40 protein-coding genes and 1 tRNA gene (1 of these 41 only partly in view) are annotated in these 46,185 nt (G+C 60.8%); 22 read left to right on the plus strand and 19 right to left on the minus strand.

The window, feature by feature from the left end; all coding sequences use genetic code 11:
- Nucleotides 1-739 carry the 5' portion of a translational GTPase TypA gene (gene typA, locus AC07OP_RS14210; protein ID WP_034117299.1) on the minus strand. 1,082 nt of this gene lie to the left of the window's left edge, so only the first 739 of its 1,821 coding nucleotides appear in the window; it begins with the start codon at nucleotides 737-739; its stop codon lies beyond the left edge, outside the window.
- Nucleotides 740-878: 139 nt separating this feature from the next.
- Nucleotides 879-2,333, minus strand: a complete 1,455-nt coding sequence (thiI, locus tag AC07OP_RS14215) for a tRNA uracil 4-sulfurtransferase ThiI (RefSeq protein ID WP_065940748.1) — start codon at nucleotides 2,331-2,333, stop codon at nucleotides 879-881.
- Nucleotides 2,334-2,667: 334 nt separating this feature from the next.
- Between thiI and glnA the strand changes: the two genes are divergently transcribed.
- The 4 genes from glnA (at nucleotide 2,668) to ntrC (ending at nucleotide 7,517) form a co-directional block, all read left to right on the plus strand.
- Nucleotides 2,668-4,074, plus strand: coding sequence for a glutamate--ammonia ligase (gene glnA, locus AC07OP_RS14220; RefSeq protein WP_024072899.1), 1,407 nt, complete (start codon nucleotides 2,668-2,670; stop codon nucleotides 4,072-4,074).
- Nucleotides 4,075-4,159: 85 nt separating this feature from the next.
- Nucleotides 4,160-4,696 carry a chorismate mutase gene (locus AC07OP_RS14225; RefSeq protein ID WP_495101395.1) on the plus strand — a complete coding sequence of 179 codons (537 nt, stop codon included), beginning with the start codon at nucleotides 4,160-4,162 and terminating at the stop codon, nucleotides 4,694-4,696.
- A gap of 302 nt (nucleotides 4,697-4,998) precedes the next feature.
- A complete protein-coding gene (gene glnL, locus AC07OP_RS14230; RefSeq protein ID WP_024072896.1) occupies nucleotides 4,999-6,084 on the plus strand; it encodes a nitrogen regulation protein NR(II) in 1,086 nt (361 codons plus the stop codon).
- Nucleotides 6,081-7,517: a nitrogen regulation protein NR(I) gene (gene ntrC, locus AC07OP_RS14235; RefSeq protein WP_027605069.1), complete on the plus strand. Its 1,437-nt coding sequence runs from the start codon at nucleotides 6,081-6,083 to the stop codon at nucleotides 7,515-7,517. The genes glnL and ntrC overlap by 4 nt, the downstream gene beginning before the upstream one ends.
- A gap of 529 nt (nucleotides 7,518-8,046) precedes the next feature.
- Here ntrC and AC07OP_RS14240 read toward each other — a convergent pair.
- Complete coding sequence (locus tag AC07OP_RS14240; protein WP_495101396.1) at nucleotides 8,047-8,487, minus strand: hypothetical protein; 441 nt, start codon at nucleotides 8,485-8,487, stop codon at nucleotides 8,047-8,049.
- Here AC07OP_RS14240 and AC07OP_RS14245 point away from each other — a divergent pair.
- Complete coding sequence (locus tag AC07OP_RS14245) at nucleotides 8,486-8,941, plus strand: tRNA (cytidine(34)-2'-O)-methyltransferase (protein WP_495101397.1); 456 nt, start codon at nucleotides 8,486-8,488, stop codon at nucleotides 8,939-8,941. The two genes, AC07OP_RS14240 and AC07OP_RS14245, sit on opposite strands and share 2 nt — an antisense overlap.
- A gap of 126 nt (nucleotides 8,942-9,067) precedes the next feature.
- On the opposite strand, the gene secB is transcribed toward AC07OP_RS14245, so the two are convergent.
- The 3 genes from secB to AC07OP_RS14260 are packed head-to-tail and all read right to left on the minus strand — an operon-like array spanning nucleotide 9,068 to nucleotide 10,259.
- Nucleotides 9,068-9,547 carry a protein-export chaperone SecB gene (gene secB, locus AC07OP_RS14250; RefSeq protein ID WP_014716520.1) on the minus strand — a complete coding sequence of 160 codons (480 nt, stop codon included), beginning with the start codon at nucleotides 9,545-9,547 and terminating at the stop codon, nucleotides 9,068-9,070.
- Between the two features lie 42 nt (nucleotides 9,548-9,589).
- A complete protein-coding gene (gene grxC / locus AC07OP_RS14255) occupies nucleotides 9,590-9,844 on the minus strand; it encodes a glutaredoxin 3 (RefSeq protein WP_010213876.1) in 255 nt (84 codons plus the stop codon).
- Nucleotide 9,845: 1 nt separating this feature from the next.
- The gene (locus AC07OP_RS14260) at nucleotides 9,846-10,259 is read right to left on the minus strand and encodes a rhodanese-like domain-containing protein (protein WP_495101398.1); all 414 of its coding nucleotides are present in this window, start codon (nucleotides 10,257-10,259) and stop codon (nucleotides 9,846-9,848) included.
- Nucleotides 10,260-10,410: 151 nt separating this feature from the next.
- On the opposite strand from AC07OP_RS14260, the gene gpmI reads away from it, so the two are divergent.
- The 4 genes from gpmI (at nucleotide 10,411) to AC07OP_RS14280 (ending at nucleotide 15,546) form a co-directional block, all read left to right on the plus strand.
- The gene (gene gpmI / locus AC07OP_RS14265) at nucleotides 10,411-11,937 is read left to right on the plus strand and encodes a 2,3-bisphosphoglycerate-independent phosphoglycerate mutase (protein WP_065925751.1); all 1,527 of its coding nucleotides are present in this window, start codon (nucleotides 10,411-10,413) and stop codon (nucleotides 11,935-11,937) included.
- Nucleotides 11,938-12,122: 185 nt separating this feature from the next.
- Nucleotides 12,123-13,418, plus strand: a complete 1,296-nt coding sequence (locus tag AC07OP_RS14270; RefSeq protein WP_027605073.1) for a murein hydrolase activator EnvC family protein — start codon at nucleotides 12,123-12,125, stop codon at nucleotides 13,416-13,418.
- A 30-nt stretch (nucleotides 13,419-13,448) separates the two neighbouring features.
- Nucleotides 13,449-14,765 carry a S41 family peptidase gene (locus AC07OP_RS14275; protein WP_065940744.1) on the plus strand — a complete coding sequence of 439 codons (1,317 nt, stop codon included), beginning with the start codon at nucleotides 13,449-13,451 and terminating at the stop codon, nucleotides 14,763-14,765.
- 1 nt (nucleotide 14,766) lies between these two features.
- Entirely contained in the window at nucleotides 14,767-15,546 is a 780-nt protein-coding gene (locus tag AC07OP_RS14280; protein WP_495101399.1) for a divergent polysaccharide deacetylase family protein, read from the plus strand.
- On the opposite strand, the gene AC07OP_RS14285 is transcribed toward AC07OP_RS14280, so the two are convergent.
- From AC07OP_RS14285 to AC07OP_RS14315, 7 genes are all read right to left on the minus strand, one after another.
- Complete coding sequence (locus AC07OP_RS14285; RefSeq protein WP_065925754.1) at nucleotides 15,537-16,292, minus strand: substrate-binding periplasmic protein; 756 nt, start codon at nucleotides 16,290-16,292, stop codon at nucleotides 15,537-15,539. The two genes, AC07OP_RS14280 and AC07OP_RS14285, sit on opposite strands and share 10 nt — an antisense overlap.
- Before the next feature lie 66 nt (nucleotides 16,293-16,358).
- Nucleotides 16,359-17,129, minus strand: a complete 771-nt coding sequence (gene hisF / locus AC07OP_RS14290) for an imidazole glycerol phosphate synthase subunit HisF (RefSeq protein WP_003171107.1) — start codon at nucleotides 17,127-17,129, stop codon at nucleotides 16,359-16,361.
- A gap of 9 nt (nucleotides 17,130-17,138) precedes the next feature.
- Nucleotides 17,139-17,876 carry a 1-(5-phosphoribosyl)-5-[(5-phosphoribosylamino)methylideneamino]imidazole-4-carboxamide isomerase gene (gene hisA / locus AC07OP_RS14295; protein WP_027605077.1) on the minus strand — a complete coding sequence of 246 codons (738 nt, stop codon included), beginning with the start codon at nucleotides 17,874-17,876 and terminating at the stop codon, nucleotides 17,139-17,141.
- A 39-nt stretch (nucleotides 17,877-17,915) separates the two neighbouring features.
- Nucleotides 17,916-18,173, minus strand: coding sequence for a DUF2164 domain-containing protein (locus tag AC07OP_RS14300; protein ID WP_027605078.1), 258 nt, complete (start codon nucleotides 18,171-18,173; stop codon nucleotides 17,916-17,918).
- The gene (gene hisH / locus AC07OP_RS14305; RefSeq protein ID WP_065946680.1) at nucleotides 18,174-18,812 is read right to left on the minus strand and encodes an imidazole glycerol phosphate synthase subunit HisH; all 639 of its coding nucleotides are present in this window, start codon (nucleotides 18,810-18,812) and stop codon (nucleotides 18,174-18,176) included. It lies immediately after the preceding gene.
- Nucleotides 18,812-19,405 (minus strand): imidazoleglycerol-phosphate dehydratase HisB, encoded by a 594-nt coding sequence (gene hisB / locus AC07OP_RS14310; RefSeq protein ID WP_017849940.1) that lies wholly within the window; start codon nucleotides 19,403-19,405, stop codon nucleotides 18,812-18,814. The genes hisH and hisB overlap by 1 nt, the downstream gene beginning before the upstream one ends.
- A 169-nt stretch (nucleotides 19,406-19,574) precedes the next feature.
- A complete protein-coding gene (locus AC07OP_RS14315; RefSeq protein WP_115486508.1) occupies nucleotides 19,575-21,236 on the minus strand; it encodes an OFA family MFS transporter in 1,662 nt (553 codons plus the stop codon).
- Between the two features lie 325 nt (nucleotides 21,237-21,561).
- Between AC07OP_RS14315 and AC07OP_RS14320 the strand changes: the two genes are divergently transcribed.
- From AC07OP_RS14320 to AC07OP_RS14335, 4 genes are all read left to right on the plus strand, one after another.
- Nucleotides 21,562-23,772: an AsmA family protein gene (locus tag AC07OP_RS14320; RefSeq protein WP_141156511.1), complete on the plus strand. Its 2,211-nt coding sequence runs from the start codon at nucleotides 21,562-21,564 to the stop codon at nucleotides 23,770-23,772.
- On the plus strand, nucleotides 23,769-24,836 hold the full coding sequence (mutY, locus tag AC07OP_RS14325; protein WP_495101400.1) for an A/G-specific adenine glycosylase: 1,068 nt from the start codon (nucleotides 23,769-23,771) through the stop codon (nucleotides 24,834-24,836). The genes AC07OP_RS14320 and mutY overlap by 4 nt, the downstream gene beginning before the upstream one ends.
- Complete coding sequence (locus AC07OP_RS14330) at nucleotides 24,833-25,105, plus strand: oxidative damage protection protein (protein WP_027605083.1); 273 nt, start codon at nucleotides 24,833-24,835, stop codon at nucleotides 25,103-25,105. Before mutY ends, AC07OP_RS14330 begins: the two co-directional genes overlap by 4 nt.
- Nucleotides 25,106-25,208: 103 nt before the next feature.
- A tRNA-Phe gene (locus AC07OP_RS14335) sits at nucleotides 25,209-25,284 on the plus strand.
- A 121-nt stretch (nucleotides 25,285-25,405) separates the two neighbouring features.
- On the opposite strand, the gene AC07OP_RS14340 is transcribed toward AC07OP_RS14335, so the two are convergent.
- Nucleotides 25,406-27,010 carry a glycosyltransferase family protein gene (locus tag AC07OP_RS14340; RefSeq protein ID WP_495101401.1) on the minus strand — a complete coding sequence of 535 codons (1,605 nt, stop codon included), beginning with the start codon at nucleotides 27,008-27,010 and terminating at the stop codon, nucleotides 25,406-25,408.
- Nucleotides 27,011-27,095: 85 nt separating this feature from the next.
- Entirely contained in the window at nucleotides 27,096-28,061 is a 966-nt protein-coding gene (locus tag AC07OP_RS14345; RefSeq protein ID WP_495101402.1) for an arsenic resistance protein, read from the minus strand.
- A 172-nt stretch (nucleotides 28,062-28,233) separates the two neighbouring features.
- On the opposite strand from AC07OP_RS14345, the gene AC07OP_RS14350 reads away from it, so the two are divergent.
- Together AC07OP_RS14350 and AC07OP_RS14355 are read left to right on the plus strand one after the other, a co-directional pair.
- On the plus strand, nucleotides 28,234-29,172 hold the full coding sequence (locus tag AC07OP_RS14350; RefSeq protein WP_495101403.1) for an alpha/beta hydrolase family protein: 939 nt from the start codon (nucleotides 28,234-28,236) through the stop codon (nucleotides 29,170-29,172).
- 17 nt (nucleotides 29,173-29,189) lie between these two features.
- Nucleotides 29,190-29,603, plus strand: coding sequence for a hypothetical protein (locus tag AC07OP_RS14355; protein WP_141156507.1), 414 nt, complete (start codon nucleotides 29,190-29,192; stop codon nucleotides 29,601-29,603).
- 140 nt (nucleotides 29,604-29,743) lie between these two features.
- Here the strand turns inward: AC07OP_RS14355 and gabP are convergent, their stop codons facing one another.
- A complete protein-coding gene (gabP, locus tag AC07OP_RS14360; RefSeq protein ID WP_495101404.1) occupies nucleotides 29,744-31,135 on the minus strand; it encodes a GABA permease in 1,392 nt (463 codons plus the stop codon).
- 556 nt (nucleotides 31,136-31,691) lie between these two features.
- On the opposite strand from gabP, the gene AC07OP_RS14365 reads away from it, so the two are divergent.
- The 5 genes from AC07OP_RS14365 to AC07OP_RS14385 all read left to right on the plus strand — a co-directional run bounded on the left by AC07OP_RS14365 (nucleotide 31,692) and on the right by AC07OP_RS14385 (nucleotide 35,855).
- Complete coding sequence (locus tag AC07OP_RS14365; RefSeq protein ID WP_027605090.1) at nucleotides 31,692-32,465, plus strand: ABC transporter ATP-binding protein; 774 nt, start codon at nucleotides 31,692-31,694, stop codon at nucleotides 32,463-32,465.
- Between the two features lie 13 nt (nucleotides 32,466-32,478).
- A complete protein-coding gene (locus AC07OP_RS14370) occupies nucleotides 32,479-33,231 on the plus strand; it encodes an ABC transporter substrate-binding protein (RefSeq protein ID WP_115486518.1) in 753 nt (250 codons plus the stop codon).
- 74 nt (nucleotides 33,232-33,305) lie between these two features.
- A complete protein-coding gene (locus AC07OP_RS14375) occupies nucleotides 33,306-33,998 on the plus strand; it encodes an ABC transporter permease (protein ID WP_027605092.1) in 693 nt (230 codons plus the stop codon).
- Nucleotides 33,998-34,687, plus strand: a complete 690-nt coding sequence (locus tag AC07OP_RS14380) for an ABC transporter permease (protein ID WP_065925766.1) — start codon at nucleotides 33,998-34,000, stop codon at nucleotides 34,685-34,687. The genes AC07OP_RS14375 and AC07OP_RS14380 overlap by 1 nt, the downstream gene beginning before the upstream one ends.
- Complete coding sequence (locus tag AC07OP_RS14385; RefSeq protein ID WP_495101405.1) at nucleotides 34,668-35,855, plus strand: methyltransferase; 1,188 nt, start codon at nucleotides 34,668-34,670, stop codon at nucleotides 35,853-35,855. The genes AC07OP_RS14380 and AC07OP_RS14385 overlap by 20 nt, the downstream gene beginning before the upstream one ends.
- A 241-nt stretch (nucleotides 35,856-36,096) precedes the next feature.
- On the opposite strand, the gene bcsQ is transcribed toward AC07OP_RS14385, so the two are convergent.
- Nucleotides 36,097-37,056, minus strand: coding sequence for a cellulose biosynthesis protein BcsQ (gene bcsQ / locus AC07OP_RS14390; protein WP_495101406.1), 960 nt, complete (start codon nucleotides 37,054-37,056; stop codon nucleotides 36,097-36,099).
- Nucleotides 37,057-37,322: 266 nt separating this feature from the next.
- Here bcsQ and lapG point away from each other — a divergent pair, with 266 nt between their 5' ends.
- Nucleotides 37,323-38,039, plus strand: a complete 717-nt coding sequence (lapG, locus tag AC07OP_RS14395) for a cysteine protease LapG (protein WP_495101413.1) — start codon at nucleotides 37,323-37,325, stop codon at nucleotides 38,037-38,039.
- An 11-nt stretch (nucleotides 38,040-38,050) separates the two neighbouring features.
- On the plus strand, nucleotides 38,051-39,997 hold the full coding sequence (gene lapD / locus AC07OP_RS14400; protein WP_141156503.1) for a cyclic di-GMP receptor LapD: 1,947 nt from the start codon (nucleotides 38,051-38,053) through the stop codon (nucleotides 39,995-39,997).
- Between the two features lie 56 nt (nucleotides 39,998-40,053).
- Here lapD and AC07OP_RS14405 read toward each other — a convergent pair whose 3' ends face one another.
- Entirely contained in the window at nucleotides 40,054-40,392 is a 339-nt protein-coding gene (locus AC07OP_RS14405) for a tryptophan synthase subunit beta (RefSeq protein ID WP_065940728.1), read from the minus strand.
- A gap of 123 nt (nucleotides 40,393-40,515) precedes the next feature.
- Complete coding sequence (locus AC07OP_RS14410; protein WP_495101407.1) at nucleotides 40,516-46,122, minus strand: beta strand repeat-containing protein; 5,607 nt, start codon at nucleotides 46,120-46,122, stop codon at nucleotides 40,516-40,518.
- Nucleotides 46,123-46,185: the final 63 nt, after the last annotated feature.

Raw genomic sequence — 46,185 nt, forward strand, 5'->3', positions numbered from 1 at the left:
GCTTCTTGCCGTCGGCGCCGATAGCGACAACCGGGGTGTTCGGCTTGACGCTACCACGGGCGATACGGCCAACGCCGATAACACCCAGGAAGCTGTTGTAGTCCAGTGCCGAGATTTGCATCTGGAACGGACCGTCACGGTCAACCTTCGGTGGTGGAACGTGGTCAACGATCGCCTGGTACAGCGGGGTCATGTCTTCCGCCATGGCGGTGTGTTCCAGACCGGCAATACCGTTCAGGGCCGAAGCGTAGATCACTTGGAAATCAAGTTGCTCTTCGGTGGCACCCAGGTTGTCGAACAGGTCGAAGATCTGGTCCAGAACCCAGTCCGGACGCGCGCCTGGACGGTCAACCTTGTTGATGCACACGATCGGACGCAGGCCGGCTTCGAACGCCTTCTTGGTCACGAAACGGGTTTGCGGCATAGGGCCGTCTTGAGCGTCAACCAGCAGCAGAACGGAGTCAACCATCGACATTACGCGTTCTACTTCGCCGCCGAAGTCGGCGTGGCCCGGGGTATCCACGATGTTGATGTGGTAGCCGTTCCAGTTGATAGCGGTGTTTTTAGCCAGGATGGTAATACCGCGCTCTTTTTCCTGGTCGTTGGAGTCCATCACGCGCTCGTCGTTGAGCTCGTTGCGCTCCAGGGTGCCGGATTGACGCAGGAGTTTGTCTACCAGGGTGGTTTTACCATGGTCAACGTGGGCAATGATGGCGATGTTACGTAGATTTTCGATCACTTGTGTATCTCGATCAGAGGATTCGGTGTGCTGACAGGTCGTGGCAGCGATTAACAGTAGAGTCAGGCCTTGCCGTTACAGCTTGACGGCAGAGTCGGGGGGCCGGTGACGCAGGCCACAGGCAAACAGCCCCGGGCTCTTAGCTCGGTCGATAAACGCGCACATTGGCATGCCCCTCACTGAGCAAATGGTGGGCATGCAGGCGACTCATCACGCCTTTGTCGCAATACAGCAGGTACTGACGGCTGTTATCCAGTTCCTTGAAACGCGCGTTCAATGCATAGAACGGCAGCGTTTGTACGTCGATGCCGGCGATTTCCAGCGGCTCATCTTCAGCGGCATCCGGGTGACGGATGTCGATGACGATCTGGCCGGCCAGGGCTTCGCTGACTTCTTCGATCTGCACATCCTGGCCCAGTTCGTCGATAACACGATCGATCGGGACCAGCTTGGCGTTCTCGAGCGCACGCTCCAGAACCGCCATATCAAACTGTTGTTCTTCGTACTCCACGCGGTTGCGCTTGGCGTGGGTCTTGGGGTTCACCGAAATGACCCCGCAGTATTCAGGCATATGCTTGGCAAAGTCGGCGGTGCCGATTGTTTCTGCCAAGTCGATGATGTCCTGCTTATGGCTGGCGATCAGCGGGCGCAGTACCAGCTTCTCGGTCACGCAGTCGATCAGCGACAGGTTCGGCAGCGTCTGGCTGGAAACCTGGGAAATCGCTTCACCGGTCACCAGCGCGTCGATCTGCAACTGATCGGCGATTCGGGACGCAGCGCGCAACATCATACGCTTCAATACTACGCCCATATGACTGTTATCGACTTTACCGAGAATTTCGCCCAGCACTTCCTCGAACGGTACGCTCACAAATAGCACGCGCTGGGAGCTGCCGTACTTCTTCCAGATAAAGTGCGCAACTTCCATCACGCCCAATTCGTGTGCACGCCCGCCCAGGTTAAAGAAGCAGAAGTGGCTCATCAGGCCGCGGCGCATGATCTGGTAGGCCGCCACCGTGGAATCGAAACCGCCGGACATGAGGACCAGGGTCTGTTCCAGGGCGCCCAGCGGGTAGCCGCCGATGCTGTCGTGCTGGCTGTGAATCACAAACAACCGTTGGTCGCGAATTTCCATGCGCACTTCAATTTGCGGCGCCTTGAGGGAAATTCCGGCGGCGCCGCACTCGCGACGCAGCTTGCTGCCGACGTATTTCTCGACGTCCATGGAACTGAACGGGTGCTTGCCGGCACGCTTGCAGCGCACCGAGAAAATCTTGCCTTCAAGGCTGTCGCCGAAGTGCCGTTTGCATTTTTCGGTGATGTCGTCGAAGTCCCCCAGGGGGTACTCATCCACCTGCAGGAAATGCGCGATACCCGGCATGCAGCTCAGGCGCTCGGTCATGTCCTTCAAGGCTTTGGCGTCGGTCAGGCGGGTTTCCAGCTCGAGGTTGTCCCACACACCGTTCACCACCACAGCCGGGTCCAGATCGCGGAGCACGGCACGGATGTTCTTGGCCAACTGACGGATGAAACGCATCCGTACCGGTCGGCTCTTGATGGTGATCTCGGGGAAGACTTTAACGATTAATTTCATGGAAACAGCGCGCGCAGGGCCTGCCGAAAAAGGGGGGCGCGGATTATAGCGGAAATCGCTCAAGGTTTAACCAGTTAATATGCACAACACTCGACTCGCACTAAAGAGGTGCGTTTGCACTCGCGAACGCCACATTGCGGTGCGCTAATTTCGGGCATTTGTCGCAATGCACCTTTATAGGGGCGTTTTTGGAGCAAAAAACCCATGTTGGCGCACTGGCATGCAATTTGCTCTCTTGTGAGGCAGGTTGCCATGGCGGACTATCCGCGCCGGCATCACCCACATTCTAAGGGCTAACTCCACTACCCCAGCCCGAAGCCACCCGGAGGACACTATGTCGAAGTCGGTTCAACTCATCAAAGATCATGACGTTAAATGGATTGATCTGCGCTTCACGGACACCAAAGGCACTCAGCACCACGTGACCATGCCGGCTCGCGACGCGCTGGATGATGCTTTCTTCGAAGAAGGCAAAATGTTCGACGGCTCCTCCATCGCCGGCTGGAAAGGCATCGAAGCCTCCGACATGATCCTGATGCCGGACGACAGCACTGCCGTCCTCGACCCGTTCACCGAAGACCCAACCCTGATCATCGTCTGCGACGTGATCGAGCCTTCGACCATGCAAGGCTACGACCGCGACCCACGTGCGATCGCCAAGCGTGCCGAGGAATACCTGAAGTCCACCGGTATCGGCGACACCGTATTCGTCGGCCCGGAACCGGAATTCTTCATCTTTGATTCGGTCAAGTTCAAGTCCGACATCTCCGGCTCCATGTTCAAGATCTTCTCCGAACAAGGTTCGTGGATGTCCGACCAGGACGTGGAAGGCGGCAACAAAGGCCACCGTCCAGGCATCAAAGGTGGCTACTTCCCGGTTCCGCCGTTCGACCACGACCACGAAATCCGTACCTCCATGTGCAACGCCATGGAAGAAATGGGCCTGGTCATCGAAGTTCACCACCACGAAGTGGCGACTGCCGGCCAGAACGAAATCGGCGTTAAGTTCAACACCCTCGTGGCCAAGGCTGACGAAGTCCAGACCCTGAAGTACTGCGTACACAACGTGGCTGATGCCTACGGCCGTACCGCTACCTTCATGCCTAAGCCGCTGTACGGCGATAACGGTTCGGGTATGCACGTTCACCTGTCCATCGCCAAAGAAGGCAAGAACACCTTCGCCGGCGAAGGTTATGCCGGCCTGTCCGACACCGCCCTGTACTTCATCGGCGGCATCATCAAGCACGGTAAGGCCCTGAACGGCTTCACCAACCCGTCGACCAACTCCTACAAGCGTCTGGTCCCAGGTTTCGAAGCACCGGTCATGCTGGCCTACTCGGCTCGCAACCGTTCCGCCTCGATCCGCATTCCTTACGTATCCAGCCCGCGCGCTCGCCGTATCGAAGCTCGCTTCCCGGATCCGGCAGCCAACCCATACCTGGCCTTCGCTGCCCTGGTCATGGCCGGCCTGGACGGTATCCAGAACAAGATCCACCCTGGCGACGCCGCCGACAAAAACTTGTACGACCTGCCGCCTGAAGAGGCCAAAGAGATCCCACAAGTGTGCGGCAGCCTGAAAGAAGCCCTGGAAGAGCTGGACAAGGGCCGTGCGTTCCTGACCAAAGGCGGCGTATTCAGCGACGACTTCATCGATGCCTACATCGAGCTGAAAAGCGAAGAAGAAATCAAAGTGCGCACCTTCGTACACCCACTGGAATACGAGCTGTACTACAGCTGCTGATCCGGTAGCGCTGCTTGACGCAGCGTGATGAAAAAGGCCTCCTTCGGGAGGTCTTTTTTTTGCCCGCACCCTAGGAGGTCACCTCTTGAAGCGTCTACTTGCATTCACTTTATTGTTCGCCAGCGCCAGTGCATTCGCTGCACCGCCGACACTGGCGCCATTGCTCAACAGCATCGCCGAACGCCTGGCCATTGCCGACCAGGTGGCCCTGAGCAAATGGGACAGTAAAAAACCGGTAGAAGACAAAAAGCGCGAGCAGGACGTGCTCGCCAGCGTCATCGCCCAGGCACCGAGCTACAAACTGGAGCCCGCCGCTGCCGAGCAATTTTTCTCGGCGCAGATCGAGGCAAACAAGCTGGTGCAATACACCCACCTGTCCGACTGGCAGTTCCAGGGCAAGGCACCCGACGCCCCGCGCCCGGACCTGGTGAAGCAGATTCGCCCGCAACTGGATCAATTGCAAAAACGCCTGCTGCAACAACTCGCGGACTTCACGCCACAACGTAGCGACCCGCAGTGCCCTCAATGGCTGGCTGAAGCGGTGCATGAGCCGCTGAACGACCCGTTGCGGCAGCTGGCGATGATTCGCGCCACGGCCGAGCTATGTATCCACAAAGACTGAATCTGTCACCCGACCCAAACATGTGGGAGCTCCTCCCACATTGGATTTGTGTGAATTCGCCACTTCCTGAACAACCTTCACAAAACCGCACTATATTGGTGCGACACCCCGCACCCTTCCCACTGGCTCACACCATTTTGGTTCGAAACTTCCCGAGCAGGCTGGCAGAACGCCACAGTTTCGCGCCTTAACCCCTTATTTCAGGGGATTCACGCTTCTTTTCGGAGCCTTGGTTTGGTTTTTGCATTTTCCTTGTATCAGCGTGTGCCTCAAGCCCGCGCCTTGCTCCAAAAGAGGTCCCGATGACCATCAGCGATGCACTGCACCGTTTGCTACTCGACAACCTGACCACCGCGACCATCCTGCTCAATGACGACCTGCGCCTTGAGTACATGAACCCGGCGGCAGAGATGCTCCTGGCCATCAGCGGTCAGCGCAGCCATGGGCAGTTCATCAGCGAATTGTTCACCGAGTCGGCCGAAGCCTTGAGTTCGTTGCGCCAGGCGGTGGAGCAGGCACACCCGTTCACCAAGCGTGAAGCGATGCTCACGGCACTGACCGGCCAAACGCTGACCGTCGACTACGCCGTGACCCCGATCCTGAGCAACGGCGCGACCCTGCTGCTGCTCGAAGTGCACCCCCGCGACCGCCTGTTGCGCATCACCAAGGAAGAAGCCCAGCTGTCCAAGCAGGAGACCAGCAAGATGCTGGTGCGCGGCCTGGCCCATGAGATCAAGAACCCGCTGGGCGGCATTCGCGGCGCGGCGCAGCTGCTGGCCCGTGAACTGCCGGACGAGCACCTCAAGGACTACACCAACGTCATCATCGAAGAGGCCGACCGCCTGCGTAACCTGGTGGACCGCATGCTCGGCTCCAACAAGCTGCCGTCGCTGGCGATGACCAACGTGCACGAAGTACTGGAGCGCGTCTGTCAGTTGGTAGAAGCCGAAAGCCAGGGCTGCATCACCCTGGTGCGCGACTACGACCCAAGCATTCCCGACGTGTTGATCGACCGCGAGCAGATGATCCAGGCGGTGCTCAACATCGTGCGCAACGCCATGCAGGCCATCAGCAGCCAGAACGAGCTGCGCCTTGGCCGCATCAGCCTGCGCACCCGTGCCCTGCGCCAGTTCACCATCGGCCACGTGCGCCATCGCCTGGTAACCAAGGTCGAGATCATCGACAACGGCCCGGGCATTCCTGCGGAACTCCAGGAAACCATTTTCTTTCCCATGGTCAGCGGCCGCCCGGACGGTACCGGGCTGGGCCTGGCCATTACCCAGAACATCATCAGCCAGCACCAGGGTCTGATCGAATGTGAGAGCCATCCCGGCCACACCACATTCTCGATCTTTCTGCCTCTGGAACAAGGAGCCCCATCGACATGAGCCGTAGTGAAACTGTGTGGATCGTCGATGACGACCGTTCTATCCGCTGGGTCCTCGAGAAAGCCTTGCAACAGGAAGGCATGACCACCCAGAGCTTCGACAGCGCCGACGGGGTGATGAGCCGCCTGGCGCGCCAGCAGCCCGACGTGATCATCTCCGACATCCGCATGCCCGGCGCCAGTGGCCTGGACCTGCTGGCGCGGATTCGCGAGCAGCACCCGCGCCTGCCGGTGATCATCATGACTGCCCACTCGGACCTGGACAGCGCTGTCGCGTCCTATCAGGGCGGCGCCTTCGAGTACCTGCCCAAGCCGTTTGACGTGGACGAGGCCGTGGCGCTGGTCAAGCGCGCCAACCAGCACGCCCAGGAACAGCAGAACCAGGAAGCTCCGCCGACCCTGACCCGCACCCCGGAAATCATCGGTGAAGCGCCGGCGATGCAGGAAGTGTTTCGCGCCATCGGGCGCTTGAGCCATTCCAACATCACCGTGCTGATCAACGGCGAGTCGGGTACCGGTAAAGAGTTGGTGGCCCACGCCCTGCACCGCCACAGCCCGCGGGCGGCCTCGCCGTTTATCGCGCTGAACATGGCGGCGATCCCCAAGGACCTGATGGAGTCCGAGCTGTTCGGCCATGAGAAAGGCGCATTCACCGGCGCAGCCAACCTGCGTCGCGGCCGCTTCGAACAGGCGGACGGCGGCACGCTGTTCCTCGATGAAATCGGCGACATGCCGGCCGACACCCAGACCCGTCTGCTGCGCGTACTGGCGGACGGCGAGTTCTACCGCGTGGGCGGGCACACACCGGTCAAGGTCGATGTGCGCATCATCGCCGCGACTCACCAGAACCTGGAAACCCTGGTGCACGCCGGCAAGTTCCGTGAAGACTTGTTCCACCGTCTCAACGTGATCCGCATCCACATCCCACGCATGTCGGACCGCCGCGAAGATATCCCGACCCTCGCCCGCCACTTCCTCAGCCGCGCCGCCCAGGAGCTGGCTGTCGAGCCGAAGCTGCTGAAAAGCGAGACCGAGGAATACCTGAAGAACCTGCCGTGGCCCGGCAACGTGCGCCAGCTGGAGAACACCTGCCGCTGGATCACCGTGATGGCGTCCGGCCGCGAAGTGCATATCGGCGACCTGCCGCCGGAACTGCTGAGCCTGCCACAGGATTCGGCCCCGGTGACCAACTGGGAACAGGCGCTGCGCCAATGGGCCGACCAGGCCCTGGCACGCGGCCAGTCGAACCTGCTGGACAGCGCCGTACCGGCCTTCGAGCGGATCATGATCGAAACCGCCCTCAAGCACACCGCGGGCCGCCGTCGCGATGCCGCCGTGTTGCTGGGTTGGGGTCGCAATACCCTGACGCGCAAGATCAAGGAGTTGGGCATGAAGGTCGATGGTGGGGATGACGATGAGGGCGACGACGCCTGATCTCCAATCTACCGAGGTCTAATGTGGGAGGGGGCTTGCTCCCGATGGCGGTGGATCAGTCAGATAGATATCGACTGACACTCCGCCATCGGGAGCAAGCCCCCTCTCACATTTGGCCCCCCACACGGACTCAGAACCGTGCACCGCTTCAATGCACCCTGTTCTAGCATCGCGCACACGTTCCAAGCCCGAAACATGCGTTTTGTTAAGAAAATGCTGAACCCCGAAAACACCAAAGCCCCGTATTCCGGGGCTTTGCGCTTTCTGGAGAAATTTTTTGGCACAACTCAGCCACTCTGGCACGCGCCCTGCAATAACCCCAGTACAACCCAGTTTCGGGGACCTTGGTACAGGCAGGCCGAGAATCCCCTCTTTACACCCGGGGTGCTTGATGCGAACCGCGTCGCGCTCCACACCGCTTTCGGGAACCTCGGTACAGGCAGGCCGGGGATTCCCTCTTTAACACCGAAGCCTCTGGCTTCACCCCGTTTTGGGAGCCCTGGTACAGGCAGGCCGGGAACTCCCTCTTTTATTGCTCTTGGAGATGGATCTCCAGCCGCCAGCGGTCATCGACCTCCTCGCCCTTCCACTCCCCGCGCAGCGGCCGAGCCGCCACCAGGTTCAGCAGCAAGCCCGCATCGGTCTTGCGCACGCGCCAGTTCACATCCTTGTCGTTGACCTTGAGCTGCCCACTGGCGGCCTTGCCTTGCGCGTCGAACAACAGCGCCACGGTGCCGTCGATATGCTCACCGTGCAGCTTGGGTTCGCGGTTGAACCACACCACCACACCGTCCGCCGCCGTCTCTATCTGCTGCAACTCGACCGGGTCAGGGGTGGTCAGGCGGCCGATCATCAGGCCCACCATCAGGCCGACAATCGCCAATGAGCCCATCACCTTCGGCATTAGCTTCGGTCTTGGGTCTTCTTCAGGGGTAGAATGCAGCGCATCTTTGCCTTCGGAGCCGTGCATGTTTCACGTCATCCTTTTTCAACCAGAAATTCCGCCGAATACCGGCAACGTTATCAGGCTGTGCGCCAACAGTGGCTGCCACCTGCATTTGATCGAGCCCCTGGGCTTCGACATGGACGACAAGCGCCTGCGCCGTGCCGGCCTGGACTACCACGAGTATGCCACCCTGCAGCGCCATGCCGACCTGGCCAGCTGCCTGGAAAGCCTGGGCCACCCACGGCTGTTCGCGTTCACCACCAAGGGTTCGCGACCGTTCCATGATGCCAGCTTCGCCGAAGGCGACGCTTTCCTGTTCGGCCCGGAAAGCCGCGGCCTGCCGGCCGACGTACTCGAAGCCCTGCCGGACGGGCATCGCCTGCGCCTGCCGATGCGCGAAGGCTGCCGCAGCCTGAACCTGTCGAACACTGTCGCCGTTGCCGTCTACGAAGGCTGGCGCCAACTCGGCTTCAAATAGCACACATAACAAATGTGGGAGGGGGCTTGCCCCCGATGGCGGAGTGTCAGTCGACATCTACGTGACTGATCCACCGCCATCGGGAGCAAGCCCCCTCCCACATTGGGTTCTGCGTCGGGTTCGAGATTACTGAACCGTCGGCGCGCCTTCCTGTTGCATGCGCTGCAGCTCTTGAGCGTACAGGGCATCGAAGTTCACCGGAGCCAGCATCAACGCCGGGAACGAACCACGGGTGACCAGGCTGTCCAGGGTCTCGCGGGCATACGGGAACAGGATGTTCGGGCAGAACGCACCCAGGGTGTGGCTCATGGACGCTTCGTCCAGGCCCTGGATCAGGAAGATACCGGCCTGTTGCACTTCAGCGATGAAGGCCACTTCTTCGCCATTCTTGACGGTGACCGACAAGGTCAGCACGACTTCGTGGAAATCGCCTTCCAGTGCCTTTTGACGGGTGTTCAGGTCCAGGGCAACGCTTGGGGTCCATTCCTGGCGGAAGATAGCCGGGCTTTTCGGCGCTTCGAACGACAAGTCACGCACATAGATACGCTGCAGCGAAAATTGTGGGCCTTGGGCTTCTGCTGCTTCGGTGTTCTGTTGGTCAGTCATCGCAGATCCTTCTTGATCTTGGGGTCTTTTAGGGGTTAGGAGTCAGACGAGCAGCAGCGCATCGAGTTTACCGGCGCGCTCCAGGGCAAACAGGTCGTCGCAACCACCGATGTGTTTGGCGCCGATCCAGATCTGCGGCACTGACGTGCGCCCCGCCTTCTGGGCCATTTCGGCACGCACCTGGGGTTTGCCATCGACCTTGATCTCTTCGAAGGCAACGCCCTTTTTCTCCAGCAGGGCCTTGGCCCGCATGCAGTAAGGGCACCAATCGCTGGAATATACGACGACCTGGCTCATATCACTTCACCAGCGGCAGGTTATCGGCGCGCCAGCTGCTGATGCCACCGGACAGCTTGGCGGCGGTGAAACCGCTCTTGAGAATTTCGCGGGCGTGGGTACCGGCGTGCTGGCCCTGGGCGTCGACCAGGATGATGGTCTTGGCCTTGTGCTTTTCCAGCTCGGCCAGGCGCGCGATCAGCTTGTCCTGAGGAATGTTCAGGGCACCGACGATGTGGCCGGCGGCGAAATCCTTGACTGGGCGGATATCCACCACAATGGCCTCATCCTTGTTGACCAGCGCGGTCAGCTCCGACGTGCTCAGGCTGCGGCCACCACGGCTCAATTCGTGAGCGATCAGCAGCGCCAGCAGGATGACGAAGGCACCCACGAGCAGATAGTGGGCAGTGGCAAATGCAATCAGGTGATCAACCATCAAGGAGGTTCCAGGGCGTTAAAATGGCGGTAAGTATACACAGCCGTCAGGGGGGGCCAACCCCCGTAAGGCGGTGACGTGGTCGGAACTTCGCTTTAAACTGCCACTCCCTTTTCAATTGCCTTCCTTTATTACCGCCGCGAGAGGATCTATGACTACTACGCCTAAACCTTTGGTCCTGATAATTCTCGATGGCTTCGGACACAGTGAAAGCCACCACGACAACGCGGTGTACGCGGCCAAGAAGCCCGTACTCGACCGCCTGACCGCGACGGTGCCCAACGGCCTGATCTCCGGCTCGGGCATGGACGTGGGCCTGCCGGACGGCCAGATGGGCAACTCGGAAGTCGGCCACATGAACCTCGGCGCCGGACGAGTGGTCTATCAGGACTTCACCCGCGTGACCAAATCGATCCGCGATGGCGAGTTCTTCGAGAACCCGACCCTCTGCGCAGCGGTAGATAAAGCCGTGGCCGCCGGCAAGGCCGTGCACTTCATGGGCCTGCTGTCCGACGGCGGCGTTCACAGTCACCAGGACCATCTGGTGGCAATGGCCGAGCTGGCCTTCAAGCGCGGCGCCGACAAGATCTACCTGCACGCCTTCCTCGATGGTCGCGACACCCCGCCAAAAAGCGCGCAATCCTCCATCGAGCTGCTGGACGCCACCTTCGCCGCCCTGGGCAAGGGCCGCATCGCCAGCCTGGTGGGCCGCTACTTCGCAATGGATCGCGACAACCGTTGGGACCGCGTGTCCCAGGCCTACAACCTGATCGTCGACGGCCAGGCCGAATTCCACGCCGCCACCGCCCAGGAAGGCCTGGAAGCTGCCTACGCCCGTGGCGAGAGCGATGAATTCGTCAAGGCCACCACCATCGGCGAGCCGGTCAAGGTCGAAGACGGCGACGCCGTGGTGTTCATGAACTTCCGCGCAGACCGTGCCCGCGAGCTGAGCCGTGTGTTTGTCGAAGACGGTTTCAAGGAATTCGAGCGGGCGCGCCAGCCAAAAGTCCAATACGTCGGCCTGACCCAATACGCCGCCAGCATCCCGGCCCCCGCTGCCTTTGCTGCCGGCAGCCTGGACAACGTGCTGGGCGACTACCTGGCGAAGAACGGCAAGACCCAGCTGCGTATCGCTGAAACCGAAAAATACGCCCACGTCACCTTCTTCTTCTCCGGCGGGCGTGAAGAACCGTTTCCGGGCGAAGAACGCATCCTGATCCCTTCGCCGAAAGTCGCCACCTACGACCTGCAGCCGGAAATGAGCGCGCCGGAAGTCACCGACAAGATCGTCGACGCCATTGACCACCAGCGTTACGACGTGATCGTGGTCAACTACGCCAACGGTGACATGGTCGGCCACAGCGGCAACCTGGAAGCTGCGACCAAGGCTGTGGAATGCCTGGACCTGTGCGTCGGCCGCATTGTCGAGGCCCTGGAAAAAGTCGGCGGCGAAGCGCTGATCACGGCCGACCACGGCAACTGCGAGCAGATGTCCGACGAAACCACCGGCCAGGCCCATACCGCCCACACCACCGAGCCGGTGCCGTTCATCTACGTCGGCAAGCGCGATTTCAAAGTACGTGAAGGCGGCGTGCTGGCGGATGTGGCGCCGACCATGCTGATGCTGATGGGGTTGGAGAAGCCCAAAGAGATGACCGGGACCTCAATTCTGGTCTGATCTCAACAAACATGTGGGAGGGGCTTGTCCCTTCCCACATGGGATCTGCGGTGTTTGGCAGATGTCTTTTTGCCATACCACCGCCACTCGGCACCTATCTTGCCTTCCAGGCCGAATTGGGCGTTTTTTTTGCAGCGCTTGGCGGGCATACTAGGCCGTCCCTTTCCCTGGTGTCGCCCGCCTCTATGCTTCGCGCCTTGATTACCCTCGCTCTTGTCTGCCTGCTCCAACCGGCGTTTGCCGACGAGCGCGCACAAACTCAACAACAGTTGGACGCTACGCGTCAGGACATTACCGAGCTGAAAAAACTGCTCGGCAAGCTCCAGGAAGAAAAATCCGGGGTGCAGAAAGACCTGCGCGGCACGGAAACCGAAATGGGCAAGCTGGAGAAGCAGGTCCAGGAGCTGCAAAAAGAACTAAAGAAGAGCGAGTCGGAACTGGAGCGACTCGACGCTGAGAAAAAAAAACTCCAGAGCGCACGCGTTGAACAGCAACGCTTGATCGCGATCCAGGCCCGCGCCGCCTACCAGAGCGGCCGCCAGGAATACCTCAAGCTGCTGCTCAACCAGCAGAACCCGGAGAAATTCGCGCGCACCCTGACCTACTACGACTACCTGAGCAAGGCCCGCCTGGAGCAATTGAAAAGCTTCAACGAGACCCTGCGCCAGTTGGCCAACGTCGAACAGGAAATCGCCAACCAGCAGTCGCAGCTGGAGGACCAGAAAGCCAGCCTCAACGCCCAGCGCGACGAGCTGGACAAGGTCCGCAAGGAGCGCCAGCTGGCCCTGGCCAAGCTCAATGACGACGTGAAGGCGCGCGACGCCAAGCTGCAGGCCCGCGAGCAGGACCAGGCCGACCTGGCCAAAGTGCTCAAGACCATCGAAGAAACCCTGGCACGCCAGGCACGCGAGGCCGAAGAAGCGCGACAGAAAGCGCTGATCGCCCAGCAGGAAGCGGAAAAAAAGCGCCAGCGTGAGGCCGAACTGGCAGCCACCAGCGATGCCCCCGCACCGCGTAAACCGGCACATGCCGCCCCTGGCCCGCTGGTTTCCAGTGCCGGCGAGTCGTTCGGCGGGCCTTTTGCTTCAGCCCGCGGCAAACTTCCATGGCCGGTTGATGGTCGACTACTGGCACGCTTTGGGGAAACCCGAGGCGACGATACCCGCGCCAAGTGGGATGGGGTGATGATCAGCGCCTCTGCCGGCAGCCAGGTCCACGCCGTACATGGCGGGCGCGTGGTGTTTGCCGATTGGCTGCGGGGCGCCGGCTTGCTGGTGATTCTCGACCACGGTAATGGCTATTTAAGCCTTTATGGCCACAATCAGACGTTACTCAAGTCGGCAGGTGATGTTGTAAAAGCCGGTGAATCCATCTCCACTGTCGGTAACAGTGGTGGCCAGGACACCCCGGCGCTGTACTTCGCTATTCGTCAGCAGGGTCGCCCGAGCGATCCCGCACAATGGTGCCGGTCCCAAGGATAGGGTCGCATCTACATTAGGAGTTCGTTCGACATGCTGCATTTGTCCCGCCTCACTTCGCTGGCCCTGACGATCGCCCTGGTCATCGGCGCGCCTCTGGCTTTTGCCGACCAGGCCGCCCCGGCTGCACCCGCCGCCACGGCCGCGACCACCAAGGCGCCATTGCCGCTGGACGAGCTGCGCACCTTTGCCGAGGTCATGGACCGGATCAAGGCCGCCTATGTCGAACCTGTAGACGACAAGACCCTGCTGGAGAATGCCATCAAGGGCATGCTCAGCAACCTTGATCCGCACTCCGCCTACCTGGGTCCGGAAGATTTTGCCGAGCTGCAGGAAAGCACCAGCGGTGAATTCGGCGGCCTGGGCATTGAAGTCGGCGCCGAAGACGGCAATATCAAGGTGGTCTCGCCCATCGATGACACCCCGGCGTCCAAGGCCGGCATCCAGGCCGGTGACTTTATCGTCAAGATCAACGGCCAGCCGACCCGCGGCCAGACCATGACCGAAGCCGTCGACAAGATGCGCGGCAAGATCGGCCAGAAAATCACCCTCACCCTGGTGCGCGATGGCGGCAACCCGTTTGACGTGACGCTCACCCGCGCGACCATCGTGGTCAAGAGCGTGAAGAGCCAGTTGCTGGAGTCGGGCTACGGCTACATCCGCATCACCCAGTTCCAGGTCAAGACCGGCGAAGAAGTGGCCAAGGCCCTGGCCAAGCTGCGCAAGGACAACGGCAAGAAACTCAGCGGCATCGTGCTCGACCTGCGCAACAACCCGGGCGGCGTGCTGCAGTCGGCGGTAGAAGTGGTCGACCATTTCATCACCAAGGGCCTGATCGTCTACACCAAGGGCCGTATCGCCAACTCCGAGCTGCGCTTCTCGGCCACCGGCAACGACCTCAGCGAGAACGTGCCATTGGCCGTGCTGATCAACGGCGGCAGCGCCTCGGCCTCGGAAATCGTCGCCGGCGCCCTGCAAGACCAGAAGCGCGGCGTGCTGATGGGCACCACCAGCTTCGGCAAAGGCTCGGTACAAACCGTGCTGCCGCTGAACAACGATCGCGCCCTGAAGATCACCACCGCGCTGTACTACACGCCGAACGGCCGCTCGATCCAGGCCCAGGGCATCGTGCCGGACATCGAAGTGCGCAAGGCCAAGATCACCAACGAAATCGACAGCGAGTACTACAAGGAAGCCGACCTGCAAGGTCACCTGGGCAATGGCAACGGCGGTGCCGACCAGCCAACCGGCAGCAGCAAGAAAGCCAAGCCGATGCCGCAGGACGATGACTACCAGTTGGCCCAGGCGCTGAGCCTGCTCAAGGGCCTGAGCATTACGCGCAGCCGTTGATATGCGTGTTGCCCTGATCATCGCTGTGCTGTGCAGCCTGGCAGGGGTCGCCCAAGCGACCCCTGTCGGCGAATCCCACAAAGCCTACCTGACCCTCATCATCGATGACCTGGGGCAAAACCTGCCCCGGGATCGTCGCGTGCTGGCCCTGCCTGGGCCGGTGACCACGGCGATCATGCCCGACACGCCCCACGCCGCCGAATTCGCCCGCGAAGCGCACAAGGCCGGCAAGATCGTGATCCTGCACATGCCCATGGACCCCGCCACCGGCCCGTTCGCCTGGCACCCTGAACTCTCCATGGAAGAACTTGGCCAACGCCTGGACGCCGCCTTCAAGGCCGTGCCCTACACCGCCGGCATCAATAACCATATGGGCAGTCGCATGACCGCCCAGCCGGCCGCCATGGCTTGGCTGATGGCTGAACTGCAGCGGCGCAACAAGTTCTTCGTCGACAGCCGCACCAGCGCACAGACCGTGGCCGCCGCCGAGGCGCAGAAGATCGGCCTGGCCCATGTCTCGCGGGATGTATTCCTCGATGATGAGCGCACCGAAGCGGCAATTACCGCGCAGCTGCAAACCGCGATCAAGCTGGCGCATAAACAGGGTTCGGCGGTGATGATCGGCCACCCCTATCCGCAGACGCTGGCGGTGCTCGAGCGCGAATTGCCCAAGCTCCAGGCCCAGGGCATCGAGTGGATTGATATCAAGCTGATGATCAGTGTGCGCAGCAATCAAGCCATGGCGGGGCACGGCAAGAACGGCGTCTACCGCTACAAATAGTCCGCCATGATCTGTTCCACCCGCCCTTCAGAGCGCAACTGATCCAACGCTGCCTGCAGCCTGGCCACCGTCTCATCCGGCACATCCTTGTTCAGCGCCAGGTACAACTGGGCACTGTTGAACCGCAGTACAGTCTTGAGCCCGGTCACACCGACCTGGCGCGCCAGGTAACGCCCGGCCGGATCGCCGGTAGCCCACAGGTCGATCTGGCCATCCACGAGCTTTTGCGCGTTGTCCTGGTCACGCAACACCACCACCGGGTTAAGGCCCTGCTTCTCCAGGGTCTCGGCGATGGCATCGCCTTTATAGGCGCCGATCCTGTAGCGGCGCGCGTGTTCCAGGTCGTCGAGCTGGATCTTGCTGTCGGCCTTGGCCAGCAGCACCCAGTCGTCCGGACCGATGGGGCCGACCCACTTGAACAGCGCTTCCCGATCCGGCAGGCGCGCCATCACAAACACGCCATAGCCGGGTTTCTCCAGGGCGAGCTTGTAGATTCGCTCCCAGGGAAAACGTAGGGTGAGATTGTAGGAAATGCCGGCACGCTTGAAGGTTTCGCGCACGATGTCCACGGCGATGCCTTCGATGTTCTCGTCCCGGGCGAAGTTCTTGCCGTTCTTGGCCATGTTGTAGGGCGGGAAATTTTCCGTCAGCAATACCAGGGAGGCGTCGGAAGGTTCTTCGGCGTGGGCCGCACTCACCATGAAGATGGAGGTGCTGGCGAGGGCAAGCAGCAGGGTCTTGAACATGAAGGCTACCGGAATCCATGGCAAGCGCAGAGAGTGCCGCGCGCCTGCCATGGTGTCCAGCAACGTTTAGCGAACGACGATACCGCGCGCCGCCATGTAGGCCTTGGCCTCGGGAACGGTGTATTCACCAAAGTGAAAAATACTCGCCGCCAACACCGCGCTGGCATGGCCTTCGATCACGCCGTCGGCCAGGTGTTGCAGGTTACCGACGCCGCCGGAGGCGATTACCGGAATACCCAGCGCATCGCTGATGGCGCGGGTCACGCCCAGGTCGAAGCCGTTCTTCATGCCGTCCTGGTCCATGCTGGTCAGCAGGATTTCCCCGGCGCCCAGGCCTTCCATCTTCATCGCCCACTCCACCGCGTCCAGGCCGGTCGGCTTGCGACCGCCATGGGTGAAAATCTCCCAGCGCGGGGTTTCGCCCGGGCCGGAGACTTTCTTGGCGTCGATGGCGACCACGATGCATTGCGAGCCGAAGTGCTGTGCGGCTTCGCCGACGAACTCCGGGTTGAACACCGCAGCCGTGTTGATCGAGACCTTGTCCGCACCGGCATTGAGCAGGTTGCGGATGTCCTGCACGGTGCGCACGCCACCGCCCACGGTCAGCGGGATAAACACCTGGCTGGCCATGCGCTCGACGGTATGCAACGTGGTGTCGCGGCCGTCGACGCTGGCAGTGATGTCGAGAAAGGTGATCTCGTCGGCACCCTGCTCATCGTAGCGACGGGCGATTTCCACCGGGTCGCCGGCGTCACGGATGTTCTCGAACTTGACGCCCTTGACCACGCGACCGTTGTCGACGTCCAGGCAAGGGATGATGCGTTTGGCCAGCGCCATGGTCAGTCCTCAGCCGTTGTAGGCATCGCAGTAAGCCTGGGCTTCGGCGACGTCCAGGGTACCTTCGTAGATCGCGCGGCCGGTGATGGCGCCGATGATGCCGGGGGCCTTGGCGTCCAGCAGTGACTTGATGTCACCGAGGTTGTGAATGCCGCCGGACGCGATCACCGGAATCTTTGTCGCCGCCGCCAGCGCCGCGGTGAACGGCACGTTGCAGCCCTGCATCATGCCGTCTTTGGCGATGTCGGTATAAACGATGGCGGACACGCCGTCGGCTTCGAACTGCCTGGCCAGGTCGATGACTTGCACGGTGCTGATTTCAGCCCAGCCGTCGGTGGCGACGAAACCATCTTTAGCGTCCAGGCCCACGATCACTTTGCCCGGGAACGCGCGGCAGGCTTCGGCGACGAAGGCCGGGTCTTTCACGGCCTTGGTGCCGATGATCACGTAGCTCACGCCAGCCTTGACGTAATGCTCGATGGTTTCCAGGGAGCGGATACCGCCGCCGATCTGGATCGGCAGGTTCGGGTAGCGCCTGGCGATCGCGGTGACCACCTCGCCGTTGACCGGCTGGCCTTCGAAGGCGCCGTTCAAGTCCACCAGATGCAGACGCCGGCAGCCCCCTTCCACCCATTTGGCAGCCATGCTCACCGGATCATCGGAGAACACGGTGGAATCTTCCATACGGCCTTGGCGCAGACGGACGCAGGCGCCGTCCTTGAGATCGATAGCGGGGATAATCAGCATCTGGCAAACCTTATTCGATATTCAGCAATGCTTGGGAAATCAGGGTTTCTCAAGCGACCACAGGTCGCTTTCGATGCTTTCGAACCTTTCTTTAAGGAGCGTCTGCGTATCGAAAATCGCCCTGTTGTAATAGTGCGGAGCCACTTCGGTGGTGAACAGCTCAAGAATCTCGGCGACCTCGAACGAGCCCAGCTTGAGCTCGAAGCGGTCTTCCATGAAGCGCTTGATCTTGAGGGTAGCCTCACTTTCCTGCTCCGGCGTGAGGGTCAAGATCGGCAGCTTCGGCTTCCTGGCCATTTACCAGCGCCCATCCCAGGCGGCGAAGTTCTGCAGCAATTGCAGGCCATGGGTATGGCTCTTCTCCGGGTGGAACTGCACGGCAAAACGCGAACCTTCGGCCAACGCAGCGGCGAAGTCGACGCCGTAGTGCCCACCACCCACCACCTGGCGCGGTTTACCGGCGGCGATGTAGTAGCTGTGCACGAAGTAAAAGCGCGCCATGTCCGGGATGTCGTGCCACAGCGGGTGATCCACTGTCTGGCTGACTTCGTTCCAGCCCATGTGCGGGACTTTCAGGTGGGCGCCGTCTTCGTGCAGGTCCTTGCCGAAGAACTTCACCTGGCCGGGGAACAGGCCGATGCAGTCGACGCCGTCGTTCTCTTCACTGCGATCGAGCAAGGCTTGCATGCCCACGCAGATGCCGAGGAACGGGCGATCCTGGCTGACTTCGCGCACCAGGCTGTCAAAGCCCAGGCGACGGATCTCGGCCATGCAATCGCGGATCGCGCCCACACCGGGGAACACCACGCGGTCGGCTTCGCGAATCACGTTGGCATCGCTGGTGATCAGCACCTTGCCGGCCCCTACGTGTTCGAGGGCCTTGGCCACCGAGTGCAGGTTGCCCATGCCGTAATCGATAACCGCGACCGTCTGCATTACAGGACGCCCTTGGTCGAGGGCATCTGCCCGGCCATGCGCTCATCCAGCTCCACGGCCATGCGCAGCGCGCGGCCGAAAGCCTTGAACACGGTTTCGATCTGGTGGTGGGTGTTGGTGCCACGCAGGTTGTCGATGTGCAGGCTGACGAGTGCGTGGTTGACGAAGCCCTGGAAGAATTCCTGGAACAGGTCGACGTCGAAGCCGCCCACGGTGGCGCGGGTGTACGGCACGTGCATCTGCAGGCCTGGGCGGCCGGAGAAGTCGATGACCACACGCGACAGCGCTTCGTCCAGCGGGACATAGGCGTGGCCGTAGCGACGGATGCCTTTTTTGTCGCCGATGGCCTTGGCAAACGCCTGGCCGAGGGTGATGCCTACGTCTTCCACCGTGTGGTGGTCGTCGATATGCAGGTCGCCCTTGCTGACGATATCCAGGTCGATCAGCCCGTGACGGGCGATCTGGTCCAGCATGTGCTCAAGAAAAGGTACACCGATATCAAATCGGGCCTTTCCGGTGCCATCCAGGTTGATCGAGGCTTTGATCTGGGTTTCCAGAGTGTCGCGCTCGACGGACGCCTTACGTTCGGCCATCACCAGCTCCGCAAAATCATTGGGCGAAAAAGGCAGCCATTATAGGGGCGCGGGCGCTAAACAGAAACATCGAAGGGGATAAGACTGACGAGTTGAGGCGGGTAATGTCGAGGATAGACATGTATACACAAGCGGGTGCTCCAGGATGGTGCACCCGCTTGTATTCAACTTAGTGGAACAGTACCGCCGTCTTCTGCAGGGTCACCCACACACCCCACGCCAACGGAATACCCACCACCAGCCAGGCCGCGATCGCCAACGGCACGGTGCCGGGTGCCGCTTTCCACTCCAGGGAAGTGCTGGCATCGGCACCCTTGTCATGGCCCAGCGCCTGCTCGGCGGCCAGTTCCGCGTCGGTCATGAAGTACTTGTCGGCCACCGGGCGGACCAGCATGTTGCAGATAAAGCCCAGCACCAGCAGGCCGGCGAGAATGTACAAGGTGATGTCATAGGCCGCAGCGCGTTCAACGCCGATGCTCAGTTGATACTCACGCAGGTAGTTCACCAGCACCGGGCCCAGCACGCCCGCCGCTGCCCAGGCGGTCAGCAGGCGACCGTGGATCGCGCCGACCATCTGGGTACCGAACAGGTCCGCCAGGTAGGCCGGGACAGTCGCAAAGCCACCGCCGTACATCGACAGGATGATGCAGAACGCCGCCACGAACAGCGCCACATTGCCCAGGTGCCCCAGGTTCGGGATCAGCGCATACAGGGCAAAGCCCAGGGCGAAGAACACGAAGTAGGTGTTTTTACGCCCCAGGTAGTCTGAGAACGACGCCCAGAAGAACCGGCCACCGATGTTGAACAGGCTCAGCAGGCCGGTGAAGCCCGCAGCGATGGCGGCAATCGACGCCAATTGCCCGGCGTCCAGTTGGCCAAACGGCACATCGACACCCAGCAGCTTGCCACCGAACACTTCCTGCAGCAGCGGCGAAGCCATGCCGAGGATGCCGATACCGGCCGACACGTTCAGGCACAGCACCAGCCATACCAAGCGGAATTGCGGGGTTTTCCACGCCACATTCACGTGCACGTGACGGTGGGTGATCATCGCGTTACTGGCTTTTTTCGCCGGTGCGGTCCAGCCCTCAGGCTTCCAGCCAGTGGGTGGAACGCGGTAGGACAGCGCGCCGCCGATCATGAACACGAAGTAGATCGCAGCCATGACCAGGAAACTCTGCCATACGCCCACGCTGGTCGGCGAAGCAAAGTGCCCCATCAGCGCAGCGGCCAGCGGGGCGCCCACCATTGCGCCGCCGCCGAAGCCCATGATCGCCATGCCGGTGGCCATGCCGCGCTTATCCGGGAACCACTTGATCAGGGTCGATACGGGCGAGATATAACCCAGGCCCAGGCCGATACCGCCAATGACCCCGGAGCCGATCCACATCAGCCAGATCTGGTGGGTATAGATACCCAGCGCCGAGATCAGCAGGCCGCCGCACCAGCACAACGCCGACACAACACCGGCCTTGCGCGGCCCGGCATGTTCCAGCCAGCCACCCCAGATCGCTGCCGAGCAACCCAGGAAGATGAAGAACAGGGTGTAGATCCAGCCCAGCATGGAGATGGGCCAGTCGCATTGGGACGAGAAGACTTGGGCGATGAAGCTCATGTCCGGCGCACAGGCAACCGGTTTAGTGATACCCAGCGCCTTGGACAGCGGCAGCCAGAACACTGAAAAACCGTAGGCCATGCCGATGCACAGGTGGATGGCCAGGGCGGCCGGTGGAACCAGCCAGCGGTTGAAGCCGGGCTTGGCGATAATGCGCTCCTTGGACAGGAACGCAGGCTGCGGGGCGGTATTGCCCGCCACAGTGCTGCTGCTCATTGATGTATCCCCCAGTTATTAGTATGCGTTCGTCAGGCGCTCTCTCCCTCGGCCTTGCACGCAAAGCGTGGCCGTTTTTGTAGAGTGAAGCTCCATTTTGGCGCGACGATAAGTCGCAGAAGGCGAACGAACGGCTGAAGATTAGCATTAGCGGATGACAGAAAAATCAAAATGACATCATCTTTTTGCGATTTTTCGGTTTTATTGGCGTCAAAAACCCGCTTCCCGACCTGTGGATACAATGTAACGATCGGTGAACTGACGCAGGCCGTCGGGCGTTATACTCTGCGGCTAAATTTTGAAATCGACATACAAGGACTCGCCCATGAAAGCGTTCGGCAAAATCCTGGGTCTGGTACTTCTCGGGCTGTTGCTGATCATTGTGGCTCTGGGCTTTGCCCTGACCCATCTCTTCGATCCCAACGACTATAAAGACGAGATTCGCCAGATTGCCCGCGACAAGGCCCACATCGAGCTGACGCTCAATGGCGATATCGGCTGGAGCCTGTTCCCCTGGCTCGGCCTTGAACTGCACGAAGCCAGCGTGGCGACCCTGACCACGCCGACCCAACCCTTCGCCGACCTGCAAATGCTTGGCCTGTCGGTGCGCGTGCTGCCGCTGCTGCGTCGCGAAGTACAGATGAGCGATGTGCGGGTCGAAGGCCTGAACCTGCGCCTCAACCGCGACAAGCAGGGCCATGGCAACTGGGAAGACATCGGCAAGACCGCACCGGTGGCAACTGCCGGAACCCCCGCGCCAGCGCAAGCGCCTGCCGAGCCCGAAGCGGAAAAACCGTCCAAGCCGATCCGCCTGGATATCGACAGCCTGACGGTCAACAACGCCCGCGTCGAATACAACGATGAACAGACCGGCAAGCAATTCAGCGCCGAAAGCATCCAGCTGAGCACCGGCGCCGTGCACGAAGGCGCGAGCATCCCGGTGAAACTCACCGCCTTCTTCGGCAGCAACCAGCCGGTGATGCGCGTCAAGACCGAGCTCAACGGCAACCTGCGTATCGAACGCGCGCTCAAGCGCTACCAGTTCGAAGACATGAAAGTCACCGGCGAAGCCACTGGCGAGCCGCTGCAAGGCAAGACCGTGACCTTCTCCACACAAGGCCAGCTACTGGTGGACCAAGCGGCCAATATCGCCGAATGGACCAACCTTAAACTCTCGGCCAACCAGTTGCGCGCCCTGGGCGAGCTGAAGGTCAACGACCTGGACAAGACCCCGCAGCTCAGCGGCGCGCTGTCCATCGCCCAGTTTGACCTGGCCAAGTTCCTCGACAGCGTCGGCAACCCGTTGCCGCCCATGGCCGAGGGCAGCCTGAGCAAGGTCGAGCTGGTCAGCCGCCTCAAGGGCACGCCGACCAGCCTGGCGCTGGAAGACCTGAACCTGAAACTCGATGGCAGCACCTTTACCGGTCGCGTCGCCGTGGACGACTTTGCCAAGCAGGCGCTGCGCGTGCAGCTCAAGGGCGATACCTTCAACGCCGACAACTACCTGCCGGCCAAGTCCGAATCCGCCAAGGGCGCGACCGCCGCCCGCCAGGCCGAAGTGCAGAACAGCGAAGCCGGCGCCATGGCGGCCGGGGGCACCACGCCACTGCCGGAAGCACCGACCAAAGGCGCCTGGAGCACCGACAAACTGCTGCCACTGGCCCACCTGCGCAAGCTGGATGTGAATGCCGACCTCGCCTTCGGCCAACTGACCCTGAGTAAATTGCCGATCCAGAATGCCGTGCTGAAAGCGTCCGGCGTCGACGGCCAACTCAAGCTCGAGACCCTGAGTGGCGGGCTCTACAACGGCACCTTCCAGGCCAACGGCAGCCTCGACGTGCGCCAGGACATTCCACTGCTGGCCCTGCAAAGCCGGATCAAGCAGGTGCCGGTCGAACGCATCCTGCAGGCCCAGGGACAAACGCCGCCGGTGAAAGGCCAGGTCACCCTCGACAGCAACCTCAGCGGCCGCGGCAATAGCCAGAAAGCCCTGATCGACAGCCTCAACGGTACCGCCAGCTTTGTGATCAACAACGGCGTGCTGCTCAACGCCAACCTCGAGCAGCAACTGTGCACCGGTATCGCCCTGCTCAACCGCAAGACCTTGAGCGGCGAACAACGCGGCAAGGACACACCGTTCCAGGAGTTGAAGGGCAACCTGACCTTCCGTAACGGCGTCGCCAACAACCCCGACCTGAAAGTGCGCATACCCGGGCTGGCGGTCAATGGCAACGGTGACGTCGACCTGCGCGTACTGGGCATGGATTACCGCGTCGGCATCATCGTCGAAGGCGACCAGCGCGAAGTACCGGACCCGGCCTGCGAAGTAGGCGCCAACTTCCAGGGCATCGAAGTGCCGCTGCGCTGCCGTGGCCCGCTGGAACTCGGCGCCAAGGCCTGCCGCCTGGACAAGGACGGCCTGAGCCAGGTCGCGATCAAGGCGGCCGGCAACAAGCTCAGCGAGAAGCTGGAAGAGAAGCTCGACAAGGTCAACCCGCAGCTCAAAGATGCTTTGAAAGGCCTGTTCAAACGATGAAAAACGAGCAGTTTTCAACGGCGGTGCTGGACTGGTACGACCGCCACGGCCGCCATGACTTGCCCTGGCAGCAGGGCATCACGCCTTACCGGGTGTGGGTTTCGGAGATCATGCTGCAGCAGACCCAGGTCAGCACGGTGCTCAATTACTTCGACCGCTTTATGGCCTCCCTGCCAACGGTCGAAGCCCTGGCCGCCGCGCCGGAGGACGAAGTGCTGCACCTGTGGACCGGCCTGGGTTATTACACTCGGGCGCGCAACCTGCAAAAGACCGCGAAAATCATCGTGGCCGAGTACGGCGGCGAGTTTCCCAGGGATGTGGAAAAACTTACCGAGTTGCCCGGCATCGGCCTGTCCACCGCCGGCGCGATTGCCAGCCTGAGCATGGGCCTGCGTGCGCCGATCCTCGACGGCAACGTCAAACGCGTGCTGGCGCGCTTTACCGCACAAGAGGGCTACCCCGGCGAACCCAAGGTGGCCAAGCAGCTGTGGGCCACCGCAGAGCGCTTCACACCCCATGACCGTGTCAACGCCTACACCCAGGCGATGATGGACATGGGCGCCACCCTCTGCACCCGCAGCAAACCCAGCTGCCTGCTGTGCCCGCTGGAAAAAAACTGCGAAGCCCATATGCTCGGCCTGGAGACGCGCTACCCGATCCCCAAGCCGCGCAAGACCATCCCCCAGAAGCGCACGCTGATGCCGATGCTGGCCAATGCCGAAGGCGCCATCCTGCTTTACCGCCGCCCTTCCACCGGCCTGTGGGGTGGCTTGTGGAGCCTGCCCGAACTGGACGACCTGCAAGACCTCGAACACCTGGCCAACCAGCACGCACTCGAACTGGGCAAGCACCAGGCACTGCCGGGGCTGATCCACACCTTCAGCCACTTCCAGCTGGCCATCGAACCCTGGCTGGTGCAGGTCGAGGAATCCGCCCATCACGTGGCCGAGGCCGACTGGCTCTGGTATAACCTCGCCACCCCGCCGCGCCTGGGCCTTGCCGCCCCGGTAAAGAAACTGCTGAAACGCGCGGCCGATGTATTGAACGCAGGAGAGTCGTCATGACCCGCACCGTAATGTGCCGCAAGTACAACGAAGAATTGCCAGGCCTGGAACGCCCTCCGTACCCAGGTGCGAAGGGCCAGGACATTTTCGATCACATCTCCGCCCAGGCATGGGGCGACTGGCTGAAACACCAGACACTGCTGATCAATGAAAAACGCCTGAACATGATGAACGCCGAAGACCGTAAATACCTGTCAGGCGAAATGGACAAGTTCTTTTCCGGCGAGGATTACGCCAAGGCTGACGGCTACGTGCCGCCTGCTCAATAATTGATCAAAAACCGGGGTCGGCACGTAAGCGACGGTAATAATTAAATATTTTTTGAAAACTTGCTTGACGACCCCCTGAAAAACCCGTTTAATGCGCCCCGTTGCCCAGATAGCTCAGTCGGTAGAGCAGGGGATTGAAAATCCCCGTGTCGGCGGTTCGATTCCGTCTCTGGGCACCACTAATTAGTTTCAGGTGGTGCAAACGTCATCTGAAACACATAAGAAACCCGCCTAGTGCGGGTTTTTTATTGTCTGCAATTTGAGTGATCCAAGTCGCGATTTTGAGATGAGGCGGCTGATTCATTCCAGCCGAAACACCATCAGTGGGTTGTCATTCAAACGCCCTTCAAAACTTGGCACCTGATGCTCCAGAGGCGTGCCCTTGAGCAACGCGGTTTCCTTGCGCGCCACAATGACCCACGACGGTCGCGGTAACGCGCTCAATCGCTCAACATCTGCAGCACCGACAAACAGCGGCTGCTCGTCATGATCCAGATTCATCATGTAGCGCACCGCCCAGGTGTCCCTGCCGAGATTCAGGAATACCAGTTGCCCAGGCTGCGATACGCGAAGCGCTTCCACCTGGCTGACGAATTGCCGAGTGTCGAACTGCAAATCCTTGGCAGGCTCCACGACCGTCACCAGCACCAGCCATTGCGCACCCAGCGCGAACGCGCTGAGCCACACCAGCCGCCCCGCTCGCCGCCAGGCAAGCACGGCCGCCACTTGCAGGATCACCAGCGCCCCCACCAACAGCGGCAACGAGACGTCAGGCCAGTAACCGTGCTTCTGCCACCCATGCCGACAGACCAACACGGCAACCACGCACAGCGCCGGCAACGCCGCGACAAGCCACTCGTAGCCCCTGCGCACGCCCGAAAGCCAGCCTTGCGCCTGAAGCAGCCCATAGGCCGCGACAGCCGCAAACATCGGCACCATGGGCAGGATGTAATAGGCACGCTTGAAATGCGGCACCGACAAGCCAAGCAGGATCATCAACCCACAGGCACCGAGCCGCACCACCAATTGCACCGGGTTATCAAACCGCTCCGCCCAACGATGACGCAGCGCAACCAATGTGACCAACGCCAGCGGCACCACGGGGAAGTAACGGTACAGGCTCAGCTGGAAGTAGAAATAGAACGGCTCGCCGCTTTCATCAAGGCGCCCGCCCACTTGCATCTTGAAGACTTCATCGGCAAACCCATCGCCGCCGCTGATGCGCGCCAGCTTCACCAACAGCCACCAACAGGCCGCCAGCAACACCAGGCCGACGATGCCGTGGATCAACACCTGCCTGACCCGCTCTCCAGGGCTGCCCAGCGCCCAATACACACATACCACGCCGCAGACTTCGATCAAGCCCAGCGGGCCGCGTATCGCGAAACCCAGGATGAACAGCGGGAACACCGCAAGTTGCCTGAACCGTGAGCCCAGGCGCTCACCACTGTGCAGCAGGTAGAAACTGCCGACACACAGCAACGCCACCATCTGGTCCAGGCATACCGAGCGGGACTTCTCGAGCAATTGGGTAGTGAGCAACGTCAGCAGCACCGTGAGCAACGCCCACGGGCGACTCGCCGGGACCAGCAAGCGATAGATCAAGGCTACGACCCCGGCGGATGCAAGGGCAGTGGGCAGCACATTGGCCAAATGGTTGGGCGCACCGAACAACCGGGCAAATACGTAACTGAAGAAGGTCGCGGTACCAGGGTAGTCCGCGTAAGGCTGCCCATAGGTGGTGGGAAAAAGACTCGCGCCATGGCGAAACATTTCCTGCAGGAACAGCGCCCAGCGACCGTCAAAGCCCTGGGGTTGCTGGTCCCAGATACCCAGCGTGAACAGCAACAGCGCGAACAGGAAAATGCCCAGGGACTCCAGGCGGAAACGGTTGCAGTGATCCATGGGTTGGCCTGTCAGGTAGGGAACGCCGACCTAGAGTGCCGAACGTATCCCTAATAGCACCTGAACAAACCTGAACATTCACATTTCACCGGCCTGCAGGCCACACCAGCCTCGGGATCAGGCGCACGTAGATCAACTCGCCGACCAATTCGACCAGGGTTTGCAGGATCACCGCCGTCGCCGCCACGCCGCGCACGTCTTCTGGCAACGCCAGGGCCAGCGGCAACACCACCAATGAGTTACGCGTCGATGCGCTGAACGTCACCGCCCGTGCCGTCGCCGCCGGCAGCGCGAACAGCCTCGCAGACAACGCCCCGATCACCGGCGCCAGCAACAGGAACGCCACGTATACCGGAATCACCGGCAGCAGCAGGTTAATGTCACGCACCACCGAAGTGATTTGCGAACCGATCACCACCACCAACACCAGCGCCATCGCCGGCACCGGCAACCACGCCCAGGCATCACTCCAGGCGCTGACGCCCGATGAGCGCCGCGCCAGGAATGCGGTGATCACCGCCAGCGCCATGGGCAACACGATCAACAACAGGAACGCCTCGATAAACGGCCCCGCCTGCACCACCACCCCGGACTGCGCCCCCAGCATCAACCCCAGGTACACCGGCAACAGCAGCAACTGCAGCAACAACAGCACCGGCGTCGCCGCCAGCATCAAGCGCGAGTCGCCTTTACCGATATGGGTAAACACCACCACATAGTCGATACACGGCGTCAGCAACACCAGCAATGCGCCCACCAGCAACGCAGGGCGCTCCACCAGGCCACAGGTCAAGGCCCAGACCAGCAACGGCACGAGGATGAAATTGGCCAGCAGCAGCGCCGACAGAAAGCGCTTGTGGCCCAAGCCCTGGCGCAGGTCCAGAAAAGGAATTTGCAGGAACATCGCATACATCAACACCGCGATGGCGGGCGTGACCAGCGCGCCGAGGCCCTGGGCCAACGAAGGCGCGAGCAGGCCGAAAGCACCAGCCAGGAGGACAGCGGCGAAGTAGACGGGGATCTGGTGGTGTTCGAGGGTGTCGCGGGTCATGGTCGAGCTCAGATCAATCGAAAGATCGTCAGCCTATGCACCCAAACGGCCAAGGTCGAGCGTCATGGCCATCTTCACACCCATGGAGCGCTAAATTTGTTAATTTCGACTCCCTATAAAAAGCGCGTGAGCCTCCAAGCACCACAAAAAAGCGCACGGATCGAGCGGACCTATGAACCTGCCAACCCGCCCCACCCAAGAAGCATTCCTCGAATCCGCCGCAGACGGCCATCCCCTCGGCGGCTTCACCTGGCGCCACCCGCGCACCGACCGCGAACGCCCGGTCGTCATCATCAACGCCGCCACCTCCGTGCGCTGCCGCCACTACTCACGTTTCGCCGACTACCTGTTCGCCAACGGCTTCGACGTGATCACCTATGACTATCGCGGCATTGGCGAGTCGCGCAGCGGTTCGTTGCGTGGGTTCAAGGCGTCGTGGTCGGATTGGGGCACGCTGGATTTCGAAGCGATCCTGCTGCGGGCACAGCGGGAGTTTCCAGGCCAGCCGATTGATGTGGTCGGCCACAGTTTTGGCGGTTGTGCGGCGGGACTGGGGGCATCCGGCGCGGCGATCCGGCGAATCGTGACCGTGGGCGCGCAGTTCGCCTACTGGCGCGATTACGCCGCCGCCGGGCGCTGGCAGATGTTTGCCAAATGGCATGTGGTCATGCCGATGGTCACGGCACTCTGCGGGTATTTCCCCGGCAAGCGCCTGGGTTGGCTGGAGGATACGCCGGCAGGCGTGGTGCGCGACTGGAGCACGCCAACGCCCAGGTATGAGACGCGGCCCAGCGGGCGGGCTCTCGCGCAGTTGCCATTCAGTCGCGTAAAGGCGCAGATGCTGGCGATCAGCATCACCGATGACCCCTTCGGCACCGTGGCGGCGATTGAACGGTTGCTGGGTTACTTCGATGGCAGCGAGCGCACCCATCTGCGCATTGCACCTGAAGACATCGGCGAAAAACAGGTCGGACATTTCGCGTTCTTTCGCAGCGAGTATCAGGATCGGTTGTGGCCGATTGCATTGGCATGGCTGCAACACGGTCAATTAACGGCGGATACCCTTGGGATTTCCCTCAACCTGCGCTTCAATACCCCACCCAGATCCTGACCCAAGGACGTGAGCCCATGGCCTCGCCGAACAAGCAGCAAAAACGTGCCCACCGGGCCAAGGCCAAGGCCAAGCAGAACCGCACCCAGCGCGCCGTCGCGAGCAAGCCGGATGCGTTTGCCGGCGATGACGACCGGATTGACCTTGAATCAGTGGATTTGACCGAGCTGTTCGTGGAGATGCGCACCGCCGGCGAGACCAGCCAGCAGGCCCTCTGCGCGGTATTCCTGGCCCACCCCCTGCTCGCGCTGGTGCTGGAGCAGGAAGGCGAAGAAGAAGCCACCGACTTTATCCTGGCGGCACTGATCGAGTATCGGCAGTGGGCCACCGACAGCGACGATGAAGCCGCCGCACTGGCGTGGATCGAATCGCCGCAGTTCCAGGCGGATTACGTCGCCGCATCTGAGGCTCTCACCAACGCCCAAGACTGACGCAAAACCAAATGTGGGAGGGGGCTTGCCCCCGATAGCGTGGTATCAGTCAATTAGATGTCGACTGACGCACCGCCATCGGGGGCAAGCCCCCTCCCACATTTGAACTGCGGCGCAATCAAGCACCGCATTCCATCACATCAATTCAGCACCGCAGCGCCCACTCTCTGCGCCTTGCGACGGCTGGACACAATCAACCCGGCCGCCACTACCAGCAAGCTCAAGACCCCAGTCGCGATGATCTCGACCCGGTGCGCTTCCTGGAACAGCATGATGGTCAATGTGCCGACGATAAACACCATCACCGCGTAGGTCAGGCCCGGGAACAGCCACATCTTGAAGACAATTTTCTCGCCCGCCGCCATGCGCTTCTGGCGCATGCGCAGTTGCGACACTGCAATCACCAGGTACACCAGCAACGCGATGGCGCCAGAGCTGGCCAGCAGGAATTCGAACACCGCAGCCGGTGCCACGTAGTTGGCAAATACCGCTAGGAACGCCGCGCCGGTTGACAGCAATACCGCCCAGTAAGGCGTGCCGCTCTTGTTGGTGCGCTTGGCCACGGCCGGTGCATCGCCGCGACGGCCCAGGGAGAACAGCATGCGCGAAGCGGTGTACAGCGCCGAATTCAGGCAACTGGTCACGGCAACCAGGACCACCAGGTCGACGATCAGCTTGGCGTTCGGGATACCCATGCGTTCCAGCACGGTCTGGTAGGAACCTACCGCCGCCAGGGTCGGATCGTTCCAAGGCACCAGGGACACGACGATGAAGATCGACAACAGGTAGAACAAGCCAATCCGCCAGATCACCGAGTTGGTGGCCTTGGTGATTTGCTGGCCCGGGTTCTTCGATTCAGCGGCGGCGATGGTGACGATCTCGGTGCCCATGAAGGAGAACATGGTGGTCAGGATCGCGGCCAATACCGCGCCCATGCCGTTGGGCATAAAGCCTTGGGTGTCAAAGAGGTGGGAAACGCCGCTGACCTGGCTGGTCGGCAGGAAGCCGAAAATCGCCGCCAGGCCTAGGATCACAAAGCCCACGATCGCCACGACCTTGATCAACGCGAACCAGAACTCGAACTCACCGTAGTTCTTCACACTGAACAGGTTGGTGGCCGTCAGCAGCAACGTGATGACCAGCGTGAAGGCCCAGATGGCCACATCCGGGAACCAGGCGTTGAGAATGGTCGCGGCGGCGTTGGCTTCCAATGGAATCACCAGCACCCAGAACCACCAGTACAGCCAGCCGATGGTAAAACCGGCCCAGTGACCGATCGCACGGTCGGCGTAGGTGGAGAACGAACCGGTGTCCGGCGACGCCACGGCCATTTCGGCCAGCATGCGCATCACCAAGACCACCAGCGTACCCGCTGCGGCATATGCCAGCAGCACCGCAGGGCCGGCGGCAGCAATCGCGTGGCCGGAGCCGACAAACAAACCGGCACCAATGACGCCGGCAATCGACAGCATGGTGACGTGACGCGGTTTGAGCCCCTGTTCGAGGTCATTGGAGCTTTGCGTACTACTCATTGACACACCTTTGCGAGGAATTGCGAAAACGGTCCGCCCGGCCTGGGCTCTTCCTCGTGAAAAGAAACCAACAGGGCGTTCTTTATTTTTTACGCAAGATTTGCGCCAAAATGTTACAAAGCCGCGATTGACGCGGCCTGTAGGACGATTCAACAGTCATCGCAAGTCATTGAGAACAATGGCATTCCGCTATAGCGTTACCGTGCGACTCACTTTCAAGACGAACAAGTGCACCAAAACCACACACGAAAAGTACGCGGCGCGCCATAAAAGGGCCGATCACTACCGTTTGCCGGTTTAACCCTTCCAACACCCGGCCAAAGCTGGCACCATCGCGCCCTTTTTCACGCGAAGCCTGCGGGATTCACGGGTTCAAACGGTTGTTCGGTTGTTGATGGCGCGACACCCTGCTGTGCCGATGCGACACCCTGCCGTACACCGCCCGTTTACCGCCCGCCACGCTGTTGGCCGCCATCAGGACGCTATGCTAGCTTGGCGCCTCGCCAGGAAGGCGGCCCAACAGCGAAGATCGCAATGAACACAATGAGGACCCCACATGGCCGAGGCCACGCCCGCGCTTGAAATCCGCAACTTGCATAAACGCTATGGTGAGCTGGAGGTACTCAAAGGTATCTCGCTGACCGCTCGCGACGGCGATGTGATCTCGATCCTGGGTTCCTCCGGTTCCGGCAAGTCCACGTTCCTGCGCTGCATCAACCTGCTGGAAAACCCGCACCAGGGCCAGATCCTCGTGGCCGGCGAAGAACTCAAGCTCAAGGCCGCGAAAAACGGCGAGCTGCAGGCCGCCGACGGCAAGCAGATCAACCGCCTGCGCAGCGAAATCGGTTTTGTGTTTCAAAACTTTAACCTGTGGCCGCACATGAGCATCCTCGACAACATCATCGAGGCCCCTCGCCGTGTGCTCGGCCAGAGCAAGGCCGAGGCCATAGAAGTGGCCGAAGCCCTGCTGGACAAGGTCGGTATCGCCGACAAGCGCCATGCCTACCCCGCGCAATTGTCCGGCGGCCAGCAACAACGGGCCGCCATCGCGCGCACCCTGGCGATGCAGCCCAAGGTCATCCTGTTCGACGAACCCACTTCAGCCCTTGACCCGGAAATGGTCCAGGAAGTACTTAATGTGATCCGCGCGCTGGCCGAAGAAGGCCGCACCATGCTGCTGGTCACCCACGAAATGGGCTTCGCCCGTCAGGTCTCCAGTGAAGTGGTGTTCCTCCACCAGGGCCTGATCGAAGAGCAAGGATCGCCACAGCAGGTGTTTGAAAACCCGCTTTCGGCGCGCTGCAAACAATTCATGTCCAGCAACCGCTAACGGAGCAACATGCATGCAGAACTATAAAAAATTCCTTCTGGCCGCGGCCGTCTCGATGGCGTTCAGCGCCACGGCCATGGCAGAAACCTTGACCATGGGGATCGAAGCGGCCTACCCGCCGTTCAACAATAAAGACGCCAGCGGCCAAGTGGTCGGCTTCGACAAAGACATCGGCGACGCCCTGTGCGCCAAGATGAAAGTCGAGAAGTGCGACGTGTACGTGTCCGACTGGGACGGCATCATCCCGGCCCTGAATGCCAAGAAATTCGACTTTCTGGTGTCCTCGCTGTCGATCACCGACGAGCGCAAGCAAGCCGTCGACTTCACCGACCCGTACTACTCCAACAAGCTGCAGTTCATCGCGCCCAAGGCCACCGCAGACTTCAAGACCGACGCCGGCTACCTGAAGGGCAAGGTCATCGGCGCCCAACGCGCGACGCTGGCCGGTACCTACCTGGAAGACAAGCTGCCTGACACCGAAGCCAAGCTCTACGACACCCAGGAAAACGCCTACCTCGACCTGACGTCCGGCCGCCTCGACGGGATCCTCGCCGACAAGTACGTGCAGTACGAATGGCTCAAGAGCAAAGACGGTTCGGCCTACGAGTTCAAGGGCGACCCGGTTGTCGAGAGCGACAAGATCGGTATCGCCGTACGCAAGGGCGACCCGCTGCGCGAGCGCCTGAACAAAGCCCTGGCAGAGATCAAGGCAGACGGCACCTACAAGAAGATCAACGACAAGTACTTCCCGTTCAGCATCGAATGACCTGAACGGCCTGCCCGGCGCGCTTACTTGAGCGCGCCGGCTTTCAGCAATGCCTGCCGCGATATGAAAACACCATGAATTTCGATCTCTACGGATTCGGCCCGGCGCTCGCTGCCGGCGCGCTGATGACCGTCAAACTGGCGCTCACGGCGCTATGCCTGGGGCTGGTGCTCGGCCTCGCCGGTGCCCTGGCCAAGACTTCCCCGTACAAGCCGTTGCAATGGCTGGGCGGTACTTACTCGACAATCGTTCGCGGTGTGCCGGAGCTGCTGTGGGTGCTGCTGATTTACTTCGGCACGATCAACGCCATGCGCTCATTGGGTGAGTTGCTCGACATTCCCGACCTGTCCCTCAGCGCCTTTGCCGCTGGCGTGATCGCCCTGGGCCTGTGTTTCGGCGCCTACGCCACGGAAGTGCTGCGCGGTGCAATCATCTCCATTCCCAAAGGCCACCGCGAAGCGGGTGTGGCGCTGGGCCTGTCGAAGTTTCGTATCTTTACCCGGTTGATCATGCCGCAGATGTGGCGCATCGCCCTGCCGGGCCTGGGCAATCTGTTCCTGATCCTGATGAAAGATACCGCGCTGGTCACGGTCATCGGCCTCGAGGAAATCATGCGCCATGCGCAAATTGCCGTAACCGTCACCAAACAACCTTTCACCTTCTATATGGTCGCCGCATTCATCTACCTGGGCCTGACGTCGCTGTCGATGGTGGCCATGCACTTCCTGGAACAACGCGCCGCCCGCGGCTTCGTGAGGACGACGTAATGGAATGGGAAGTCATCATCAAGTGGCTGCCGAAGTTTATCCAGGGCGCCATCCTGACCCTGGAGCTGGTGAGCATCGCTGTGATCCTCGGCCTGATCCTGGCCATCCCCCTGGGTATCGCGCGCTCGTCCAAGCACCTGTCTGTGCGCGCCCTGCCCTACGCCTATATCTTTTTCTTTCGCGGTACGCCGCTGCTGGTGCAGTTGTTCCTGGTCTATTACGGCCTGGCCCAATTCGACAGCATCCGCTCAAGCTTCATGTGGAAGTATCTGCGCGACCCGTTCTGGTGTGCCACCGCCACCATGACGCTGCACACCGCCGCGTACATCGCCGAGATCCTGCGGGGTGCCATCCAGGCCATTCCGCCTGGAGAAATCGAAGCCGCCCGTGCGCTGGGCATGTCCAGGCCCAAGACGCTGTTCTACATCGTCCTGCCCCGGGCCGCGCGCATCGGATTGCCGGCCTACAGCAACGAAGTGATCCTGATGCTCAAGGCCAGCTCGCTGGCGAGCACCGTGACCCTGCTGGAGCTGACCGGCATGGCCAGGACGATCATCGCGCGCAACTACCTGACGGTGGAGATGTTCTTCACCGCCGGCGTGTTCTACCTGCTGATCTCCTTCCTGCTGGTACGCGGCTTCAGGCTGCTGGAACGCTGGCTGCGCGTCGATGCCTGCCAGGGACGTTGAAGCCCGCTTCGAGGCGCTGGATGCGTTTCTGATCGAGCACCAAGGGCTGTGGCGACCACGGCCCTTTGTTCATAGGCAACTGCCTTGGGAAACCGAGCATCCGCAACTGGCCCGATGGCTGCGTCAACGCTCGTTGTCCGACGCGGAAACCAGCCATAACCATCCCCACACCCTACCGGCGCCAGCGCCTTTTCCCTCACTGGCCCGCGAAGCCTTGCGCCTCAGTGCTGTGGATAAGTTACCGACGCAGCCCCTGCAACCCGCGGCGCGCCGCCTGAATGTCGACGTACCCGGGCGTAAATGGCAGCAAATTGAAGCCTTCGGCGCCGCGTTGCAGTTTGCGCAAACACCCCGGCATTGGCTGGACTGGTGCGCCGGCAAGGGCCACCTCGGCCGCCGCCTGTTGCACACCGGCCAGCAACTGACCTGCCTGGAATACGACCCGGCGCTGATCGCGGCAGGCCAGGCCTTGAGCGACCACCATGGCCTGCCCGTCACCCATCGCCTGCAAGATGTCATGGCGGACGTAAGCCTAGACCCCGAGCACACCCCCGTCGCCCTGCATGCCTGCGGCGACCTGCATGTGCGCCTGCTGCAACTGGCCAGTGCCGCCGGCTGCAAGCAACTGGCCGTAGCGCCGTGCTGCTACAACCGCATCCACGCGGACGCCTACCAGCCGCTGTCCGAAGCGGGCCGTGCTTCCACCTTGCAGCTGTCGGTCGACGACCTTGGCCTGCCCCTCAGCGAAACCGTTACGGCCGGCAAACGCGTGCGGCTGCAGCGGGACACCTCAATGGCCCGCCGCCTGGGTTTCGATCAGTTACAACGCCAGTTACGCCACTGCGACGAGTACCTGCCCACACCGTCCCTGCCCGCCGGTTGGCTGGACAAACCCTTCGCCGACTACTGCCAGGCGTTGGCCAGCCTCAAAGGGTTATCCACAGGTGAACAGGATTGGGCGGCGCTGGAGGCGCACGGCTGGCAACGTTTGGCCGAGGTCAGGAACCTGGAGTTGCTGCGTGGGCTGTTTCGGCGCCCACTTGAGGTGTGGCTGGTCCTGGATCGGGCACTGTTTCTGGCCGAACGTGGCTACAGGGTCGAAGTGGGCAGCTTCTGCGAAACGGCATTGACACCACGCAACTTGATGGTGCTTGCCGAGCGCGATTAAGGGGCAGGATTGTCGCACTCCAGCCTGTGGATAACTCTGTTGATGGAATCGTTACAAGGCCTGTGGTCATCTGCGCTAGAGGCAAAAAGCCACGTTGTTCATTTTTTGTTCACAGAATAAAACGCACGTAAAACAGGCAGTTGCGGCGTGTTGAGAACGGTTGCACAAAACAGCAGTTTCGTGACACCTGTACCCCACCGATTGTGCATAAGCATCTGGCGTCAAGCGTATAAACCGTGCTTTACACGCGCTTTTTACGGGCGATCAATAACCGGCAAAGTTCACTGATATCGTCACCGGCCAGGCTCGGGACCGAGCCGGCCAGCGGGTCGGCCGCAAAGGCCAGGGCTTCGCTGATCGCCGGATCACGGTGGACGACTTCCAATGGGTATTCGCCTCGACGCAGCTTGAAGGCATCGAGCATATCCAGGTTGAACGCCGAGTTTTCGTCCAGTTGATTGATCACAAAGTGACAACGGGGTGGGCGTTCACGCTCAAGGTGGGGCGCCAGCAGTGCATCCAATTGATCCAGCGTGCCGAGGCATGCGGCATTCGGTTGGGCGACCACCAGCACAATATCGGCCACGCTCAAGGCCTGATGGAGATAAACGTTGTTCCCTGCGGGAGTATCGACGATCACCGTATGCCCTTCGCTCAGCCCCAGTGCCGACAGGCGCTGAGCCAGCCACTTCGGTTCACGGGTCAACCAACGTTGCAGGTTTTCCTTCTGTTGGGTGTCGGTGTCACCAAAGGGGATAACCTGACATCCGGCGAAACCCGATTGCAGGATGCTCTGCCAGGGTCTGTTGAGCAGGCTGCTACGGCCCACGCCAGGTAGCTCACGATCGACACCGAAGTGCTGGTGCAAGGCATTCTGGGGATCCAGGTCCACCGCCACGACCGACTCACCCAGACGCTGCAGGCCGCTGCTCAGCGCCGTAGCCAAGGTGCTGCGGCCCACGCCACCATTGACTGACACCAACGCCACAACGGTCGGGCGCAGCGCGCTCAATGGTTCATTTTGTGGGTGTTCATGGGCATAAGTCCCCTGAGCACTTAGGCGCGAACCCTCTTTTTGGTTTACCCGAGTGCCATCATCGAACGGAATGCTGCCAAAAAAGTGCAAGCGCGCATTTCTTCCCGTAGGGTCCCGGGAAACGCCCTTGCCGAATAAGGCAAATAGATCATCAGTGCGGCTCATAGCCGGAGCTCCTTTACAGCGCCATTTAAAGACGTGAAAGGTCGGCAAGGTGAGGCTTCACCGCAGGTCTTTTTGTAGGCGTCTTCGTTGCCATATTCTGTGACAGCGCTAACAAGGTGTCATTATTTTGATGAAACCCACACCACCCTTTCAGACGAGCGGAAAAAGGCCAATTTCCTGACGCATATTTACTCCAATTCAATGGCGGTGATTTCATCGTGCCATTGTTTTTTACCCAGTATCACCGCACCATTGCCGCACCTTCAATGCTGCAAGCTTGGGTAATCGCAGTGGCGTTACGCTTTAAACTCCCGCGGATTCTGTACGGTCTTGCCATCACGCTGTTGCTGGGTGGCGGCCTGCTGGGCGATTTGCTCGCCGATTGGGATTTCAGCCAGATCAGCCGCCGCGCCGAGTCGCTTTACGGGCCGCTGGGCCCCGGGCGTCAGCGCATCGATGCGTGGCAACAATTGCTGTCGACGCAAAAGCAGGTAAGTGAGGGCGAGCAGCTCAAAGTAGTGAACTTGTTCTTCAACCGCCAGTTGCACTACGAGGAAGACATCGACCTGTGGCACGAGATTGATTATTGGGCGACCCCCATTCAATCCCTGTGGAAAGGCGCAGGCGACTGTGAAGACTACGCCATCGCCAAATACTTCAGCCTGCGGCATCTGGGCGTACCGGCCGAGAAGCTGCGCATAACCTACGTCAAGGCCTTGCGCCAGAACCGTGCGCATATGGTGCTGACATACTATGCAAGCCCCGAAGCCATGCCCTTGGTGCTGGACAGCCTGATGGACCCCATCCTGCCTGCCAGCCAACGTCCGGACCTGCTGCCTGTCTATGCGTTCAACGGCGAAGGGCTGTGGTTGACCGGCGCGACAGGCAACAAAAAAGTCGGTGACACCAAGCGCCTGTCACGCTGGCAGGACGTGTTGAAGAAAATGAGCGCAGAAGGGTTTCCGGCCAGTTCGGATAATTAACAGGAGCTACGATGTCACTGTTCAAACAATTGCTGATCGCTATCTGCGTGTTCCTGGTGGTCGCGTTCAGCGGTAGCTTCATCGTCAGCCTGGAGAGTTCGCGTACCCAGTACGTCAACCAACTGCGCTCCCACGCCCAGGACGCGGCCACCGCGCTGGCATTGTCGCTGACGCCGAACATCGACGATCCGGCGATGACCGAACTGATGGTCAGCTCGATCTTTGACAGTGGCTACTACGCAAGCATCCGCGTGGTGGACCTGAGTAATAACCAGGTGCTGGTGGAGCGTGCCGCCGAGCCGGACGCCAGCAGCGTACCGGCCTGGTTCGTGAAGATGATCGGCCTGGCGCCGGCCGGCGGCGATGCCATCGTCAGCCGTGGCTGGCAGCAAGCGGCACGGGTTGAAGTGGTCAGTCACCCGATGTTTGCCCTGGCAAAACTCTGGCAAAGCGCACTGGGCAGCCTGGGTTGGCTGCTGATCTGCGGTGCCGTGAGTGCGGTATTGGGCGCGCTGTTGCTGCGCCGCCAGTTGAAGCCGTTGGACTATATGGTGGAGCAGTCCCACGCCATTGCGCGTCGCGAGTTCCTCAGCCTGCCCGACCTGCCCCGCACCCCCGAATTGCGCCGCGTCGTGCAGGCCATGAACCAGATGGTGGAGAAGCTCAAGGCGTTGTTCCATGAGCAGACCGAGCGCAGCGAGAAGCTGCGGGTGGAGTCCTATCAGGACAGCCTGACCGGGCTGGCCAACCGTCGCTACTTCGAGATGCAACTGCAATCGCGGGTCAGCAACCTCGAAGAGTCCAGTTCGGGCTACCTGCTGATGTTGCGGGTCAACGATTTGAGCGGCCTCAACCAGCGCCTGGGCGGGCAGCGTACCGACCAACTGTTGCAGGCCGTCAGCCAGCAGTTGGTGCGAACCTGTGCCAAATACCCGGAAACCCAAAACCTGATCACCCGCAGTCGAGGTGGCGAGTTTGCGGTGCTTGCCCCTGGCCTGGTGCGGGACGAAGCGCTGCAACTGGCCCAGGCGCTGGAAAGCACCCTGCAAAGCCTGCACGAAACGGGCGCCACCGACCTGTCGACCGTGGCCTTCATCGGGCTGGCGCCGTACAACCCTGGCGATGCCTCGGCAGACCTGTTGATGCTGGCCGACCAGGCACTGGCCCAGGCTGAAGCCAGCGTTGGCCAAAGCTGGGTGTGCCTGGAACACCAGACCACGGGCACCACCAGCGACGACCCGCACAGCTGGCACACATTGCTCGACGACGCCCTGAACCAAGGGCGCTTCCGTTTGTTTTTCCAGCCCGTAGTCAGCAGCAGCGACACCCGACAGGTGCTGCATTACAAGGTGCTGTCCCGCCTGCTCGATAATCAGGGCCAGACCATCGCGGCCGGCCACTTCCTGCCTTGGCTGGAGCGCTTCGGCTGGACCGCGCGCCTCGATCAACTGATGCTCGACCTGGTGATCAAGCACCTGACGCAGCACACCCCAGCGGTGGCGCTGAACCTCTCGGCCGCGACCTTGAATGACCCACAGGCCCTGGAGCGGGTGTTCGAACGCCTGGCCCAGCACCCGGCTCTGGGGCCGCGCTTGACGCTGGAGATCGGCGAAGAGCAAGTGCCTGAGCAAACCCAGCTGGAGCGTCTTACCCGCCGTATGCGCAGCCTGGGGTACAGCCTCGGCCTGCAACGTTTCGGTGGCCGCTTCAGCATGATCGGCAACCTGGCGAACCTGGGCCTGGCGTACCTCAAGATCGACGGCAGCTACATCCGAGCCATCGACCAGGAAAGCCATAAGCGCTTCTTTATCGAAGCGATCCAGCGCGCCGCCCACAGCATTGACCTGCCGCTGATTGCCGAGCGAGTAGAAACCGAGGGTGAGTTGCGAGTGATTCGCGAGATGGGTATTGAAGGCGTGCAAGGCCAACTGGTCGGAGAACCGGCGCCCTGGAAGTGAAGCACTGACGCATCGTGCCTCCTTGACGGGTACGCCGTGAAGGAGGTGCGTGGGCGTCAGATCAAACCGGTTTCATCGTCATTGATCAACTCGCTCAAGCCACCCAACGCCGCCCTGGCCTGGGTACGCTCCAAAAACTTGGCCTGTGCTGCCGGCGGCAAGTCGGTGATGCTCATCACGTTCTTGGTGATCAGTACCTGGATCAAGTCATCCAGCACTCGAATCATCTCAAGGTCACTTTGCTTGAGCTGTTTGAGGCTGTTGTCGACCAGATCATCGGCAAACCACGCCTGAATCTCATGATGATCAGCCGGCAGCGTCTCGGTGGCTTCGGCGTAGGCCTGCGCCTCGACGCGAATCAAAGCGTTGTGTTGATCGCGTTGCACGTAGAACATCAACGTTCTCCCAATAAAAAATCCCTGCAGGCGCCGCGCACGGCCCCCCAGAGATTACACGCATTTTTCCGAAGCCGATGCCAACGGGGCGCCAATCTCGAAAGATTGACGCCCCGTGGGTGATCAGTCGTGGTGCTTGACGGTCAAGTCGCCACCGGCGATCAGGTTGTTGATCGCGGTGCTGCCGGCCCCCCAGTTGGCGCCATCGACCTTGATGGTGACATCAGCCGTGCCGCCACCCGACGCCGTGAACGACCCGGTGCTGCTGACGCTCAACGTCGAATTACCCGCAGAGTCGGTGGTCAGCTTCAGGTAGCTGGACAAGTTGTTGTCGTTATTGCCCTGGAGCAAATCGGACAGGTCCAGCTTGTCGCCTTCGCCGTGCTTGAAGTCGGTGATGCGATCGAAGCCGCCACTGGTGTTGGTGTCGCCCTTGAGCCATACGAAGGTGTCTGCACCCGCGCCGCCGGTCAGGATGTCGTTACCCTTGCCGCCCACCAGGATGTCGTTGCCGGCACCGCCGGAGAGGGTGTCGTTGCCGCCCTGGCCGAACAGGATGTCGTTGCCGGCATTGCCGATCAGGGTGTCGCCGCCATCATTGGTGCCATAGATGTTCGACGCGTTGGCCAGTGCACCGACGTCCTGCACGTGCTCGGTGATGTACTGATGCAAGGTGCGATCATCGATCTGGTCGACAGTGGTGGACAGCTTCTCAGCGGCGAACGCCTTGAGTGCCGCACTGCCTTCCTGGCCTTTGTAGCTGATCAGGTCACCGAAGATGATGTCGTTGCCCGAACCGCCGGAAACGCTGTCGGCACCCGCATCGGCGGTATGGCCGGTGATGGTATCCGCCAGTTTCGCGGTGTCGATCGTGCTGACCGTCTTGTCGGTATCGAAGTACTTCTGGAGCATGTCCTTATCGACGTTGTTGCCCAGGCCGATGGCTTGTACTTCAACACCGTTCGAGACCGCAGTCGTCAACGCCGTGTAAGCGGCCTTGGCGTTTTCCAGCGCGTAGTCATAACGACCGGAGTTGCCGGCAGCGCCCGCGACGTCGAAACCACCGCGGCCGTCAGACACAACATAACCTTCAAAGGTCTTGTTGCCGGACGAGTCGTACGAGTACACCTTGCCGTCCTTGTCGACAATGACCTGCGTCTGGCCGTAGATCGTTGCGGTGACCGGAGTCGTCTGGCCCAAAGTGTAGGTGCCGCTGTTGACCTTGTTGTCGAAGGTGACGTTAGAACCCCACCAGGAACTGGTATACCCCAGGCTGATGTTGTCATACGTGGCGTTGTACACATTCGGCTCACCGTCGGTAATGAAATACGTCAGGTTTTTTGCACCGGCGTTGCTGGTAGCGTCACTGCTCTTGAACCAGGCCGTCGCCGCGTTGAAGGCATCCTGGTAGTTGGTCACGTCACTCGGGTTGGAGGCCATATTGTTCAACACGGCCTGCAGGGCAGCCTTGGCGGCAGCCTGGTCGGCCAGGTTGACCGACACTTGGGATTCAACCTTGGTATCGAAGTCGACCAGCAGCACTTTCACCACACCCGACCCCGTCAGCTTGGCGTTGGCGATCAAGGTATCGAAAATGCTGGAGAGCTGGGTTTTGATCGACGACATCGCACTCGACCCGATACTGCCCGAGGTGTCGACGATAAACGCGATGTTGTAGTTGCTGCCCGGGGTGGTGATACCGCCCTTGTCGCCGACCACGATGTTGTTGGCCGAGCTGGAACCCAGGTCGATGGTATCCGCCGCCGCACCGCCTTCGGTGACAGGGGTGTAGACCTGGGGCTTGACCGTGATGGTGGTCGTCGCCACTGACGAACTCAGGCTGTTGCTACCTTCGTTGTCAGTCACGGCGATGTCGATGGTGCGGTCACCAATGGCCGGGTACTTGCTGGTGCTGGAATACTGGAACGACTCGAGCAGCGCCTTGTAGGTCGCTGCATCCGCCACACCCGACAGGGTCAGCACGATCTTGCCGCTGACGTCGGTGCCGACGCTGGTCACGGTGACGCCTTTGTAGGTACCGCCCACTGCCACTAGGTTGGAGCTGAGCACGTCACCCGAACTGGCGTTTTTCAGGGTGATGGTCGCACTTTGCATCTGGGTGCTGTCGACGTCAGCGATGGCCACATTGCCGGTAATCGCAACACCGTTGGTGCCGCGTTCGGTGTACGAGGTGCTGAAGCCAGTGGCAACAGAGCCGTCGACGGTGCTGAGGTCCAGGGTTGGCGCGTCATTGACCGCAGTGACCACGATGCTCACTTTGCCAGTGGTCACCGCTTCAACGCCGGTGCTCAACTCTTTGGCCGTCGCTTTCACGGTCAGATCAAAACTGGCGGTGGAGTCCTTGAACGGTGTAACCGTCAGGGTTTTCAGGTTCCAGGTGCTGACATCGTACAGCGTGGTTGCGCCAGTCGAGGTGATGCTGTGCCCCGTGGTGCCGTCGGTAATCACGGTGCCTGCCGGCAAGCCGCTGATTTCCACCTTGTGGGATTCAGAACCATCGTTGTCGACAAACGTGGTGGTAATCGGCGCGACCTTGATGGCGGTGTCTTCCGGCCCACGGTTGTAGACGTAGCCGGTGTAATAGCCTTCGCCGTTGACCACGTGGCTGTCACCGAGGACCGCACCGGCCGCTTTCAACGCGTCCACGCTGGTGTAGGTCTGCACGCCGCTGTTGCCCAGCGACATCGACGGGCCATTGTTGATCGACACATTGACGTCGTAGTTGCCCGCGCCGGCCTGGTTGTAGTGGTAGATATCGAGGGTGTAATAGCCCGACTCGGTCGGCGTATAGGCCGTCCCGGTAATCGCGCTGCCCTTGCTCCAGGTCTCGCTGGCGACCAACTTGCCGCCTACAGTGATTGCCAGGCTGTCATCGGCGGTACCGGTGAAGGTATAGCTCTTGCCGGCTTCCAGGTAGATCAGGCCAGAGACCTTGGTCGCGGTGCCATCCGCCACATTGCTGTTGCTGACACTGCTGGTCACGCCCGTAGAGACAGCACTCGCAGCGGTCTTGGCGTCGATCACCTTGATCAGGTCACTGGAGTTGACCACACCGTTACCGTTGGTCCCCAAATCAGTGCGCAGGGTGCCGCCGGTCCAGGTTTGAATGGTCAAGCCTGTCGGCACAGCGCCGAACGCGCCGACCGTCACGACCGGAACGTCCGTCACCGGGTGGATATCCACAGTGATGGTCTTGGTGTCGCTGTAGGAGTTGCCGTCGGTAGCCTGGAACTTCAGCTGGGTGTAATCGCCTTGCATGTTACCCACGCCGGTGCCGCCGAAGCTGTTATCGCCCGACTCGTTGGCTGCCGGGGTGTAACGCACATTGTGGTTATCGAAGTCAGCCTGGCTGAACGACTTGCCCGCCGAGGTATCGGTCTTCAGATCGTTGGTGGTGAGTTTGACCCACGTGCCGTTGACGTTGTACTCGATGGCGCCGGCAGGCAGGCTGGTGAACACCACTTTCGGGTTAGCGGAGTCCTCATCCTTGACGCCGAAGGTGGCCCAGGTCAGTTCGACCGAGGTGTCTTCGTTGCTCTGGATGTAGCCGTTGCTGGCGGTTGGAGTGTCGTCGACCAAAATCACGGTCGGCTGCCCGGTGCTGTGGGAATTCAGGCCTTCAGGGTCGGTGACGGTCAGGTCGATCTTCGGCAGTTGATTGCCGGCGTTGACGAAGTCCGCGCCCTTCTGGGTCAGCACAATGTTGTTACCGGACAGGCTGTAGTAGCCGTCCGAGTTGCTGTTACCGGTGAAAGTGATCGTCAGACCCGCGCGCGGCGTTTCTTCGTCGGAGGCCGTGAAGGTACCGGCGACAGTGCCCGCTTTAGCAGCGTTCTCATCGAGGGTATTGGCCGCGATGCTGATCACCGGCACATCGTTGTGCAGGATGACAGTCGGCTGCCCAGTGCTGTGAGAGTTCAAGCCTTCAGGGTCGGTGACAGTCAGGTCTATCTTCGGCAGTTGGTTGCCGGCGTTAACGAAGTCAGCGCCCTTCTGCGTCAGTACAACGTTGTTGCCGGACAGGCTGTAGTAGCCATCTACGTTGCTGTTGCCGGTGAAGGAAACAGTCAGGCCTTCGCGTGGTGTTTCTTCATCGGTCGCGGTGAAGCGGCCAGCGACGGTGCCCGCAGTAGCAGAGTTCTCGTCGATGGTGACTGGCGCGACGCTGATGACCGGCACGTCGTTGTGCAGGATGACGGTCGGCTGCCCAGTGCTGTGAGAGTTCAAGCCTTCAGGGTCAGTGACAGTCAGGTCGATCTTCGGCAGTTGGTTGCCGGCGTTAACGAAGTCGGCACCTTTTTGCGTCAACACAACGTTGTTGCCAGACAGGCTGTAGTAACCGTCTACGTTGCTGTTGCCGGTGAAGGAAACATTCAGGCCTTCGCGTGGCGTTTCTTCATCGGTCGCAGTGAAGCGGCCAGCGACGGTACCCGCTGTAGCAGAGTTCTCGTCGATGGTGACTGGCGCGACGCTGATCACTGGCACGTCGTTGTGCAGCGTGATGGTCGGTTGACCAGTGCCATTGGAGCTGAGCCCCTCAGGATCGGTAACCGTCAGGTCGATCTTCGGCAGTTGATTGCCGGCGTTAACGAAGTCGGCGCCCTTCTGGGTCAACACAACGTTGTTGCCGGACAGGCTGTAGTAGCCGTCTACGTTGCTGTTTCCAGTAAAGGAAACAGTCAAACCTTCGCGCGGCGTTTCTTCATCAGTCGCAGTGAAGCGGCCAGCGACGGTACCCGCTGTAGCGGAGTTCTCGTCGATGGTGACTGGCGCAACGCTAATGACCGGCACGTCGTTGTGCAGGATGACGGTCGGTTGACCAGTGCCATTGGAGCTAAGCCCCTCTGGATCGGTAACCGTCAGATCAATCTTCGGCAGTTGATTGCCAGCGTTAACAAAATCCGCACCTTTCTGAGTCAGCACAACGTTGTTGCCAAACAGGCTGTAGTAGCCGTCAGCATTGCTGTTGCCGGTGAAGGAAACAGTCAAACCTTCGCGCGGCGTTTCTTCATCAGTCGCAGTGAAGCGACCAGCGACGGTACCCGCTGTAGCAGAGTTCTCGTCGATGGTGACTGGCGCGACGCTGATCACTGGCACGTCGTTGTGCAGCGTGATGGTCGGTTGACCAGTGCCATTGGAGCTGAGCCCCTCAGGATCGGTAACCGTCAGGTCGATCTTCGGCAGTTGATTGCCGGCGTTAACGAAGTCAGCGCCTTTTTGAGTCAGTACAACGTTATTGCCAGACAGGCTGTAGTAGCCGTCAGCATTGCTGTTACCCGTGAAGGAAACAGTCAGGCCTTCGCGAGGCGTTTCCTCATCGGTCGCGGTGAAACGACCTGCGACGGTACCCGCTGTAGCGGAGTTCTCGTCGATGGTTTCTGGGGAAACGCTGATGACCGGCACGTCGTTATGCAGAGTGACAGTAGGCTGACCAGTGCCATTGGAGCTAAGCCCCTCAGGATCGGTAACCGTCAGGTCAATCTTCGGCAGTTGATTACCGGCGTTAACAAAATCCGCGCCCTTCTGGGTCAACACAACGTTGTTGCCAGACAGGCTGTAGTAACCGTCTACGTTGCTGTTACCGGTGAAGGAAACAGTCAGGCCCTCGCGTGGTGTTTCTTCATCAGTCGCAGTGAAGCGGCCAGCGACGGTACCCGCAGTAGCGGAGTTTTCATCGATGGTTTCTGGGGAAACGCTGATGACCGGCACGTCGTTATGCAGAGTGACAGTAGGCTGACCAGTGCCATTGGAGCTAAGCCCCTCTGGATCGGT

The organism is Pseudomonas sp. GW821-FHT09D08 (genome assembly GCF_059416305.1).

Coding starts and splice junctions, on each gene's coding strand:
- thiI (WP_065940748.1), bottom strand. CDS start 2,333: ATGAAATTAATCGTTAAAGTCTTCCCCGAGATCACCATCAAGAGCCGA.
- glnA (WP_024072899.1), top strand. CDS start 2,668: ATGTCGAAGTCGGTTCAACTCATCAAAGATCATGACGTTAAATGGATT.
- glnL (WP_024072896.1), top strand. CDS start 4,999: ATGACCATCAGCGATGCACTGCACCGTTTGCTACTCGACAACCTGACC.
- ntrC (WP_027605069.1), top strand. CDS start 6,081: ATGAGCCGTAGTGAAACTGTGTGGATCGTCGATGACGACCGTTCTATC.
- AC07OP_RS14245 (WP_495101397.1), top strand. CDS start 8,486: ATGTTTCACGTCATCCTTTTTCAACCAGAAATTCCGCCGAATACCGGC.
- AC07OP_RS14240 (WP_495101396.1), bottom strand. CDS start 8,487: ATGCACGGCTCCGAAGGCAAAGATGCGCTGCATTCTACCCCTGAAGAA.
- secB (WP_014716520.1), bottom strand. CDS start 9,547: ATGACTGACCAACAGAACACCGAAGCAGCAGAAGCCCAAGGCCCACAA.
- grxC (WP_010213876.1), bottom strand. CDS start 9,844: ATGAGCCAGGTCGTCGTATATTCCAGCGATTGGTGCCCTTACTGCATG.
- AC07OP_RS14260 (WP_495101398.1), bottom strand. CDS start 10,259: ATGGTTGATCACCTGATTGCATTTGCCACTGCCCACTATCTGCTCGTG.
- gpmI (WP_065925751.1), top strand. CDS start 10,411: ATGACTACTACGCCTAAACCTTTGGTCCTGATAATTCTCGATGGCTTC.
- AC07OP_RS14270 (WP_027605073.1), top strand. CDS start 12,123: ATGCTTCGCGCCTTGATTACCCTCGCTCTTGTCTGCCTGCTCCAACCG.
- AC07OP_RS14275 (WP_065940744.1), top strand. CDS start 13,449: ATGCTGCATTTGTCCCGCCTCACTTCGCTGGCCCTGACGATCGCCCTG.
- AC07OP_RS14280 (WP_495101399.1), top strand. CDS start 14,767: ATGCGTGTTGCCCTGATCATCGCTGTGCTGTGCAGCCTGGCAGGGGTC.
- AC07OP_RS14285 (WP_065925754.1), bottom strand. CDS start 16,292: ATGTTCAAGACCCTGCTGCTTGCCCTCGCCAGCACCTCCATCTTCATG.
- hisF (WP_003171107.1), bottom strand. CDS start 17,129: ATGGCGCTGGCCAAACGCATCATCCCTTGCCTGGACGTCGACAACGGT.
- hisA (WP_027605077.1), bottom strand. CDS start 17,876: ATGCTGATTATCCCCGCTATCGATCTCAAGGACGGCGCCTGCGTCCGT.
- AC07OP_RS14300 (WP_027605078.1), bottom strand. CDS start 18,173: ATGGCCAGGAAGCCGAAGCTGCCGATCTTGACCCTCACGCCGGAGCAG.
- hisH (WP_065946680.1), bottom strand. CDS start 18,812: ATGCAGACGGTCGCGGTTATCGATTACGGCATGGGCAACCTGCACTCG.
- hisB (WP_017849940.1), bottom strand. CDS start 19,405: ATGGCCGAACGTAAGGCGTCCGTCGAGCGCGACACTCTGGAAACCCAG.
- AC07OP_RS14315 (WP_115486508.1), bottom strand. CDS start 21,236: ATGAGCAGCAGCACTGTGGCGGGCAATACCGCCCCGCAGCCTGCGTTC.
- AC07OP_RS14320 (WP_141156511.1), top strand. CDS start 21,562: ATGAAAGCGTTCGGCAAAATCCTGGGTCTGGTACTTCTCGGGCTGTTG.
- mutY (WP_495101400.1), top strand. CDS start 23,769: ATGAAAAACGAGCAGTTTTCAACGGCGGTGCTGGACTGGTACGACCGC.
- AC07OP_RS14330 (WP_027605083.1), top strand. CDS start 24,833: ATGACCCGCACCGTAATGTGCCGCAAGTACAACGAAGAATTGCCAGGC.
- AC07OP_RS14340 (WP_495101401.1), bottom strand. CDS start 27,010: ATGGATCACTGCAACCGTTTCCGCCTGGAGTCCCTGGGCATTTTCCTG.
- AC07OP_RS14345 (WP_495101402.1), bottom strand. CDS start 28,061: ATGACCCGCGACACCCTCGAACACCACCAGATCCCCGTCTACTTCGCC.
- AC07OP_RS14350 (WP_495101403.1), top strand. CDS start 28,234: ATGAACCTGCCAACCCGCCCCACCCAAGAAGCATTCCTCGAATCCGCC.
- AC07OP_RS14355 (WP_141156507.1), top strand. CDS start 29,190: ATGGCCTCGCCGAACAAGCAGCAAAAACGTGCCCACCGGGCCAAGGCC.
- gabP (WP_495101404.1), bottom strand. CDS start 31,135: ATGAGTAGTACGCAAAGCTCCAATGACCTCGAACAGGGGCTCAAACCG.
- AC07OP_RS14365 (WP_027605090.1), top strand. CDS start 31,692: ATGGCCGAGGCCACGCCCGCGCTTGAAATCCGCAACTTGCATAAACGC.
- AC07OP_RS14370 (WP_115486518.1), top strand. CDS start 32,479: ATGCAGAACTATAAAAAATTCCTTCTGGCCGCGGCCGTCTCGATGGCG.
- AC07OP_RS14375 (WP_027605092.1), top strand. CDS start 33,306: ATGAATTTCGATCTCTACGGATTCGGCCCGGCGCTCGCTGCCGGCGCG.
- AC07OP_RS14380 (WP_065925766.1), top strand. CDS start 33,998: ATGGAATGGGAAGTCATCATCAAGTGGCTGCCGAAGTTTATCCAGGGC.
- AC07OP_RS14385 (WP_495101405.1), top strand. CDS start 34,668: ATGCCTGCCAGGGACGTTGAAGCCCGCTTCGAGGCGCTGGATGCGTTT.
- bcsQ (WP_495101406.1), bottom strand. CDS start 37,056: ATGAGCCGCACTGATGATCTATTTGCCTTATTCGGCAAGGGCGTTTCC.
- lapG (WP_495101413.1), top strand. CDS start 37,323: ATGCTGCAAGCTTGGGTAATCGCAGTGGCGTTACGCTTTAAACTCCCG.
- lapD (WP_141156503.1), top strand. CDS start 38,051: ATGTCACTGTTCAAACAATTGCTGATCGCTATCTGCGTGTTCCTGGTG.
- AC07OP_RS14405 (WP_065940728.1), bottom strand. CDS start 40,392: ATGTTCTACGTGCAACGCGATCAACACAACGCTTTGATTCGCGTCGAG.